The sequence below is a fragment of the Nocardia sp. NPDC051929 genome (genome assembly GCF_044548645.1).
GTDB lineage: Bacteria > Actinomycetota > Actinomycetes > Mycobacteriales > Mycobacteriaceae > Nocardia > Nocardia sichangensis.
The window spans coordinates 121868-170032 of record NZ_JBIUCG010000020.1 but is presented as its reverse complement, the minus strand read 5'-3'; the positions used below and the strand labels follow the sequence as shown (position 1 = coordinate 170032).

The following is a 48165-nucleotide window of genomic DNA, read 5'->3' as shown; positions in this document are numbered from 1 at the left end:
CTCCACACGGGGGGTGAAAAGGCCGGAACCAAAAAATATTTGGCACTGACATTCATCGACACACTATTGAGTTCTCAAAGAACACACGCACACACCATCGCCCGGTTTGAGCCGATTGATCGGTGAAGCAACTTTTCCAGCTTAGCTCAGCCGTGAACCCAGTTGCAAACTGAGGTCTCGTTCGAGCTAGTGTGACCGTCAGGCGCTCCTCGTCCTACCTCGTTTCCCTGGCCTCCCGCTCAGCGTTTCCGCTCAGCTTCTCGGCTCCGGGTCGGTGTCCGTGTCGCTCTGACTTGGAATAAGTTACGTGTCTGCGTGCACCATGTCAAATCGCCTGGTCAGCACGCATTTTCCGGAACGCTTTCGGTAACTCGCCACCGACCCGAACGCCGCGGCACTCAATCCGCGACGCCGACGCGCCTTACATCGCCACCGAGGGCCTGCAGCTGCTCGACGAAATTCGGATATCCGCGATCAATGTGGAAGACGTCGTGCACTTCGGTGGTCCCGTCGGCGACCAAGCCCGCGAGCACCAGACCCGCGCCGGCTCGAATATCCGACGACCACACCGGAGCGCTCGACAACCGCGGAATCCCACGGACCACCGCGTGGTGCCCATCGGTGCGCGCGTCGGCGCCGAGCCGGATCATCTCCTCCACGAACCGGAAGCGCGCCTCGAAGATGTTCTCGGTGATCATCGAGGTCCCGTCCGCGATCGACGCGAGCCCGATGGCCATCGGCTGCAAGTCGGTCGGGAAACCGGGGAACGGCAGGGTCGAGAAATTCACGGCGCGCGGACGCTCCGCCTGGACCACCCGGAAGCCGTCCTGCTCGAACGAAATGCGCGCACCCGCGGACCGCAGCTTGTCCAGCACCAGCGACAGGTGCTTGGGATTCACACCGGTGACGCGGATGTCGCCCAGCGTCATCGACGCGGCGATACCCCAAGTCGCGGCGACGATGCGGTCCCCGATGACGCGGTGCGTGGTGGGCTCGAGCCGTTCGACCCCCTGGATGGTGAGCACCGACGTGCCCGCGCCGCTGATCCGCGCGCCCATCCGGACGAGCATGTTGCACAGGTCGACGATGTCGGGCTCGCGCGCGGCGTTGTCGATCACCGTCTCGCCCTCGGCGAGCACCGCCGCCATGAGGATGTTCTCGGTCGCGCCGACCGAGGGGAAATCCAGGCGGATGCGCGCACCCTGCAATTCGTCGGCCTTGGCGACCACACAACCGTGCTCGATCTCGCTGGTCGCGCCGAGTAGGCGCAGACCGGCCTGGTGCATGTCCAGCGGGCGGGAGCCGATGGCGTCACCGCCGGGCAGCGCCACGACGGCGCGCTTGCACCGCGCCATCAGCGGACCGAGCACGCACACCGACGCGCGGAACTGGGTCACCGCGGGGAAGTCCGCGTGATACTTCGGTTCGGCGGGCGTGGTGATGGCGACCACTCCGCCGTCGATGGTCACGTCGCAGCCGAGACCGCGTAGGACATCACCCATCAGCGGCACGTCGAGGATGTCCGGGCAGTTCGTGATCGTGGTGGTGCCCTCGGCCAGCAGCGCAGCGGCCATCAGTTTGAGGACGCTGTTCTTGGCGCCCCCCACCGTGACCTCACCGACGAGTCGATTTCCGCCGGTAACCAAAAACCGTTCCATGCCGCCTCTCCGCGTATTCGGCGCACTGTTGGTGCAAGGATAGTTGGGGCGGCGCACTCCGGTGCCGCCTCTCCACGACTCCCCTCGCCTCCGGACGTTTTCGCCGTTGGAGCGAGTGCCGCGGGATGGGCGTACTGCGATCGACGAGGTGGTCTCGTCACCTTGCCGGCAATACCCAGTGATCGCTCGGGTACTCGCCTCGGGTGCTACGCGATCAGACGCCCGGCCGTTTCCCGCCGGGCTTCCACAGGATATCGCCGCCGGGATTGGCGACCCGGCTCAGGATGAACAGCAGATCCGAGAGGCGATTGAGGTACTTGGCCGGCAGCGCGTTGGTGTCCTCCGGATGGCACTCGATCGCCGCCCAGGCCGAGCGCTCCGCACGGCGGGCGACCGTACGCGCGGTGTGCAGCAGGGCCGCCAGCGCGGTACCGCCGGGCAGGATGAACGAATCGAGCGCAGGCAGTCCGGCGTTGAACTCATCGCACCACGCTTCGAGCCGATCGATGTAGGGCTGGGTGACCCGCAGCGGCGGGTACTTCGGCTCCGCGACCACCGGGGTGGAGAGGTCGGCCCCGGCGTCGAACAGATCGTTCTGTATCTGTCGCAGCACCGCGAGCATCGTTTCGTCCGGGCCGCCGAGGGCGATCGCGACGCCGATGGCGGCGTTCGTCTCATCGCAGTCGGCGTAGGCGACCAGGCGTGGGTCGGTCTTCGCGACCCGGGAGAAGTCGCTCAATCCCGTGGTCCCGTCATCGCCGGTCCGCGTGTAGATCCGGGTCAAATGCACGCTCACAGCACAACCCTAACGGGCGCGGCCTGCTCGGGCCGCCGATAGCCGTCGGACCGGGAACTACAGCCCCGGCATCCGCCGGGTGCGATCGGAGGGGCGGGACTCCACCCAGGAGAGGAAGGCGGTCAAAGAGTCGCGATCCAGGGCCAACTCGAAGTCGCCCGCGCGGTCGGACACCGCGATCACTGCGATGTCGTCGGTCATGATGTCGTATTCGTCGCCACGGGGGCCGCGGCGATCGCCGATCTCGATGCCCTGACGCCGGATGGTGGAATCCGGGCCGAGTTTCAGGCTGGTGAGTTTGAAGAAGACGAGACGATCCTCGTCATAGCGGATCAGGCCGTGCCGCCACCCCTGACCGCCGCGGGCGGGCAGTACGCGCAGGATCGCGGCAGTTCCGCCGCGCCGCAACATGATCAGGCGGTAAGTCGAGGCCAAGGCGAGGAACACGAGCGTTAGCACCAGAATGATCAGCAGAACCATCCCGGTTTGCAATGCCGTACGTCCCTTCGCTCCGCCGCCGTGTCGTCCACGGCATTCGATTGGCGGTGTACCAGCTTCTCGTGGTTTCGCGGGCTTTCGCCCCCGAGCCCGATGCTGACACCGCGTGCGGTCATTCAATCACGGCCCCGAGTTTACAAATGCCCCGGCCGTGTCCGACTCGCCTGAAAGACGCTGTCGGCGGTGAAGGAAGCTTCACCGCCGACAGCGATCGTTCTCGATGACAGGTTGTTGCTAGGCGTTCGCGTTCTGCTCGACCGCGCGCACCCGAGCCTGAGCGGCTCGCTGCTGCTCCTCGCTGGCGTCGGAGTCGGCCAGCACCCGGCGGGCCTCCTCGACGTCCACCTCGTCGGCGAATTCCGCCGACTCGGCGAGCACCCGAACCGAGTTCGCGGTCACCGAGAAGAAGCCGCCGTGCACCGCGGCGACGACCCGCTGACCATCGGTGTCCACGATAGCCACGGTGCCGCCCTCGACCAGCTGGCCGAGCAACGGCTCGTGCCCGGCCATGATGCCGATCTGGCCCTCGGTGGTCTGCGCGCTGACGAACGTCGCCTGGCCGGACCAGAGCAGTCGTTCGACCGCGACGAGATCGACTGACATTTCCGCCATCGGTGACTACTTTCCGAGGATCTTCTTCGCGGCCGCCTCGACATCGTCGAGACCACCGCAGCTGTTGAAGGCCTGCTCCGGGTAGTTGTCGAACTCACCCTTGCAGACGCGGTCGAAGTCGTCGATGGTCTGCTCGAGCGGCACGACCGAACCCACCTGACCGGTGAACTTCTCGGCCACGATGAAGTTCTGGCCGAGGAACTTCTCCAGACGACGGGCGCGGCCGACGAGCACCTTGTCCTCTTCGGACAGCTCGTCCATACCGAGGATGGCGATGATGTCCTGCAGTTCCTTGTACTTCTGCAGGATCCGCTTCACCTCGTTGGCCACCCGGAAGTGCCGGTCGCCGACGATCGAGGCCTCCAGGATGCGGGAGGTCGAGGTCAGCGGGTCGACGGCCGGGTAGATGCCCTTCTGCGAGATCGGGCGGGAGAGCTCGGTCGTCGCGTCGAGGTGGGCGAAGGTGGTCGCCGGAGCCGGGTCGGTGTAGTCGTCGGCGGGCACGTAGATGGCCTGCAGCGAGGTGATCGACCGACCACGGGTCGAGGTGATGCGCTCCTGCAGCTCACCCATCTCGTCGGCCAGCGTGGGCTGGTAACCGACGGCGGAGGGCATGCGGCCGAGCAGGGTCGACACCTCGGAACCGGCCTGGGTGAACCGGAAGATGTTGTCGATGAACAGCAGCACGTCCTGGTGCTGCACGTCGCGGAAGTACTCGGCCATGGTCAGGGCCGAGAGCGCGACGCGCATACGGGTGCCCGGCGGCTCGTCCATCTGTCCGAAGACGAGGGCGGTGTCCTGGAGGACGCCCATCTCCTCCATCTCCAGGCGCAGGTCGGTGCCCTCACGGGTGCGCTCGCCGACGCCGGCGAACACGGAGGTGCCGGAGAATTCCCGCGCGATACGTGTGATCATCTCCTGGATCAGAACGGTCTTGCCGACACCGGCGCCACCGAACAGACCGATCTTGCCGCCCTTCACGTACGGGGTGAGCAGGTCGATGACCTTGATGCCCGTCTCCAGGATCTCGGTCTTGCCCTCGAGCTGGTCGAACGACGGCGGCTTGCGGTGGATGCCCCACTGCTCGCCCTCGCGGCCGAGGCCGGGGGTGTCCAGGCAGTCGCCGAGGGCGTTGAAGACGTGGCCCTTGACCACGTCACCGACCGGCACCGAGATCGGCTTGCCGGTGTCGGTGACGGTGGCACCGCGGACCAGGCCGTCGGTCGGCTGCATCGAGATGGTGCGCACGATGTTGTCGCCGAGGTGCTGGGCGACCTCGAGGGTCAGGGTCTTGGCCACCGAGGTCAGGGTGATCTCGGCGTGCAGAGCGTTGAACAGCTCGGGAATGGCTCCGCGCGGGAACTCGACGTCCACGACGGGGCCGATGACCCGGACGACGCGGCCTGCGGCGCCGCCGGTCCGGCTCGTGTTGTCTTGAGTGACAGCTGCGGTCATTGGTGTTGGTTCTCTCCGTGTCGATGTGCGGCCTTCGAGGGGCCTTCTACGTGCCCGTCGCTCAGGCCGCTGGTGGCGCTCAGTCGCGGTCCGAGCTCGACGCCAGCGCGTTCACGCCGCCGACGATTTCGCTGATTTCCTGCGTGATCTGGGCTTGGCGCACCGAGTTCGCCTCGCGCTGGAGCACGCTCGCGAGTTCGTTGGCGTTGTCGGTGGCGGCCTTCATTGCGGTGCGCCGAGCCGCTGACTCGGATGCCGCTGCCTCGAGCAACGACGCGTAGATGCGCGTGTTGACGTACTTGGGCAGCAGCGCCGCCAGCAGCACATCGGCGTCGGGCTCGAATTCGTACTGCGCGTGGACGTCCGCGGTCGGTGAATCCGACACGATGTCCTCACCCAGGTCGAAGTTCTCGTCGACGTAGCTCACCTGGATCGGCGCCAACCGGCGCACCTCAGGGGTCTGCGTCAGCATCGAGACGAAGCGGGTGTACACGACGTGCAGCTCGTCGACACCGGCGATGTCACCCGTCCCGTTCGGAGCGGGCACCGCCCCGTCGGAGCCTGCCATGAAGGCGTCGACCAGGTGGTGGCACGCGGACGAAGCATCGGAGTACTTCGGCTGCTGCGAGAACCCGGTCCACGCCGACACGTACGAGCGATTGCGGAAGGCGTAGTACGTCAGGCCCTTGTTGCCCATGACGTAGAGCACCGGCTCTTTGCCTTCGTCACGCAAGGTGGTCATCAGCTCTTCCGCGCGCTTGAGCACGTTCGAGTTGTAGCCACCGCACATGCCGCTGTCACTGGTGATCACCAGCACGGCCGCCCGGCGCGGGTTGGCGCGCTCGGTCAGCAGCGGATGCGAAAGGTTCTTCGACGCGCTCGCCAGCTCGCTGAGGACCTTGGTGATCTCCTCCGCGTACGGCTTCGCGGCCGCGACCCTGGCCTGGGCCTTGGAGATGCGCGAGGTCGCGATCAGCTCTTGGGCCTTGGTGATCTTCTTGATCGAATTCACACCACGAATGCGGGAGCGCAATTCACGCAAGCTTGCCATCAGCGGTTCACACTCCCTTCATTCGCTGCGTGGGATGGGCGGCATCCGCCGGGCACGAGGTGGTCGCTGCCACCCTCGTGCCCGTCGCGCATGCCGCGGATCGAATAGCGCATTTGCCGACCCGCGTTACTTCTCGACGTGCTTGCGGGTCACCGACAGCGACTCGACCTCTTCGTGGTCGAGCTGGCCGGCTTCGGCCTCGTTGACCACGGGGGTGCCGTCGGAGGTGAGGAAGGTTCCCAAGAACTTCTTGGTCGCCGCCTCGACCTGCTCGGCCGTCTCGCCGGCGAGCACCTTGCCGCCCTCGATCGCCTTGAACACGTCGGCGGCGCTGCGGTGCAGCTCCTCGAGCAGTTCGGCGTTGAAGCGGCGGATGTCCGCGACCGGGATCGAGTCGAAGTGGCCACGGTCGACCAGGTAGATCGAGATGATCTGATCCTCGACCGGCACCGGCGAGTACTGGTCCTGCTTGAGCAGCTCGACCCAGCGGGCGCCGCGCTCGAGCTGAGCCAGCGAGGCCGCGTCCAGGTCGGAGGCGAAGGCGGAGAACGCCTCCAGCTCGCGGTACTGCGCCAGCTCGAGGCGCAGCGAACCGGCCACCTTCTTCATGCCCTTCGTCTGGGCGGCGCCACCGACACGGGAGACCGAGGTACCGACGTTGATCGCCGGGCGGACACCCTTGTTGAACAGGTCGGACTCGAGGAAGACCTGACCGTCGGTGATGGAGATGACGTTGGTCGGGATGAACGCCGAGATGTCGTTGGCCTTGGTCTCGATGATCGGCAGACCGGTCATCGAGCCCGCGCCCAGCTCGTCGGACAGCTTCGCACAACGCTCCAGCAGCCGGGAGTGCAGGTAGAAGACGTCACCCGGGTAGGCCTCGCGGCCCGGCGGGCGACGCAGCAGCAGCGAGATGGCGCGGTACGCCTCGGCCTGCTTGGTCAGGTCGTCGAACACGATGAGCACGTGCTTGCCCTGGTACATCCAGTGCTGGCCGATGGCCGAACCGGTGTAGGGGGCCAGCCACTTGAAGCCGGCGGAGTCGGAGGCCGGGGCGGCGACGATGGTGGTGTACTCCAGCGCGCCGTGCTGCTCCAGCGCGGCCTTGACGCCCGCGATGGTGGAGCCCTTCTGGCCGATGGCTACGTAGATGCAGCGCACCTGCTTGGTCGGATCGCCGGTCTCCCAGTTGGCCTTCTGGTTCAGGATCGCGTCGATGCAGACCGCGGTCTTGCCGGTCTTGCGGTCGCCGATGATCAGCTGACGCTGGCCACGGCCGATGGCGGTCAGCGCGTCGATCGCGGTGATGCCGGTGGCCAGCGGCTCCTCGACCGGCTGGCGCTCCAGCACGGTGGCGGCCTGCAGCTCGAGCACGCGCTGTTCCTCGGACTCGATCTCGCCGAGGCCGTCGATCGGCTGGCCCAGCGGGTTCACCACGCGGCCGAGGAACTTGTCGCCGACCGGAACCGAGAGCACGTCACCGGTCCTGCGGACCTCCTGGCCCTCCTCGATCTCGGCGTACTCGCCGAGGATGACCGCACCGATCTCACGGTCCTCGAGGTTCAGCGCGACGCCGAGCACGCCGCCCGGGAACTCGAGCAGCTCGTTGGCCATTGCCGAAGGCAGGCCGCTGACGTGCGCGATGCCGTCACTGGTGTCGGTGACCACACCGACTTCTTCGATGGAGGTCTCGGGGGTGTAGCTCTTGGTGTAGCTCTCGATCGCGCTACGGATCTCGTCGGAGGAGATCGTCAGCTCCGCCATGTTCTTCCTGCTCTCGCTGTCTGGGTCTGGAATGTCGGGGGTGGTGGAAGCGCGCTAGGTCAGGGCCCGGCGCAGCTTCTCCAGTCGGCCGAGTGCGCTGCCGTCGATCACGTCGTCACCGACGCGCACCACGACTCCGCTCAGCAGACTCGGGTCGACCTGGATGTGCACCGTGGTCGCCTTGCCGTAGATGCGCCGCAGCGACGCGGCCAGCCGGTCGCGCTGCTGCTCGCTGAGCCCGATCGCGGCGCGCACGTGCGCGACGATCTGATCGCGACGCGCCGCCGCGAGGTCGGCCAGCTCGTCGAAGGCGGCGCTGATGCCCGACCGCTGCCTGGTCACCACCTGCTCCGCCAGGGTCAGGGTGATGGGCTCCGTCTTACCGGCGAGCAGCCGGTTGACCAGCTCGCTCTTGGCCGAGGCCTGCTGCGACCGATCCGACAGTGCCTGCTCCAACTCGGGGTTGTCGCTGATGATCCGGCCGAGCCGGAACAGCTCGTCCTCCACCGCTTCGAGCCGGCCACGCTGGGCCGCCGACTCCAGCAACGCCTCCTGGCCGAGCAGCACCAGGGTGTCCACCAGGTCGGAGGTGCGCGACCAGTCCTGGGCCACCGCGGTGGTCAGCACTGCCAGCGTGGCAGCGCTGACCTTGCCGCCGAAGACCCGCTCGCACAGTTCCGCGCGCACGGAACCCGGCACCGACACGTCCGCGAGCGCCACACGCAGCGAACGCTGGTCGTCCAGCACGGCGACAACGGCGAACAGTTCCGAGCCCGTCGTGGCCGCAGCACTGTCGCTTCCGGTCAGAGCGGCCCGAAGCGCCTCCCGAGACCGGGCACTGGCCTCGCGGCTCGCTGCGTACATGCTTCTCACTTTCGCGTCGTTACCTTCCGACCCCGATGCCTGCGTCGGTCTGGTCGAGCTCGTCGAGGAACCGGTCGATCGAGGCGGCCTGCTTGGCCTCGTCCGAAACCGACTGCCCGATGATCTTCTCGGCCAGGTCGACGGCCGTGCGGCCGACCTCGTGGCGCAGCTCCGTCAGGATCTGCTGGCGCTGTGCTTCCAGCTGAGTGTGGCCCGCCGCGATGATGCGATCGGCTTCGGCCTGGGCCTCCGAGCGCATCTGCGCGAGGATCTCCTGGCCCTGGGTGCGCGCGTCCTCCCGGATGCGCGCGGCCTCGAGCCGGGCCTCGGCCAGCTGCTGCTGGTACTGCTGCAGGGTGAGCTGAGCTTCTTCCTGCGCGGCTTCCGCGCGAGCGATGCCGCCTTCGATCTTGTCCGAGCGCTCGTCGAGCGTCTTCATCAGGCGCGGGACCACGTACTTGTAGAACAGGGCCGCGATGATGACGACGCAGACGATCGACCAGACGATGTCGTACGTTTCGGGGATGAGAGGATTCACATCCTCTCCCTCCGCCGCCGCGAGCAAAACTGACTCGTACATCGGAATCAGAAAATGAAGCCGGCGACGAGACCGATAAGGGCGAGGGCCTCGGTGAACGCGATACCGAGGAACATGTTGGTGCGGATGGTGCCCTGCAGCTCAGGCTGACGCGCGATGCCCTCGATGGCCTTGCCGACAACGATGCCGACGCCGATGCCGGGGCCGATCGCGGCGAGACCGTAGCCGACGGCGCCCAGGCCCTTGAAGGTGCTCTCGTTCGTGGCGGCTTCCTGGGCCAGGTAAGCGAGGCTCATGAGTCTTCCATTCCCTTTCTGTTGCTCACCCGCCGGTCGGCGTGGTGTAGCAGGTTTCCGGTAGTTGTGTCGGTCAGGTCAGTGATCGGCCGCGTGCTGTGCGAGTCCGATGTATACGGCGGTCAGCAGCGCAAACACGTAGGCCTGCAGGAAGATGACCAACAGCTCGAAGAGCGTGAATCCGAGTCCCGCGACCAGCGAGAACGGCGAGAACACCTTCATCCACGAGGTGGCGTCGAACAGGAAGAACCAGGTCGCGCTGAAGAACAGCACCAGCATGATGTGGCCGGCCAGCATGTTCGCCATGAGTCGGACGGTCAGCGTGAACGGACGCAGGATGAAGGTCGAGACGAACTCGATCGGAATCAGCAGCACATGCAGCGCGGGGGGAACGTTCGGAACGACGATGCTGCTGCGCATGTAGTTGAAGAAGCCGTACTTCCTGATACCGACGTAGTTGAACGCCAGGTACGCGATGACGGCCAGCACCAGCGGCATGCCGATTCGGGCGTTCGACGAGATGTTCAACCCCGGAACGACACCCGAGAAGTTCAGAAAGAGGACCGTGAAGAAGATCGTCGCGATCAGCGGGAAGAACTTCCGTCCCGTTTCCTTGCCGAGGACCTCGTCGCAGATCTGCTCTTTGACGAAGACCAGGCCGATTTCGGCGACATTCTGCAGGCCGCGCGGAACGATCCGGGGCGAGCGGAATGCCAGCACCATCACGACCGAGAGAACAGCCGTCATCAGAATGCGGATCAGCATCAATCGATCGAGTTCGAACGGCGTTCCCTCGAACAGCACAGCTGGAGGGAAGAAGTCGGTAAGCGACGGCGCGTGGAACTCGGCCGCCAGAGTGGTGACGCTCAGCGTTCTCTCCCGTGTTCGGGCCGCGGGTACGGTCATTCCCGCGGTTCGATCGGACATTGACGATCAATTTGGGTCGACTCAGGTCGGCTCGAAGTTCGTCAGCAGCTGTGCGGTGGTTCGAAATCCACCAGGCGTCTGTACGTGTGTCGGCGACATTCGTCGACATGCAGAACCGGAACACCCCTCGGAGCCCGGCACGGCAGTAAGCATAGCGGCCCATGCAGGGGATCTCGGCGGTGACCCCTCACTGATCCCCGACTTGGTCGCTTGCTTACCAACACTTTACCAAGTCATCTACGACAGCGTGTAGGGGGTGGGGGGTTTTTCGTTACTGGCGGGTATCGGACGTGGGTTCCGAGTCGGTCGTCGTCACGTACGGAACCTTCTGCCGGACAACGCCGTACGTCTCCGCACCGAGCACGATCACCAGGGCGCCGACCACGGTGAGGAACAACACGACCCGGTCGTAGAAGTCGAATCGGTGCAGGATCCCGACGACGATCAGCGCCACCAGGACCTTCCCCACCCAGCTGACCAGCATGACCAGCCCCGCGGTGCTCGGCGGCAGTTTCGCGCCGAACAGCACCACGGCCGCGGTGGTGAGGATGAAGCCGCCGCCGATCGCGGCGCCGAGCACCGCGCCCCACACGCCGGCGACACCCGAGACGGCCGCGCCCAGCGCGACCGACAGGACCACCAGCACGCCCAAGCCGATCAGTCCGTAGCGCAGCGCGGACCGCAGCGGCGCGTCGGGGCCGGGGACGGGTTCGGGTGTGAAGCTCACAGTCGCCGACTTTACCCGGACGCCGATCCGTCGCCCGCCGGGTCCCCACGCCGCAGCCCCGGAATAGCGGTGATCACCAAAGCGAAAACCAGCCCGCCCGCCATCAGCAACACGACCAGCCTGCGATCCATCAGCGAGGTGCCGACCGCGCCGAACGCGAGCACACCGACCCACAAATAGATCAACAACACCACGCGGCGATGGGAATGGCCGATCTGCAGCAAGCGATGATGCAAGTGCATTTTGTCCGGCGTCGAGAAACTGACGCCCGCGCGAACCCGTCGCACAATGGCGAGCAACAGGTCCAGCACCGGAATGAACATCACCGCGCCGACCAGCAACAGCGGAGAAAGCAGACCGACGATGTCGCGCGGACCGTATCCCTGCAGGGGGATTCGCCCCGAGGCGCCGGTCGAGACCGCGGCCAGCATCAACCCGATCAACATCGAACCGGAGTCGCCCATGAATATGCGCGCGGGCTGGAAATTGTGCGGCAGGAATCCGAGGCAGCCACCCGCGAGCGCGGCGGCCAGCAACGCGGGCGGGTAGGTGTCGACCGAGCCGCCCTGCTCGTTCATCAGACCGAGGCAGAACGCGAAAACCGCCAGCGCGGCGATCAGCCCCAAGCCCGCCGCGAGGCCGTCCAAGCCGTCGACGAAGTTCATGGCGTTGACCAGGGTGACGGTGACCGCGACCGTAACGAGCCCGCCCTGCAATCCGTCCAGCACCACCGTGGTGTTGCTGAACGGGTTGTAGATCACATACCAGCCCAATCCCATGACGGCCATCACGCCCGCCGCCGTCACCTGGCCCGCGAACTTCGTCAGCGCGTCGAGTCCCCAGCGGTCGTCGACGATGCCGACCAGCACGATGATCGTGGCAGCCACCAGCACGGCGATCGGGATGTTGGGTTTGTAGTCGAAGCCGCTGCGCAGCGCGGGCAGCTGGTGGGCGAACAGCACCGCGGCGACCACACCGATGTACATGCCGACGCCGCCCATCCGCGGAATCGGCTTGACGTGCACGTCCCGGTCACGCGGCACGGCCACCGCGCCGAAGCCGATCGCCAGCACCCGCACCCCACCGGTGGCCAGGAACGTCACCACCGCGGAGATGAGCAGCACGACGAGCAGCTCCCGGAGCGGGACGACGGCGCTCGAACCCATCATCCGAGCTGCGCGGCGCCGCTGAGCGCTTCCGGCGACATGCCGAGCACCTCGGCGATGTCGGCGACGGGCACCGCGCCCACGCGCAGGATGCGCGGCTGATCGGCGGTCAGGTCGACGATGGTGGAGGCGACCGCGTGTTCGGCCGGGCCGCCGTCCAGATAGACGCCGACCAGATCGCCGAGTTGATCGCGTGCCTCGGCGGCGGTCTTCGCCGGCGGCTGCCCGGACACGTTGGCGCTGGACACCGCCAGCGGGCCGACCTCGCGCAACAGTTCGAGCGCGACCGGGTGCAGCGGCATCCGCAACATCACCGTCCCGCGGGTGTCGCCGAGATCCCACGCGAGCGAAGGCGCTTGCTGCACAACCAGACTCAGGCCGCCGGGCCAGAACGCCCGGATCAGCTCGCGCGCCTGCGGGCGCACCGAGAACACCAGGCCGTCGATGGTGTGCCAGGACCCGACGAGCACCGGCACCGGCATGTCCCTGCCGCGGCGCTTGGCCGCGAGCAACGAGCTCACCGCGGTCGAATCGAACGCGTCGGCGCCCAGCCCGTACAGGGTGTCGGTGGGCAGCACGACCAGACGTCCGGATTTCAGGGCGCTGGTGGCTGCGGACAGTCCCGCGGCGCGCGAGTCGGGATCCGCGCAGTCGTAGACGGTACTCACGGCAACCATCCTGGCATGCTCCCCCGCCTCTCCGCGTATTCAGGCCGTACTAGTGGGGTGAAACGAGAGTTGCGTTCAGGTCTTGCGTCGGGTGCCGAGCGAGTTCTGGGCGTGCCCGGCGAGTTACCCACGTGCTTACGAAATCAGTCGTCACGTGGGATGCGGCGGCTGTCGCCGCGCACCGGGAGCATCCTCGAGGCGACTTTGCGGCTCGGTGCAATACGCGGCGCGCTCGCGATCGTCTCGAGTGCGGGCCTTGCAGTTGGCCAGCTCTACAGTGCCGCGCACGCCATAGTCGCCGAGTGCAAATCCCTCCGTTCGGCAGCGCACAGTGCCGTGCGGAGGCCGCGCCGATCCGTTGAGCCCAGTTCCCGGCATAGCGAACGATCGCGAATCGTCCCGCGCACGCCAGTGCGGCCGGAAAAGTCTCGGATCGCGCAGGGCATCGTCGTTGCTTCATCCGGCGGCACGTCGTCAGACGACGCTGTCATCAGAGGAATGGACGTGGTCGGCATCACAGGAGCCGGGCAAGACCACACGAATTCGGTGCCCCACGCGAGGAACCGCGCGGAAGACTCCCTCACGTGTGGGTGGCGGCGACGAAGCGGGGTTTGCCTGCCAAGTCGGGGTGTTCGACGACGTCGGTGAAGGCGCCGGTGGCGGTGAGGAGGGCGGCTACGCCGGAGCCGTTGGTGTCGTCGTGCTCGATGGCGGTGGCGCCGCCTGGGCGCAGCAGCCGGGCGATGTTCGGGATCATGCCGCGTATTACCGACAATCCGTCCGGGCCGCCGAACAAGGCGACGGACGGATCGTGCTCGGCCACTTCGGGGTCGAGACCTGCGCCCTCGGGGATGTAGGGCGGGTTGGACACGACGATGTCCACCCGGCCGTTCAGGTCGGTGAGCAGGCCGGGATCGGTGGCGTCGTCGGCGTAGAGGGTGATCGGGGTATCGCCCGCGGCGATCCGGTCGTCGGCGTTGCGCCGGGCCCAGACCTGCGCGGCGGGATCGAGTTCCACGGCGTGCACTTCGGCGTCGGGGCGCGCGTGCGCGAGGGCCAGTGCGAGCGCGCCCGATCCGGTGCACAGGTCGACGACGATCGGCGTGTGATCGTGCGGCAGCGCCTCCAACTGCGCCAGCGCCCAGGCGTACAGCAACTCGGTCTCCGGGCGCGGCACGAAGACGCCGGGGCCCACCGCGAGATCGAGCGCACCCATCACGGCCGTTCCAGTCAAGTGCTGCAACGGGATTCGCCGTGCCCGGCGGGCGACCAACTCGCGGTACTCGTCCAACTTGCCGGGCGGGACGAGCGGCGTCAGCACCAGCCTTGTCCGCTCCACGCCGAGGACGTGCGCGGCGAGATGTTCGGCGTCGGCCCGCGGGCTGTGCACCCCGGCGATCCGTAACGTCTCGATGGCGTCGTTGATGACGGGGCGCAGCGCTACTCGGCTCGTGGACATGACACCGACTCTGCCCGAAGGACGATCATTCCGCGGCCATACGCGCTTCGCGATCCGCCTTCCCCAGAGCGTCGAGCAGCGCGTCGAGTTCCCCGTCCAGCACGGCGTCGAGGTTATGCGCCTTGAAGCCGATCCGATGGTCGGTGATCCGGTTCTCCGGGAAGTTGTAGGTGCGGATGCGCTCGGAGCGGTCCACCGTGCGGATCTGGCTGGCGCGGCCCGCCGCGGCCTCCTGATCGGCCTGTTCTTCCGCCAGTGCCTGCAAACGCGCCGCGAGGACCTGCATGGCGCGCGCCTTGTTCTGCAGCTGGGAACGCTCGTTCTGGCAGGTGACCACGATGCCGGAAGGCAGGTGGGTGATGCGCACCGCGGAGTCGGTGGTGTTGACGCCCTGACCCCCCTTGCCGGAGGAGCGGTACACGTCGATGCGGAGATCGGACTCGTCGATCTGCACTTCTTCGATCTCGTCGGGTTCCGGGTAGATCAGCACGCCCGCCGCCGAGGTGTGGATGCGGCCCTGCGATTCGGTCACCGGGACGCGCTGCACCCGGTGCACACCGCCCTCGAACTTGAATCGCGACCAGACACCGTCGCGCGCCGCGTCGCGGCTCTTGATCGACAGCGTCGCCTCTTTGTATCCGCCCAGGTCCGACAGGGCGGCGTCGAGGATCTCGACCTTCCAGCCGTGGCGCTCGGCATACCGCACGTACATGCGGGCCAGGTCGGCGGCGAACAACGCGGACTCCTCGCCGCCTTCGCCGGACTTGACCTCGAGCACGACGTCGTCGCCGTCGTGCGGGTCGCGCGGGGCCAGCAGGTCGGCGAGGGCCTGTTCCAGTTCCTCGACCTGTTGTTCCAGATCCGGGACCTCCGCGGCGAACGCGGCGTCGTCGGCGGCGAGTTCCCGCGCGGCGGACAAGTCGCCGCGGGCCGTCTCGAGCTTGCGATAGGTGGCCATGACCGGGGCCAGCTCGGCGAATCGCTTGCCGACCCGGCGCGCGGCGCCCGCATCGTTGTGCAGCGACGGATCGGACAGCTGCGTCTCCAAGCCGGCGTACTCGGCCAGAATGTCGTCGATGGCGGACGGTTGCGTCACAGTGCTTCCTTCTCCTGGTAGCTGTCCATACAAAAACACCGACGCCCGGCCTGCGGGGCAGGACCGGGCGTCGGCGAGGAAGCTACTTGGCGTCGGCCTTCTTGCCGGCACGCTTGCCGTAACGAGCCTCGAAGCGGGCCACGCGGCCACCGGTGTCGAGGATCTTCTGCTTGCCGGTGTAGAACGGGTGGCACTGCGAGCAGACCTCGACGGTGATGTGTCCCGACTCCTTGGTGCTGCGAGTCTGGAAGGTGTTGCCGCAACCACAGACGACCGTGGTGTCGACATACGTCGGGTGAATTCCTGCCTTCATGGATGTCCTCTCGATTGTGGTCGCCGGGTCGCCCGCGCGAACGCGAAGCGTGAACCGGAACCGACTAGGCGGGAGCTCTGCTCACCTGAGCAGACGCAACGACCGTTCAGTATGCCAGAACTGCCGTTACGCTCCCAAAACGCCCCTGGCGAGTGGTTTGTTCCCACCCCAGGTACTCCCCCATCGTTCGCGCCCCCGGAAGTCCGGGCACGCGAATCCGCGCCACCTCCTGGACCCTGAAGTCGGGTAGTCCGCTACTCACGAATGTGAACGAATTCGTTCATAGAGTGGCAGACCTGGTGCACATCGGCGTGCCGAGACAGGAAGGAGACCCCGTGAACGTCCGGATCGCGGCCGCGATTTTCGTTCTGCTGTTTCTCTCGGTGGCCGTCGGTGTATCCGCGCTCCCCGCGAACCCGAACTATCCCGCGCCGAAGAACGCCGTGTACGTCCACACCTCGGAATCCGCCGCCCCCGATCCCGACGTCGGGCCCTGCGCGCTGATCATCGCTCTCCTCATCGGCGGCGCGGCCACGGTCGGCCTCGTATTCTTCGCTCCCCGGACGCCGAAAGGGTCCCGCATCAGCGGGACCCTTTCGGCCGTTGTCACGGCGCCGACCTGGCGCCGCTACTCACTCGTCGAGCGCGCCCGGCGCGGTCTTGCTCACCTGCATCAAGAACTCGAGGTTGTTCTTGGACTTCTTCAGACGGTCGATCAGCAGATCGATCGCCTGGTGCGAGTCCAGGCCGGACAGTACGCGGCGCAGCTTGTGCAGTACCCCCGCCTCGTCGGGGCTGAGCAGTAGCTCGTCCTTGCGGGTACCGGACGGGTTGACGTCCACCGCCGGGAACACCCGCCGCTCCGCGATCTTGCGGTCCAGCTTGAGCTCGGCGTTACCGGTGCCCTTGAACTCCTCGAAGATCACCGTGTCACCGGTCGAACCGGTCTCCACCATGGCGGTGGCGATGATCGTCAGCGAGCCGCCGTTCTCGATGTTGCGGGCCGCGCCGAGGAACCGCTTGGGCGGGTACAGCGCGGTGGAATCCACACCACCGGAGAGGATTCGGCCCGAGGCGGGCGAGGAGTTGTTGTACGCGCGCCCGAGCCGGGTGATCGAGTCGAGCAGCACGACGACGTCCTTGCCCATCTCCACCAGGCGCTTGGCGCGCTCGATGGCGAGTTCGGCGACCGAGGTGTGATCCGACGGCGGACGGTCGAAGGTCGAGGCGATGACCTCGCCCTTCACCGAGCGCTGCATGTCGGTGACCTCTTCCGGACGCTCGTCGACCAGCACCACCATCAGGTAGCACTCGGGGTTGTTGGTCGCGATCGCGTTCGCGATGTCCTGCAGGATCGTGGTCTTACCGGCCTTCGGCGGCGACACGATCAGGGCGCGCTGGCCCTTGCCGATCGGCATGATCAGGTCGATCACCCGGGTGGTCAGCTTGTTCTGCTGGGTCTCCAGCCGCAGGCGCTGGTTCGGGTACAGCGGGGTGAGCTTGCCGAATTCGGGACGGCGCTTGGCCGCCTCGACGTCGCCGCCGTTGACCGTGTCCAGCCGCACCAGCGGATCGAACTTCTGGCGCTGGTTGGACTGTTCGCCGTCGCGGGGGGCGCGCACCGCGCCGGTGATCGCGTCACCGCGGCGCAGGCCGTTCTTGCGGACCAGGTTCATCGACACGTAGACGTCGTTCGGCCCGGCCAGGTAACCCGAGGTGCGGACGAAGGCGTAGTTGTCCAGCACATCGAGGATGCCCGCGACCGGCTGGAGGACGTCGTCCTCGCGGATCTCGAGCTCGCGGGTCTCGCCGCCACCGCCGCCGCCGTCGCGGTCACGCCCACGACGACGCTCCCGGAAGCGGCGTCCGCGCCGTCCGCGACCGCCCTCTTCGTCGTCGCCGCCGCGGCCACCCGCGCTGCCGTTCTGGCTCTGCTGGCCACGCTCGCCCTGGCCGCGGTCGCTCTGCCGCTCACCCTGGCCGCGGTCGCTCTGCCGCTCACCCTGGCCGCGGTCGCTCTGCCGCTCACCCTGGCCGCGGTCGCTCTGCCGCTCGCCCTGGCCGCGGTCGCTCTGCCGCTCACCCTGGCCACGCTCACCCTGGCCACGGTCGCTCTGGCCGCGGTCGCGGCGGCGCTCGCCACCTTGCTCGGCGTCCTGCTTCGGTTCCTCGGTACGCGTCTCGGCCTGCGCGGTATCGGTCGCGGATCGCGCCTGGTCACGGCCGCGCCGCTGCCGACCGCGGCCACGCTGGCCGCTGTCTCGGCCGGACTCGCTGTCTCGGCCGGACTCCTCGGTGGTCTCGGTCGCCGTGGACGACGCCGCCTCGACGGCGGGCGCGGAATCGGCGGGGGCCGTCTTCGCCGGGGCGGGAGCCTCGCTGGGCGCGGCCGAAGCCGCGGGCGTCACGTCGAGGGTCGCCTGCTCGGCCTTGGCCGGCGCCTGCTCAGCGGGAGCGGCGGTCTTCGCGGGGGCACCGGCCTTCGCGGGGGCGTCGGCCTTCGCGGTTGCCGCGGACTTGGCCTCGCTCTTGGCGGGCTTCTCCGCCTTCGCCGCCTTGCCCGCGGCCTGATTTTCCTTGATGGCGGCGATCAGATCGCCCTTGCGCATCCCGGAGGTGCCTCGGATACCGAGTTCCCCCGCGAGCGCACGCAACTGCGGCAACAACATTCCAGTCAGCCCCGATCGTGCGACGTCGGTGTGTTCGCTCATCTTCGAAATCTGTCCGGATTCACTATCGCGCTCGCCCGTCGGGTTCGATTCCACGCCGGGTGTCGCGAGCAGGTCCGTATCTGTCACGGAAATCCTTTCCTTCCCTCGATCGCCGTGTGCTGTTTCGAGGGTTCGTCCCGCAGCCCGGGCATTCTGCCGGACTGGGATGCGTCCGTCCGGGCGCTGTGTGCCGTATCACCTGCCCCGCCGGACCGGCGGCTTCTCCACCATTGGTGAAAGGTGGGGAGAGATCATTCCAGTTGCGCAGCTACGCAGCACCCCCATGGCCTGGAGGCTCGAGCCTGGAGCCTGCTGGAGCGATTGCCCTGATGAAGCACCGGCGTCTGATGCGCACGATGTACGGACCTGCCCAGAATAGCTGTCCATTGCGAATCTCGGCAAGACAGACTCGCCGTCAGTCGATCAGGACGCCTTCGGCGATTCCCGGCTCCACTACGCGCAAGCCGTCGGCTGCCGCCAGTTCGCGGAGTTCCGCGGGAAATTCGCTGGTCCCCAGGGCCAGGATGGTCGGTCCCGCCCCGGAGACGGTGGCCGCGATGCCCGCCGTGCGCAGGCGCGTGATCCAGGCGGTGGTCAGCGGTAGCGCGGGCGCACGCTGGGCCTGGTGCAGGCGGTCCGCGGTGGCGGGCAGCAGCAGGTCGGGACGCTGGGTGAGCGCCACCACGGCCAGCGCGGCGCGGCTGACGTTGAACGCCGCGTCGCCGTGCGGCACGACGTCGGGCAGCAGGCCGCGGGTGTGCGCGGTGGACGAGCGCTCCTCCGGGATCAGCACGACCGGGCGCAGTGCCGAATGCGCCTCCAGCCGCACCGCGCGGTAGACGCGACCGTGGTATTCCGTGCCCGGGGCCTCGTCGGCGGGGCGATCGCTCTCGGTCCACGAGACCACGATCCCGCCGAGCACGCTGGCCGCCGCGTTGTCCGGATGCCCCTCGAATTCCGCTGCCAGCTGCACCAATCGGTCGGCAGGCGTGGCCGGCGCCGAGTCCAGCTTCGCGGCGAGGGCGCACCCGGCGGCAAGTCCGCCGACCACCGCCGAGGCCGAGGACCCGAGGCCGCGCGAATGCGGAATCACGTTGCGGCACACCACATCGAGGCCGTCGGCCCACACCCCGGCCGACTCCAGGCCGCGCTCGATCGCGCGGACCACGAGATGCGAAGGGCCCCAAGGCACATCGTCGGCGCCCTCACCCTCGACCCGGATGGTGAGCCCGGAATCGGTAGTGCGCACCTGGATTTCGTCGTAGATCCCCAATGCCATACCGAGCGAGTCGAACCCGGGACCGAGGTTCGCGGTGGACGCGGGCACCCGGGCGGTCACGGTCAGACCGGCGGGCAGCGTCGCGCTCATGACCTGGCTGTCGCGCGAATTCAACTCAGGCCAGCTCTAATTCGGCGGCGACCGCGACCGGATCGACCGAGATCGGCTGCACCTTGGGCATGCCCGACAGCGCGGTGTCGGGGTCCTTGAGACCGTTGCCGGTCACGGTGCACACCACGGTGAGCCCGGCATCCAGCCAGCCCTCCTTGCGTGCGGCGAGCACACCGGCCACGCTGGCCGCCGACGCGGGCTCGACGAACACGCCCTCGGTCGCCGCGACCAGGCGGTACGCGTCGAGGATCTCCTCGTCGGTGGCGGCGCGGAAAGCGCCGCCGGACTGCTCCTTGGCCTCGACCGCGCCGTTCCAGGAGGCGGGCGCGCCGATCCGGATCGCGGTGGCGATGGTCTCGGGATCCTTCACCGGGGCGCCGTTGACCAGCGGGGCCGCGCCCGCCGCCTGCACGCCGAGCATGCGCGGCAGCCCGCCGGTGACGCCGTCGGCGTAGTACTCCCGGTAGCCACGCCAGTAGGCGGTGATGTTGCCCGCGTTGCCGACGGGAAGGGCGTGCACGTCGGGGGCCTTGCCGAGCACGTCGCAGATCTCGAAGGACGCTGTCTTCTGGCCCTCGATGCGGGCCGGGTTCACCGAGTTCACCAGTCCGATGCTGGGGAAGTCAGCGGTGACCTTGCGGGCGAGTTCGAGGCAGTCGTCGAAGTTGCCCTGCACCTGGATGATCTTCGCGCCGAGCATCACGGCCTGGGCCAGCTTGCCCATCGCGATCTTGCCCTGCGGAATCAGCACGGCGCAGCTCATGCCCGCGCGGGTGGCGTACGCCGCGGCGGATGCCGAAGTGTTGCCGGTGGACGCGCACAGCACCGCCTTCTGGCCGCGGTACTTGGCGTCGGTCATCGCCATCGTCATGCCGCGGTCTTTGAACGAGCCGGTCGGGTTCAGGCCCTCGACCTTCAGGTAGACCTCGCAACCGGTGATCTCGGACAGGTGCGGCGCGGGCACCAGCGGCGTTCCGCCCTCGTACAGCGTGACCGGCTCCCAGTCGGCCGCGCCGGCGAGCCGGTCGCGGTAGGCCGCGATCAGGCCCGGCCAGCGGGAGTGCACCCCTGCCTGTGGCGCGACGCCGGTCGTGTGCCCGCCCGTCTCCCGGCCGCCGCCCCTCATGGAGTCGTTGCGCGACGCTGTGGTCATTCTTCGGTGCCTTCCAATCTCAGAACGCTGGTCACGGATGTGACGGATGCCATTCCCGCCAGTGCGGCCACGGTGTCCGCGAGCGCCGACTCCACGGCGTGGTGGGTCACCACGACCAGGCGCGCACCCGAGCCGTGCCCTTCTTGACGGACGGTCGAAATGCTCACCCCGTGTTTGGCGAATTCGCCCGCCACCGCGGCCAGGACTCCAGGACGGTCCTCGACTTGCAGGTTCACGTGATAGCGGGTGGGCGTATCGCCGATCGGCGCGATCGGTAGCTCAGCATAAACCGATTCGCCGGGAGCGCGACCCCCATAGAACTTGTTCCGTGCCGCCATCACCAGATCGCCGAGTACGGCCGACGCGGTCGGAGCGCCGCCCGCGCCCTGCCCGTAGAACATCAGCCGCCCGGCGTTCTCCGCCTCGACGACGACCGCGTTGAACGCACCGGTCACCGCGGCCAGCGGGTGCTTGCGTGGGATGAGCGCCGGGTAGACGCGCACCGAGACGCGCTCTTTGCCGCCGTCCTCCGGTCCGGGCTCGCCGGGACCCGCGTCCACCCGCTCGCAGATGGCCAGCAGTTTGACCGTGCAGTCGAGCGCGGAGGCGGTTTCCAGATCCTCGGCGGTGATCCGCGAGATGCCCTCGCGGTAGACATCGGCGGCGGTGACCCGGGTGTGGAACGCCAGCGAGGCGAGGATCGCGGCCTTGGCCGCGGCGTCGTAGCCCTCCACGTCGGCGGTCGGGTCGGCTTCGGCGTAGCCCAGCCGGGTGGCCTCGGCCAACGTCTGCGAGTAGTCGGCGCCGGTCTCGTCCATCGCGGAGAGGATGAAGTTGGTGGTGCCGTTGACGATGCCGACGACCCGGTTCACCCGGTCGCCCGCCAGCGACTGGATCAGCGGGCGCACCACGGGGATGGCGCCCGCGACGGCGGCCTCGAAGTACAGATCGGCGCGACTGGCTTCGGCCGCGGCGGCGAGCTCGCCGGTGTAGTCGGCCAGCAGCGCCTTGTTCGCGGTCACCACGGATTTGCCCGCATTCAGCGCGGCCAGGATCAACCGGCGCGGCGGATCGATGCCGCCGATCACCTCCACCACCAGGTCGACGTCGTCGCGGGCGACCAGCGCGTCCGCGTCGGTGGTGAGCAGGTCCGCGGGGATGCCGCGGTCGGTGTCGAGGCTGCGCACGGCCACCCCGCGGAGCACCACCGGCGCGCCGACGCGGGAACGCAGGTCCTCGGTGTGCTCGCGCAGGATGCGCACGACCTCGGTGCCCACATTGCCCATGCCGAGGACCGCGACCCCGATCGGGCGATCGGTCCCCCACACGCCGTTCTTCGCGTTGGCCGTCACGCTTCCACCTCCAAGCTGAGCAGGTCCGCCACCGTCTCCCGGCGCAGTATCAGGCGCGGCTGTCCGTCCCGCACCGCGACGACCGCGGGACGGGTCAACTGGTTGTACCGGCTGGACATCGAGTAGCAGTACGCGCCGGTGGCGGCGACGGCGATCAGGTCGCCGGGGCCGACGTCGGCGGGCATCCAGGTGTCCCGGATGACGATATCGCCGCTCTCGCAATGCTTTCCGACAACGCGCGCGACCACCGGCCCGGCCTGCGACGACCGCGAGACCAGACGGCAGTCGTAGTCGGCCTGGTACAGCGCGGGCCGGATGTTGTCACTCATGCCGCCGTCGACACTCACGTACCGGCGGCGCAGACCGCCGTCCAGCGAGACGTCCTTGATGGTGCCGACCTCGTAGAGCGTCACCGTGCCGGGCCCAGCGATGGCGCGGCCGGGCTCGACAGCGATCGTCGGCGTGGGCAGACCCGCTCGTTCGGCTTCGGCTGCGACCAGTTCGCGCAGGCTCGCCGCGAACCGGTCCAGCGGCGGCGGGTCGTCCGACGGAAGATACGAAATGCCAAGTCCGCCACCGAGATCCAGCGTCGCGATCTGCGCGGTGCGCTCGATGCCGAATTTGTCGATGGCCTCGCGGAGCAGGCCGAGCATGCGCCGCGCGGCGATCTCGAAGCCGTCGATCTCGAAAATCTGCGAACCGATGTGGCTGTGCAGGCCGACCAGGCGCAGGTTGTCGGCATCGAAGACGCGCGCGAGCGCCTCCATCGCGTCGCCGCCCGCGATCGAGAAGCCGAACTTCTGGTCCTCGTGCGCGGTCGAAATGTATTCGTGGGTGTGGGCTTCCACCCCGACGGTGACCCGGACCAGCACGTCCTGCACCACGCCCGCGCGGCTCGCGACGGCCTCCAGGCGCTCGATCTCGATGAGCGAGTCCACCACGACGTGGCCGACCCCCGCGGACACCGCGGCTTCCAGCTCGGCGACGGATTTGTTGTTGCCGTGCAGGGCGATTCGCTCCGCGGGGAAGCCCGCGTGCAACGCGACGGCGAGTTCGCCGCCGGAGCAGACGTCCAGCGAGAGGCCCTCGTCCCGGATCCAGCGGGCGACCTCGCCGCACAGGAACGCCTTCGACGCGTAGTGGACTCGCGCGTTCGCCCCGAACGCGCGGACCATGTCGCGGCAGCGGGAACGGAAGTCGTCCTCGTCCACCACGAACAGCGGGGTGCCGAACCGCTCGGCCAGCTCGTACACCGGCACGCCCGCCAGGTGGACCACGCCCGCGTCGTCGCGGGTCGCGTTGCGCGGCCAGACGTTCGCGGGCAGGTCGATCATCTGCCGCGGATCGCTCGGGCGCTCAGGCAGATTCGGCGCATGCGGAATCTCGGCATGCCGGGGACCGGCGGGATGCGCGCTCATAATTCCACCTCGCTGCGCTCGCTCAACTTCGCTTCCTTCCTCGCTCTGGTCGACCGGACGGTCACATGCGCTCCGGCGCGCTGACGCCGAGCAGGCCCAAGCCGTTGGCCAAGACCTGGCGCGTGGCGTTGACCAGAGCGAGCCTGGCCGCGTTCGTCGGCGAGACGGGGTCGTCGCCGAGCGGCAGGACGCGCAGGTTCTTGTTGGTCTGGAAACGGTGGTACGCGCCGGCCAGTTCCTCCAGGTAGCGGGCTACCCGATGCGGTTCGCGCAAGCTCGCCGCACCGCTCACCACGCGCGGGTATTCGCCGAGGGTGCGGATCAGCTCGCCTTCCTCGTCGGCCGACAGCAGCGCGAGGTCGGCGGCGACGGAGTCGTAATCGAACTCGGCGGCGTTGCGCGCGATGGACGCGGTCCGCGCGTGCGCGTACTGCACGTAGTAGACCGGGTTCTCGTTGCTCTGACTGGCCCACAGGTTCAGATCGATGTCGATGCTCGAGTTCACCGACGAACGCACCAGCGAGTACCGCGCCGCGTCCACGCCGATCGCCTCGACCAGGTCGTCGAGGGTGACCACGGTCCCAGCGCGCTTGCTCATCTTCACCGCGACGCCGTCACGCAGCAGGTTCACCATCTGCCCGATCAGCACCTCGACCGTGGCCGGGTCGTCGCCGAACGCGGCCGCGGCGGCCTTCAGCCTGCCGATGTAACCGTGGTGGTCGGCGCCGAGCATGTAGATGCACAGGTCGAAGCCACGGGCCCGCTTGTCCTGGAAGTAGGCGATGTCGCCCGCGATGTAGGCGGCCTTGCCGTCGCTCTTGATGACCACCCGGTCCTGGTCGTCACCGTATTCCGAGCTGGCGATCCACCAGGCGCCGTCCTTCTCGTACAGGTCGCCGGAGTTCTTCAGCCGCTCCACGGCCTGCTCGACCGCGCCGGAGGCGAACAGCGAGCTCTCGTTGAAGTAGACGTCGAAATCGGTGCCGAATTCGTGCAACGACTCCCTGATGTGCGCGAACATCAGCTCGACGCCCTCGGCACGGAACAGCTCGAGGCGCTCGGCCTCCGGCTTGCTCAGCACGTCCGGGTTGGCGGCCACGATCTTGTCGGCGATCTCGCCGATGTAGGCGCCCGCGTACCCGTTCTCCGGGGTCGGCGCGCCGGTGGCGGCCGCCGCCAGGGAGGCGGCGAACCGATCGATCTGCGCGCCGTGGTCGTTGAAGTAGTACTCGCGCACCACGTCCGCGCCCTGCGCGGCCAGGATGCGGCCCAGCGCGTCGCCGACCGAGGCCCACCGGGTGCCGCCCAGATGCACGGGACCGGTCGGGTTGGCCGAGACGAACTCGAGGTTGATCCGGGTGCCCTTCAGAGTCTCGGCGGTGCCGTACGCTGCGCCCGCGGCGAGCACCCGCTCGATGATCGCGCCCTGCGCGGAGGCCGCGAGACGGATGTTCAGGAAGCCGGGCCCGGCGACCTCGGCGGCGGCGACGCCGTCGGCGGCGGCCAGCGCGTCGGCCAGCCAGGTGGCCAGATCACGCGGCTTGGTTCCGGCGCGCTTGGCCACCTGCATCGCGACATTCGTGGCATAGTCGCCGTGTTCGGGGTTGCGGGGACGCTCCACGGTGACCTCGTCGGGCAGGACCGCAGGGTCCAGTCCACGTTCGACAAGCACCTTCGCCGCGGTAGAGCGAAGGAGATCTGCAAGGTCAGCTGGAGTCACGAGTCTCTATCCTATGGTCTTGGCGGGTGTGCACCTCGGGTGGGCACTGCGCAGCCAGCGGATCCATCCACGTCGAAAGAGCACACTGAGCGATGCCTAGCAGTCCCAGCGCCAAATCGGCCAAGGCCGCCAAGGCCGCGGCGAAGTTGTCGGCTCCCCGCAAGCGGGGCGGGCAAGGACAGCTTCCGAAGAAGAATCGCCAGGTTCCCTGGTTGGCCATCGGCGCGGCCGTAGTAATCATCGCATTGATCGGCGCGCTGGCTTACAGCCTGGTCCCCAAGTACCGGGAGAAGGCCGACCTGGAGAAGTACACGCCGAGCGCGCAGAAGAAGGACCCGTCCGACGGGATCGCGGGCGTGGTGAAGAAGGAGTACCCCGCCGGGCTGCACATCAACTCCAGCCAGCGCGTGGCCTACGACCAGGCTCCGCCGTTCGGCGGCCCGCACGACCAGTCGTGGGCGACCTGCACCGGCGTGGTTTACAACAAGCCGATCCGGGTGGAGAACGCGGTGCACTCGCTCGAGCACGGCGCGGTGTGGATCACCTACAACCCGGACAAGGTGAACGCCGACGGCATCGCGACGCTGAAGGCGAAGGTCGAGGGCAAGCCGTACACGTTGATGTCGCCCTACCCCGGCCTCGACTCCGCCGTCTCCTTGCAGTCCTGGGGGCACCAGTTGAAGCTGGACAGCCCCGACGACAAGCGCGTCGGCCAGTTCATCACAGCTCTGCGGCTGAACAACTACACCTATCCCGAGGTCGGCGCGGACTGCTCGACGATCGTCTTCGACACCGACAACCCGCCGCCGTTCGATCCCACGCCGCCCGGACCCGACGCGGTGCCGATGGACGGCAAGGGCTTGCAGCAGGACCAAACCGAACTCGGCGGCATGCCCGGTGGTCTGCCCGGCGTGCCCGGCGTGCCGGGTCTTCCCGGACTTCCCGGTGTGCCCGGCGCTCCGGTGCCCGCGCAGCCCGCGCCCGCGCAGCCCGCTCCTGGCGCGGGGCAGTAGTGGCCGGCGACCAGGGAGGCGTCGAGTCCGGGGGGCGCGAAGCATCCGCCGGTTCCGGCGCTCCTGAAGTCACCGCGTCCGGCACTCACGACGCCATCGGACCCGACGGTCGCAAGGCGCGCGGATCCGGCAATCGCAAAACCGCTGGGTCCGGGGATCGCGCCGCGTCCGCAGGGTCCGGCACTCCCGAATCCGCCGATCGCAGCGCCACCGGGTCCAGCGAACCGACGACGGCCGCCGGCACCGGAGTCACCAAGTCCGGCGATCTCCAAGCCGCCGGCTCCGGCGATCGGGCAACAGCCGCAGGGTCCGGTATCGAGGAAGCCAGCAGGCCCGAGAGTGTCGGATCCTCGAGATCGGGCGATCGAAGAGCACACGTCGAATCCGACAGCGAAGCATCCGCCCAGTCCTCCTCGCCCGAAGCACCTGCCGGATCGGGCGATCGCCGAGCTACCACATCCGAACGCGAAGCATCTGACGGATCCGATGACCGCGAAGCATCCGGCGTCGGCGGACAGTTCCGCCGCCAGCGCACCGCGCTGCTGATCCTCGGCATCATCGGCGCGATCCTGATCGGCTTCGCGATCGGCGTGCTGGCCCGGATTCCGCTGAACGGTTCCACGGAGCCGGACCCGGGCCCGGTGGATGTCGGTTTCAGTCAGGACATGTCGGCGCACCACGCCCAAGCCGTCGAAATGGCGGGCGTGCTGCTGGTTCGCTCCACCGACACCGAGGTACGCCGCCTGGCCTACGACATCCTCACCACCCAGCAGAGCCAGATCGGACGCATGCAGGGCTGGTTGCAGCTGTGGGGCGAGCCCGCGCAGGGCGTCGACGGGTTCATGGGCTGGATGACCGAGCCGATGGGCGGCCACGATCATTCCGGTGCCGACATGCCACACCACTCCGGGCCGGTGTCCACCATGCCCGGCATGGCCACCCCCGCCGAACTCGCCGCGCTCCGCCAGGCCACCAGCCCCAAGCTGGACACGATGTTCCTGCAGCTCATGCTGCGCCATCACCAGGGCGGGTTGTCGATGATCGACTACGCCGCCCAGCACGCCGACACCACGGCGGTGCGCACCCTCGCCGAAACCATAGCCACCACCCAACGCGGCGAATCCGACCTGATGACCACCATGCTCACCGCCCGCGGCGCCGCCCCCCTCCCCTGACCCGAAACCGCGCCGCCGTCCGCCCTTTTTGGCGGACGGCCGCCGATACGATAGGCTGACCCAGCCCGATCGGACCGCCATCCCGGCCCCGACCGAGTCCTATCCCGCCCTCGTAGCTCAGGGGATAGAGCGTCTGCCTCCGGAGCAGAAGGCCGCAGGTTCGAATCCTGCCGAGGGCACCGAGCAAAGGCCCCTTGACCAGCTGGTCAAGGGGCCTTTCTCATCGGCGGCCTAGGCCTCGTGGGCGAGGACCCGAGGTGTGACACTGCGCCGCGATGTTCCGCGATAGAACGCTCGAGGTGTCGCGCGTTGAAGGGGTTGCCGAGAAGGTACGCGGTCTCCTTCAGCGCTCGGTATTCGCTCAGGGCGACCACCACGGCCGGTTCGCGCCCGGCACGGGTGATCACCACTTCTTCCAGATCCTCGGTGGCGCTGTCGAGAACCGAGGCGGGGTTCGCTCGCGCCTCGGTGTAGTTCATCGACTTCATGCTCGTAAGGTACGAGACCCTGTGCAGTTGGCGACCGAAACTTTTGGATCACCGATAGGGCGTTCGCCGTCCCGCGACTCGGTGCGATCGACCACGCAGCGACACTGTGCGGACAGCGGCCGCATCAGTGGGTGGCCTCGCGATGCCGGGGCTCCTACCATCGAGCCGTGCTGAGATCGTTGGCCGCCATCGTCGTCGGCGCGGCCCTGGTCCTGACCGCCGCCTGCGCGCATTCGCGTGCCAGTGGACCCGATGATCCGCACCGTGTCCTGGACTACGCGGGCGCGCAACGCCACTACCTCATCCACCGTCCGGCGGGTTCACCGCAAGGCAGGCTCGCGGCGGTTCTGGTCTTCCACGGTGGTGGCGGTAGCGCCGGGTACATGGCGAACAAGAGCGGTTTCGATCGGCTGGCCGACGCCAATGGATTCATCGCGGTCTACCCCGAGGGGATCGGCAGGTCATGGAACGACGGCCGGGGTGCCGACACACGCGCGGGCGCAGCGGATGTCGATGATGTCGGGTTCGTCTCGGCGTTGATCGACCACCTGGTCGCCGCCGACGAGGTCGATCCGGCTCGGGTGTATGCCACCGGGATGTCCAACGGGGGCATGTTCACCCAGCATCTGGGGTGTCACCTGAGCGCCAAGCTGGCCGCGATCGCGCCGGTGGCTGGTCCACTTCCCGCCGCGGACGAGACGAACTGCGCACTCGCGCATCCACTTCCGGTGCTGGAGATCCATGGCACCGCCGATCCGATCGTCCCGTACGAAGGCGGTGTCGTGCGGGTGACGTCGGGCAATAACGGCCGCACGGGCACCGGCCCGGTCTTGTCGGTGGCGGCCACGCAACAGCTGTGGCGCGGGCAGAACGACTGTCCACCGCCGAACGCCAGTGAGTTGCCCGCACGCGGCGACGACGGGACCTCAGTAAAGATCGAGACGGCGCTGTGCCCGGACGATGTCGGCGTCGTCCTCTACACGGTCACCAACGGTGGCCACACCTGGCCGGGCGGCGAGCAGTATCTCCCCAAGGCGTTGGTCGGCGCGGTGAGCCGCCAATTCGATGCTTCGGAGATCATCTGGCAGTTCTTCGCCGCCCACTGAATGGGTCGCGGGACACACCTGATTCGAATCGACAGGACGCTGGTACGGGCGCGGATGCCGAGAACTCCCGGTGGTCGACACCCGATCGCCCGTCTTTCCAGCACCGGGATTGCAGGCACTTCGAATGCTAGCCGCTGCAATGATTACGAGCCCCGGTGTCACCCGAGGCTCGTTTGCGCGAGTTTGCCGACCTGATTTCGTTGCTGGGCTTGGATATCGGCTTCTCGCACATCCTCTGCCCCATGGCATCGCACCCCCGACTCAGCAAGGCTCAGTCCGCCGTGCTGGCGGCGCTCGCGCCGCGCGGAATCCTGTCCGTGGACTCGCTGGTGAGAACGGCGAATGCGTCCGGAAGGCGAACTGGCCGCGCACTACGCCTAGAGGCGGCCGGCCTGGTCGTTCACACCGGAATGGTCGGCCGCAGTGGATACCAGATCACTGTCAGCGGTCGTCGGGTGCTCGCGAGCGATACCGGCGACTCCTCGCGCGGGGGGATGACCATTGCACAGCACGACATTTGGTGACCACACCGTCCTCTGGCGGATCGTGCGCGGGTCGCGGATCGCGATCGAGTCGCTCATCGACCATGCCACTGGGGCCCCGGCCTACCGGATGAGAATGGACGGCTCGATAATCGACATCCCCAACGGCGACCCCGGCATGATCTACTTCGGTGAAGGAGAGGACCGCCCCGACCTGGCCCAGGTACGCGAGTGGTTCCCGAAACTCTTCGACCTCTGGGACACGGTGAGAACTCAGTACTGGCAGGCCATAACCCCGAGATGATGATGACGAGTGGCACACCATCGAGAGGTCTACTCGACATTTGCCGCAGCCGTGTGCCACTCGTGGCTCGTCTACATAGGAGGGTGAATGGGATTGGATGGGAGTGGGGGGCGGCGAGGCCGGGTTGTGGTGGGCGGGCTCGTGGCCGTTGCCGTGGTGCTGGGGGGTGTGTTGTGGGCTGTGGCTGGTAGAGAGCGGCCGCCCTTCGATGTGGATGCGGTTCCGGGGAGTCAAGTCGTCTGGGTGAGTGCGGCGGCGGGGGCCGACCGGGGGACGTTGGAGCTGTGGCAGCGGGGGCGGTTCCGCCGGTGGGAGCGGACGCTTGCTGTGCCCGCTTGGGTTGGTGCGGAGGGGATTTCGCGGGAGGCCAGAGAAGGGGCGGCATATACGCCGGAGGGCACCTTTCCGTTGACCGAAGGATTCGGCCGGGTGCCTGCCGTGGGCGCGAAACTTCCCTACCTTTCGGTCGATCCGTCCAATACCTGGTGGTGGGTGTCCGACACCGAAAGCCCGCTGTACAACCAGAAGTATCGGTGCGCCGAGGGTGAATGCCCGTTCGACACCGCCCTCAGCGAGAATCTCGGGCGAACCGAACCGCAGTACGACTATGCGCTGGTCATCGACTACAACCGCTTTCCGGTCGTGCCGGGGCGGGGCTCCGCGTTCTTCGTCCACGTCGATGTCGGCAGGCCGACAGCAGGGTGTGTCGCGATCGGCGACGACGTCATGCGGACGCTGCTGGCCACCCTCGAACCGTCGCGGAAACCGGTTATCGACATACACGCGAGGTGAACGCCCGACCAGCAGGCCGTTGTCCGCTCGCCCGCGACGTTCCGGCACTCGGCCGAACAGAATGACATCCGCTCGCGTTCGCGCTGCGCGACCAGCTGGGTGACTACCGCCCGCAACGCAGCCCACCGACAGTCGTGGCATGACACGTGGACGCGTGCCGCCAATGCCGCCGTCATATAAGAAAAGGCCCCCGTAGTCGGGAGCCCTTCTCGGATGGTTGGGTGCCGTGTGCGGCGCGACGTTTACGGCAGGGGTTCGGTGGGTTTGTCGGTGGATGTGAGGACGCCCGCGTTGGTGAGGTATGTGAAGGCGGGGGCCGTGAAGCCGGGCTGCAGGAAGTAGAAGTGCGCCTTGGTGACGGCCCCGTTCTCGGCGGCGTCGCAGAGGGCGTGCAGGGCGGTGGGGTCGACGGTGAGGGCGGTGAGTTTGCCCGCCTCGTAATCCATCTCCACCCACTTCGCGTGAATGGCGGCGCTCATGACGCTGCCGGTGAAGTCCTCCCGGTCGGAGGCGGCGCTGAGGCCGAGTTCGAGGCCGTCGTCCAGGTCGGTCGGCGTGTGCTGCCAGCGGCCGAACTCCCACCAGCGCACGAAGCTGACCGGGCCCTGGACGCCGCCGGGCAGCTTCGTGGTCGGTTCCACGGACCGCACCCAGGCGGGCGCCGCGGCCAGCGGATCGTAGGAGGTTCCGGCGACCTCGTTGTCCTCATCCCTCCCGAATAGCAGCGCGCGGTCACCGGCATATCTGACCAGCGAGAACCAATTGCCCTCACCGTCGTCGTTGATCAGCCGGCCGCCTTCCACTCTGGCCGTCTGCCCGATCTCCTGTCCGCTCGCGGCCCGATCGGTGTGCGTTGCGCAGGTGATCACGTCCAAGACGGTCACGCGCGCCCACAGCACCTCGGGATGCGGCAACTGAAATCCCATGCCGGGCAACGTATCACCGGCCCCTTACGGCGACAACCGGGCCGGCAATCGACGGGACAACCCATTCGGGCCGCGGCGCGCTGGACAGCAAACCTGGTTGGCGGCGATCACGCAGATATGAGCAGGGCAGGCAAATTCACGGCAATGAGCCCGGCTCGGGTCGCGCGACATTCCCGCGTGACGATCGAGCCGATTCCGGTCCGGATTGTCCGGTATCCCGCGGACGCAGCGCATAGGCGGGAACCAACTGGTCGCGCACCTGCAGATCCGGACGTCCGTCGGCGAACTGGATGCTGTAGTTCACCCGGCCCATCCAATCGCCGTCGACGGTGGGCAACCAGTGCGTCAGGGTTCCGGGTCGCTCGCCGCGCATGATGACCCCGGCGCCGTTCACATGGCGCGGCGTCCCTGGATCGCGGACCAGGATCGCGTCCAGCCGCACCCAGACCGGGCGCGGCGGGTAGGTCAGCGTCCGGTAGTAGTGGCCGGTCCGGTTCGGGTAGACCAGCTCGGGTTCCGTTCCTTCGGTTCGCGGCGTTTCATCGCTTATCGAACCCATGTTCGAATGTTAGCCGGACATATGCGGCAAGCACCAGGCAACCCCGGCCCGAATCGGGCGGCATGACGACGGCCACAGTGCCATCAGCGCTCGGCTTCTAGTATGTTCATTCTAGAACGATCATATTAGAAGGAGGGCGACATGACCGCGAAGTTCGAGGTGGTCAACGGTTTCTACGCCGCGACGCAGACCGGTGACGGACCGGCGATCCTGGCGCTGCTGCATCCGGAGTTCGAAGCGCGAACCGCACCGGGCATGCCGTGCGGCGCGGGCGGCGCCTTCCACGGGCCGATCGCGGCGATGACGGGTATCTGGGGACCGGTCGCGCGAGATTTCGACACCGCGCCGTACGACGAGACATGGCAAGAGACAACCGACGGCACCATCGTGGTGACCGGGCATTATCGCGGCGCGGCGCGCGCCACCGGCCGCGAGTACGAAGCGGAGTTCGTGCACCTGTGGCAGGTCGACGACGACGGGCGCATCACGCGCCTGCACCAGTACACCGACACCGCACGCTGGCACGCCGCATTGGACGCCTGACGCCGCGAGTGCCGACCTCGCGCAAGAACCCGGATCACGGGCCGATTGCTGTTCCGCCGACACCCGCGCCGACAGCCCGGACGCGACGCCTGCACCGGATCGCATCAAGAGCCGATCACCTTCCCGCCGACACCCACACACCCGAACACAACACCAGCACCGGACCACACCAGAAGCCGACCACCCTCCCGCCGACACCCACACACCCGAACACAACACCAGCACCGGACCACACCAGAAGCCGACCACCCTCCCGCCGAGACCCACACAGCGCGCAGACGACACCAGCGCCGGACCGGATCGGGAGCCGATCGCCGCCTGGCCGCTCCACACCTGACCGAACGATCCGGTCTGGTTTGGTTTCCGGTCACCCGGGCACGCCCTTGCCGTAGCGATGCAGGCACCGGGGGCAGACCGGAGGACGACATGGCTAATCCACCGGGCGGGCAACCGCCGGATGACCGACCGCCGCAGCCGCAACAGCCGCCCCCCGGCTCCCCGCCGCCCGAACCTGAGCAACCCCTTCCGCCGCCGGAGCCGGTGCAACCCTCCCCGCCACCCGGTCCGGGGCAACCGCCTTCACCGCCGGGTCCGGGGCAACCGCCTTCGTCGCCCGGTCCCGGGCAACCCCCTTCACCACCCGGTCCGGGGCAACCCCCTTCACCACCCGGTCCGGGGCAACCCCCTTCACCACCCGGTCCGGGGCAACCACCTTCACCGCCCGAACCCGGGCGACCCTTTCCACCACCCGGACCGGGACAACCCTTTCCACCACCCGGTCCCGGACAACCGTTCCCACCACCCGGACCGGGTTATCCACCGCCCGGGCCCGGTTATCCGCCACCCGGCTACGCCCCCGGCGGATACCCACCACAGCCCAGAAAGAGCCACACCGGCCTGATCGCCGGCTTGGTGGTGATAGTCGTGCTGGTGATCGCCGGCGCGCTGATCGCCGGGATCTTCTTGACCACGCAGGGCAAAGGTCCGCTCGCCTCGGACGAGAAGAAGATCGAGCTCGCGATCCGCGACTTCTACGAGACTCTCGACAGGCGCGGCTTCCGCGCGGCGGCCGAACAGGCGTGCGCCCGCGAACGCGCCGCGTTCGAGGCGATGACCGAGAGCGAGAAGAAGGAATTCGACAGCACCTCGGTTTCGGTCACCATCGATAGGATCGACGACATCGTCGTCACCGGGGACACCGCGACCGCGAAGGTCACCGGCAAACTCACCGTCGCGGTGCCGGGCGAGCAGCCCGATACCGAAACCAGCACGACCGAGCATCTGAAGAAAGAAGACGGCAAGTGGAAGGTCTGCTCCCCGGAGGGCACGCGCTGATCACATGCACCCACGCATGAGTTGCTGCGGCCCCAGCCGCAGGACCGTCCTCGGCGCGCTCGGCCTCGCCGCTCTGCTCCCTCTTGCCGGTCGACCGAAACCGGTTCGCGCTCAACCGAATACGACCATCGCGACGGATCTGGAAGTGGTGACGATCACCGACACATCGGTGATCCTCACCTGGACCACGCTCGCACCCGACCCGAGCGGTCGGCTGCTGCCCGTCGAGACCGACGCCCAGGTGCGAATCGGTCCCGCCGACTCGCCGCGCGCACCGGCCCAGGTCTTCGCCGACGACCACCCGACCCCTTTCCACTACGCCGAGATAGCGGGACTCGAGCCGGGCCGCGCCTACCGCTTCGAAGCCTGGTCCGCGGGCCTGCGCGCCACACCGGCGCTTTCGCTCACCACCGCCGACCCGGCCGCGCCGGAAGCGCGCGGCGAGTTCACCACCCTGGTCCCGCCGCCCGGCCGCAGGTTGCGCACGCTGGCACTGTCCAACGACGTGCACTACGGCGAGCAAGTCAGCGGGCTGATCGCGGGCGACCTGCCCCCCGGCTTCCGGCAGGGTCCCGGCCTCACGCCCTACCCCGAAGTGATGCTGACCGCGATGCTGGACGACTTGCGTCGTCCCGACCGCGCAGCCGAACTCTTGCTGCTCGCGGGCGACCTGACCGCCGAAGCCTCCGAGCAGGACACCCGCACGGTGCGGGCCCGCCTCGATGCCTGGGGCACGCTCGGCCACGACTACCTGGCCGTGCGCGGCAACCACGACCGGCCGCACGTCGGCGGCGAATACGCCGGTTGCGCCCCCGTGCCCGCCGCCCACCGCGACTGCTGGGCCGATGTCTTCTCCGCACGACAGGAAATGGTCGAACACGAGGCCGGCGGTCTGCGGGTGCTGGGATTGGACACCAGCCAACTCGACGGCGCGGGCGGCTCCATCGAGCGCCCGCAGTTCGATCACCTCGCCGAACGCCTGCGCGCCGATCCGGACCGGCCGACGCTGGTATTCGGCCATCACCCGGTCACGACGGAGTCCGGACTGACCAACCTCGCCGGACCCGGCTTCGTGCTCGACGGACGCGACAGCGCCGAGTTGCAGGCGCTCTACACCCGCAGCCCCGGCGTCTTCCTGCAACACAGCGGCCACACCCACCGTAATCGCCGCACCAGGCCGGACGCGCCGTGCGCGGTCGAGTTCCTGGAGGTCGCCGCGGTCAAGGAGTACCCGGGCGGCTACAGCCTGCTGCGCCTCTACGAGGGCGGATACATGGTCAATTTCTACAAGACCCGCACCGAGGACGCCCGGCGCTGGAGCGCGCTCACCCGCGGCGAGTACTTCGGACTGCAGCCGGATTACACGCTCGGCACCTGCGCGGACCGCAATCACATTGCACTGCGCGACTTTTCGGGGCTGACGTAGCGTCAGCGAGAAATCCCCAGATCTGCCAGGGTTCCCGCATGTCGGACGCGGTATCTTCCTTAGGTAAGGCTCAACATATGCACGGGTAACGCGGTCGGAAGGACGAGGATGAAGCCGGTCAGATGGAAGACGATTGCCGCTGGATTGGTCCTCACCATGACGGCCATCGGCGGCACGGCTTGCTCGAATTCCTCCGACAACGCGAACGAGATCACCGTCTACAACGCGCAGCACGAATCGCTCACCAAAGAGTGGGCCGACGAGTTCACCAAGGAAACCGGCATCAAGGTGACATTGCGCCAGGGCGGCGACACGGCTCTGGGCAACCAGCTGGTCGCCGAGGGCGCTGCCTCGCCCGCCGACGTCTTCCTCACCGAGAATTCCCCCGCCATGGCGCTGGTGGAGAACGCGGGCCTGTTCGCCGACGTGGACGCCAAGACCCTGGAGCAGGTGCCCGCGCAGTTCCGCCCGTCCACCGGCAAGTGGACCGGCGTCGCCGCGCGGTCGACGGTGTTCGTCTACAACAAGAACAAGGTCCAGCCCGGTCAGCTGCCCGCCTCGCTGTTGGATCTGGCGCAACCGCAGTGGAAGGGCCGCTGGGGCTCGGGCGTCTCCGGCGCCGACTTCCAGGCCATCGTGGCGGCTCTGCTGGCGCTGAAGGGTGAGGACGTCACCCGCGCCTGGCTGAAGGGCATGAAGGAGAACGCGACACCGTTCCCGAACAACGTCGCCACCATGAAGGCGGTCAATTCCGGCAGCCCGGACGGCGGCGTCATCTACCACTACTACTGGTACCGCGACCAGGCGAACACGAAGGAGAGCAGCGCCGACACCGCCCTGCACTACTTCAAGAACCAGGACCCGGGAGCCTTCGTCAGCGTTTCCGGCGGCGGCGTGCTGAAGGCGAGCAAGAAGCAGGAGGCGGCGCAGAAGTTCCTGGCGTTCATCGTCGGCAAGACCGGACAAGAGGTGCTGCGCGACGGCACGTCGCTGGAGTACCCGGTCGCCGCCGGAGTGGCCGCGAACCCGGCGCTGCCGCCGCTGGCCGATCTGCAGGCCCCCGCGGTCGATCCGTCCAAGCTGGACTCGAAGAAGGTCACGCAGCTGATGACCGAAGCGGGTCTGCTGTAGCCGTGGCAGTCCGGACCGTTGTCGCCGCGCCCCGGATCGGCAGGCCGGGGCCGCTGGTCACGAGCGTCGCGCTGCTGCTGGTGGCGGCGACGTTCGTGCCGCTCGGATACATCGTTTCGACGGTCTTCTCCACCGGCCTCGAGCAGGCGAAGGAGCTGGTGTTCCGGCCCAGAGTCGGTGAGCTGCTGGAGAACACGGCCGCGCTGGTGGTGTGCACCGTGCCCATCTGCGTGGCGCTCGGTATCGGGCTGGCCTGGGTGGTCGAACGCACCGACGTGCCGGGGAAATCCTGGTGGGGGCCGGTTTTCGCCGCGCCGCTCGCGGTTCCGGCGTTCGTCAACAGCTATGCCTGGGTGAGCGTCTTTCCGACCATGCACGGCCTGTGGGCGGGCGTGGTGATCTCCACGATGTCCTACTTCCCGCTGGTCTATCTGCCCGCGGCGGCCACACTGCGCCGCCTGGATCCCGCGGTGGAGGAGTCGGCGCGGGCGCTGGGCTCGGGCCCGGTCGCGGTGTTCGCGCGGATCGTGCTGCCGCAGCTGCGCTTGGCGATCCTCGGTGGCGGGCTGCTCATCGGACTGCATCTGCTCGCCGAGTACGGCGCCTTCGTGATGGTCCGGTTCGACACGTTCACCACGGCCATCTTCGAGCAGTACCAGTCCAGCTTCGCCGGTCCGGCAGGCAGCATGCTCGCCGGTGTGCTGGTGCTGTGCTGCCTGGCGCTGCTCGGGGCCGAAGCGGGGCTGCGCGGTCGGGCGCGCTACGCGCGGATCGGCAGCGGGGCGCCGCGCGCCGCGACCAGAACCCGGTTGGGCGTCGGCACGTTGCCGGTGCTGGCCGCGCTCGTCGCGGTGACGGCGGGCGCGCTGGGCGTGCCGCTGTGGACCATCGGGCGCTGGTTGCGCATCGGCGGCGCGGCGGTGTGGGATCTCACCGATATCGGCAACGCGCTCGGGCAGACGATCGGACTCGCGTCGGTCGCCGCACTGCTCACCACCCTGTGCGCGTTCCCGGTCGCGTGGATCGCGGTGCGTTCCACCTCCGCGTTCGCGCGACTGGTCGAGGGCGCCAACTACATCACCAGTTCGCTGCCGGGCATCGTGATCGCGCTGGCCATGGTGACCGTGACCATCCGGTGGGCGCCCGCGCTCTACCAGACGGCGGGCATGGTGATCGCCGCCTATCTCCTGCTGTTCCTGCCCCGCGCCCTGGTCAGCGTGCGGGCCGGGCTCGCTCAGGTGCCGGTCGGCCTGGAGGAGGCGTCCCGGTCGCTGGGCAAATCGGCGCCCGCGACGTTCTTCCTGGTCACGCTGCGTCTCGCGGCGCCGGCCGCGGCTGCCGCCGCCGCACTGGTGTTCGTCGCCGTGGCGACCGAGCTGACCGCGACGCTGCTGCTGGCGCCCAACGGAACCCGCACGCTGGCGATGCGGTTCTGGGGCCTGTCGGGCGAATTGGACTACGCGGGCGCCGCGCCGTACGCCCTGATCATGATCGTCGCCGCGGTGCCGGTGACGTACCTGCTGTTCACCAACTCGCGGAAGGCGGCCGGGATATGAGTCGCGTTGTCGTCGCCGATGTCTCGAAGACCTTCGGCCACACCCGGGTGCTCGGCGGGATCACGCTCGACGTGCCGGATCACACCGCGACCGCGGTGGTCGGGTCGTCCGGGTGCGGCAAGACCACCCTGCTGCGCGTGATCGCCGGATTCGAGTCGCCGGATGCGGGTTCGGTGTCGATCGGAACGGAAACCGTTGTCGGTGAACGGGTAACGGTGCCGCCACAGCGCCGCAACATCGGTTACGTCGCCCAGGACGGTGCGCTGTTCCCGCATCTGACCGTCGGCCAGAACATCGCCTACGGGCTGCCGGGCATGCGCCGCAACAGCCGCGGGCGGGTGCACGAACTGCTGGAGATGGTGTCGCTGGACGCGTCCTATGCCGACCGGCGACCGCATCAGCTCTCGGGCGGTCAGCAGCAGCGCGTAGCCCTGGCCCGCGCGCTGGCGCGCAAGCCGTCGGTGATGCTGTTGGACGAGCCGTTCAGCGCGCTGGACGCGGGCCTGCGCGCGACGACCAGGCAGGCGGTGGCCGACACGCTGCGCGAGGCGGGCATGACCAGCATTCTGGTGACGCACGATCAGGAGGAGGCCCTCAGTTTCGCCGAGCAGGTGGCGGTGATGCGGGAAGGCCGCTTCACTCAGGTCGGAACGCCGGAGGAGGTCTACGCGACGCCGAAGGATCTGTTCACCGCGCGGTTCCTCGGCGATTGCGTGCTGTTGGACGCGGTGGTCGAGGCCGACGTGGCCAAGTGCGCGCTGGGCCGGATCCCGGTGCAGCGCGATGCCGCGTGCGGGCCGTCGACGATCATGCTGCGACCGGAACAGCTTGTCGCCCATGTCGCTTCGGAGAACGAGGCGGAGGCAGGCCGAGTGCGCGCCGTCGACTTCCGCGGCGCCGACGTCATCCTGACGATCGAACTGGACGGTTCCGGCACTCCCATTCTCGTACGCCGGGCCAGCGTCGCGGCCCCCGTCACCGGGCAGCGGGTTCGCCTGGAAGTGATCGGATCGGCGGTGGCGTATTCGGAGCCGAACCAAGCCGCCTGAAACAGGCTCGCGTCACGACCACGCGGCTTCCTGATGCGCCTCGGTGCTCGGCAGTGGCGTGACCGAGCACCGAGGACGTTTGGAGCGAGCGGCGGGAATCGAACCCGCGTAAACGGCTTTGCAGACCGTTGCCTAAACCACTCAGCCACGCCCGCCTCGCCCTAGATAGTGCCCGTGGGCGACGGCCCGGCCCACCATTGCGCTCACGGTGATCCGAAGCCTGGCCGGATGCCCCCGCCCTCCTGTGGTGGCATGGAATGATCGGAACATGTCTCGGCCACGCCCGCTTCCGAACGATCCGATCGAGGAAGCCCACCGCCAGTGGGTCGGCCACGGCTGGGGGGATGTCGCCGACGGCATGGCCGCGGTGACGTCGCTGGTTCGGGCTCAGCAAATCGTGATGGCACGGGTGGACGAGGCGCTGAAACCCACGGGATTGACCTTCTCTCGCTATGAGTTGCTCCGGCTGCTCAGTTTCAGCAAAACCGGCGCGCTGCCGATGGCGAAGGCCAGCGCCCGCTTGCAGGTGCACCCCACCAGCGTCACCAACACCGTCGACCGGCTGGAGGCGGCGAAGCTCGTCGAGCGGGTACCGCATCCCAGCGACCGGCGCGCTACTTTGATCGAAATCACCGATGCCGGACGCGAATTGGTGGCGAAGGCGACCGAGGAACTCAACGCGAAAGTCTTCGCGCTCCCCGGCCTCCCTCCGGAACGACTGCACACTCTCCTGCAACTGCTCGCCGAATTCCGACATGCCGCGGGCGACTTCGAGACCGCGGAGGGAACGGCGCGCTGGTCGGCCACGGCCACAGACTAATTCGACGTACCGGTCGGTCGCATACCGCTGCCGACCGACCGAGGGATGACATTCCGGCATTCAACCGGCGAATTACCGGGCACGCCGTCTTGGCAGCGGAACGGAAAAGGTCCACCATGGAGATCATGGTGCTGGTCTTGGGTGTATCGGCGGGCGCTGGCGGCGCTCACGCGATGCTGACACACTCCGATCAGCCACACCTACCCCCGATCGATAGCTGCGAAGTGCCGCGGCGGGCGGGCGGCGGCGTCGAGGAATCGGTCCTCGAGGCGATCCGCCGGATGAACGGCGCCGCCGACCGGCGCGACGAGCTGATCTCGGGCACGGCGGTGACGTGCCGCTGTCCGCTGCACGCCGACGCCATCCGCGCAGGCGTCGGCGGCCGTGACGTGACCATCGTCGACGAACCGCTCGCCCAGCTGCGCTACCTGCGCTTCACCGGGCAACTGCCGGACAGCGGCACGGTGATCCTCTACGACCTGGGCAGCTCGGGACTGACCATCACCCACGCCGATTGCCGCACCGACACGATTCTGTCCAGCAAACGCAGCACGGTCCTCGGCGGCGACGGCTACGACGCGCTGTTGCGCTGGCGCCTGGCCCGCGACGGCGTGCTCACCGACACGCCGACCATCCGGCGTCATCGCGAAGAACTGAGCGAGGCGAGGGTGGTCACCGCGATCGACGACGGCACCGGCGACCGGGCCGTTCTCACCCGCAGCGACCTGGCCGAACTGTGCGCGGCGGGCATTCATCACTCGGTGTCGTTCGTGCGGCAGATCATCGACGAGACCGGCGTGCGACCGGAGGCCATGGTGCTGCTCGGCGGCTGCACCCGCAGTCCCAGCATTCGCGCCGAGCTGGCCGAACACATCGACCTGCCGATCGTCTACGACCCCGAACCCGACTTCGTCTCCGCGCGCGGCGCCGTGCTGCTCGCCGCGGAACGACGAGGCGGCGACGTCCGGATGGCGCGGCTACGCGCCGGAGCCACCCTGGTCCCGGCCACCGTCGACCGGCGCAAACTCATCGCGGCGGCGGCGGTCACCATCGCGCTGGGCGCCACCATCGCCGGACTGCTCGCCACGAACGAGGACGCGCCCCCGCCGGAAGGGAACAAGGTGCCCGCGAAGATCGTCGCGCCCCCCACCGGATAACCGCCCGGCCGAGCGATCCGGCCGGGCGGAACCGGTGTCAGCGGTTGGTGAACTTCGCCGGACGCTTCTCGACGAAGGCGCTCATGCCTTCCTTCTGATCCTCGATCGCGAACAGCGAGTGGAAGACTCGCCGTTCGAAGCGCAGCCCCTCGGCGAGCGTGGTCTCGAACGAGCGGTTCACCGCTTCCTTGGCGATCATGGTGACCGGCAGCGACATCCCCGCGATGGTCTCGGCGACCTCGAGGGCGGTGTCGAGCAGTTCTGCGGCGGGCACGATACGCGAGACCAATCCCGCCCGCTCGGCCTCCTCCGCGTCCATGTTGCGGCCGGTGAGCACCAGATCCATGGCCTTGGCCTTGCCGATCGCGCGGGTCAGGCGCTGTGAGCCGCCGATGCCGGGGATGACGCCCAGCTTGATCTCCGGCTGCCCGAACTTGGCGGTGTCGGCCGCGAGCAGGATGTCGCAGATCATGGCCAGCTCACAACCGCCGCCCAGCGCGTAGCCCGCCACCGCCGCGATGGTGGGCTTGCGGAACTGCGCCAGCCGGTCCCAGCGGGCGAAGTAGTCGTTCAGGAACATGTCCATGTACGACTTGGGCTGCATCTCCTTGATGTCGGCGCCCGCCGCGAAGGCGCGCTCCGAGCCGGTGATCACGATGGCCCCGATCTCGTCGTCGTGCTCGAGCTCGTCGAGCGCGGCGATGACGTCGTCGAGGACCTGCGCGTTCAGCGCGTTCAGCGCCTTCGGCCGGTTCAGCGTGATCCAGCCGACCCGGCCCTTGCGTTCCAGCAGAATCGTCTCGAAGCTCACTCGGCACCCTCTTGGTCGGAACGGTCACGGATATCGGTGACGATAGCCGAGAAGTCCCGTCCGGCATCCGTCTGGTTGAAACGGTCGTAGATCGTGGCGGCGAGCAGTCCGAGCTGCCCGTCGACGTTGTTGTCGCGCAACGCGTTCGCGGCCAGGCCCAAGTCCTTCGACATCAGCGCCGTCGCGAAGCCGGGCTGGTAGTCGTTGTTGGCCGGACTGGTCGGCACCGGGCCGGGGACCGGGCAGTAGCTGGTCAGCGCCCAGCTCTGGCCGGAAGCCGTGGAGACCACATCGAAGAAGGACTGATGGCTCAGGCCCAGCTTCTCGCCCAGCACCAGCGACTCCGACAGCGCGATCATGGACACGCCGAGCAGCATGTTGTTGCAGATCTTCGCCGCCTGGCCCACGCCGGAGCCGCCGCAGTGCACGACCTTGCCGCCCATCACCTCGAGCACCGGCAGCGCGTCGGCGAAGTCCGCGGCGGCGCCGCCGACCATGAAGGTCAGCGTGCCCGCCGCCGCGCCGCCGACACCACCGGAGACCGGTGCGTCCAGCGCGCGGTGCCCCGCTGCGGTGGCGCGTTCGGCCGCGACCTTGGCATCGGCCACGTCGATGGTGGAGCAGTCGATGAACAGCGTGCCCGGCGCGGCGACCGGGAGCAGCTCGGCGTACACGTCGAGGACGAGTTTGCCGTTGGGCAGCATGGTGATCACGGTCTCGGCCGCGGCGGCCTCGGTGGCCGCATCCACCACGATCGCGCCGTCGCGCCCGGCCTGCTCCCGCGCCGCGGGCACCGGGTCGAAGGCGAGCACCTCGTAGCCCGCCCGCACCAGGTTGGCCGCCATCGGCGCGCCCATGTGGCCGAGGCCGAGGAAACCGATTCGCTTGCTCATCACGCCACCTCCGGGGTCCGCAGACCCAGCTCTCGATCGCCCAACTCGGCGAAGTACGCGTCCACCTGCGCGTCCGTGACCGCATCGAGGGTCGCGGGCGACCATCGCGGATCACGATCCTTGTCGATCACCTGGGCACGAATGCCCTCGACCAGATCGTGCGACGACAGCGACGCGATGGACACCCGGTACTCCTCGTTCAGCACCGCCTCGAGACTCGGCGCGGTGCGCGCCGCCCGCAGCGAGCGCAGCGTCACCTTCAGCGCCACCGGGGATTTCGCCAGAATCTCGGTGGCCGCCGCCCGCGCGCCCGGCGCGTCGTGCGCTTGCAGCCGCGCGACGATCTCCTCCACGGAATCGGCTCCGTAGCAGACGTCGATCCAGTCCTGCTCGGCGGCCAGCGCGGATTCCGGTGCGTCCGTGGCGAATTTGGCGATCGCGATGTCGGCGCTCTCCGTGCGCAACGTCTCCAGCAGGGCGGGCAGATGCTCGGAGGCGACGAAGTAGTCCGCGAAGCCCGCGGCGATGGCGTCACCCGCGCTCATGCGGGCGGTGGTCAGCGCGACGTGCGTGCCGATCTCGCCCGGCGTCCGCGCGAGCAGGTAGGTGCCGCCGACGTCCGGGACGAACCCGATTCCCACCTCGGGCATGCCGATCTTGGAGCGCTCGGTCACGACGCGGTGGCTGCCGTGGCCCGAGAGCCCGACACCGCCGCCCATCACGATGCCGTCCATGATCACCACGTACGGCTTCGGGTAACGGCCGATCAGGGCGTTGAGGACGTACTCGTCGCGCCAGAACTGTCCGGTGGCCGAATCTGCTGTATTCGCACCGCTTTTCGCGTCGGCGTGGATGGCGACGATGTCGCCGCCCGCGCACAGTCCGCGCTCCCCCGCGCCGGTGACCACGACGGTGCGCACCGCGTCGTCATCGGCCCACTCGCGCAACGCGTCGGTGATGGCGAGAGCCATCGAGTGGTTCAGCGCGTTGATGGCCTTCGGCCGGTTCAGCGTGATCAGGCCGAGCCCGTCACGCTGTTCGAGCAGAACTTCTGGCTCGCTCATACTCTGTCCTTTCCGACATGATCGGGACCCTGCGTGGTCACGCTGCGCTGCCGCCTCCGGGCCTGACCTCTCATGCCGCTCCTACCAATGAGCGGGCGACGACCAGCCGCATGATTTCGTTGGTGCCCTCGAGGATCTGGTGCACCCGCAGATCCCGGACGATCTTCTCCACGCCGTATTCGGTCAGGTAGCCGTAGCCGCCGTGCAGTTGCAGGGCCTTGTTGGCCACCTCGAAGCCCGCGTCGGTGGCGAAGCGCTTCGCCATGGCGCACAGCTCCACCTTGTCCGGCGCGTCGGCGTCCAGCGCCGCGGCGGCCCGCCACAGCAGCGTGCGGGCGGCCTCCAATTCGATGCGCATATCGGCGAGTTCGAATTGCAGCGCCGGATTCCGCAGCAGCGGCTTGCCGAACGCGTGCCGCTCGGCGAGATACGGCACTGTCTTGTCCAGCGCCGCCTGCGCGCCGCCGACCGAGCACGCGGCGATGTTGAGCCTGCCGCCGTTGAGCCCGTTCATCGCGATGCGGAAGCCGTCGCCCTCCGCGCCGAGCCGGTTGGCGGCCGGGACCCTGGCGTCGGAGAAGATCACCTGACGGGTCGGCTGCGCGTTCCAGCCCATCTTCTTTTCGTTGGCTCCGACGGAGATGCCGGGAGTGTCGGCGGGCACGATGAACGCCGATATCCCGCGCGCTCCCGCGTCACTGGTCCGCGCCATGACGACGTAGACGTCCGTGGCGCCCGCGCCGGAGATGAACTGCTTGGCGCCGTTGAAGACGTAGTCGTCACCGTCGCGCACGGCCTTGGTGCTCAACGCCGCCGCGTCGGAGCCAACGCCCGGCTCGGTGAGCGCGTAGCTGGCCAGCAGTTCCATCGCGGTCAGCCGGGGCAGCCAGCGGTGGCGCTGTTCGTCGTCGCCGTAACGGTCGATCATCCACGTCGCCATGTTGTGGATGGAGATGTAGGCGGCGATGGCCGGGCAGCCGGTGGCCAGCTGCTCGAAGATGCGCACGGCGTCGAGCCTGCGCAGGCCCGAACCGCCCACGTCCTCGCGCACGTAGATACCGCCGAGGCCCAGCGGCCCCGCCTTGCGCAGCACGTCCACCGGAAAATGCTTCTGCTCGTCCCATTCCAGCGCGTTCGGGGCGAGGAATTCGTCGGCGAAGCCGCGCGCGGTGTCGCGGATCGCCTTCTCGTCGTCGTCGAGTGCGAACATCCGCGTCAGTCCATCGTCGGGATGACGAACGCGTTGCTCTCCTTCAGGCCCGCGGGCCAGCGCTGCGTCACCGTCTTGGTCTTGGTGTAGAAGCGGATCGAATCCGGACCGTGCTGGTTCAGGTCGCCGAAGCCGGAACGCTTCCAGCCGCCGAAGGTGTAGTACGCGATCGGCACCGGGATCGGCACGTTGATGCCGACCATGCCGACCTGCACGCGCGCGGCGAAGTCGCGCGCGGTGTCGCCGTCCCGGGTGAAGATCGCGACGCCGTTGCCGTACTCGTGCTCGTTGGCCAGCCGCAGCCCCTCCTCGTAGTCCTTGGCGCGGACCACGCTGAGCACCGGGCCGAAGATTTCCTCGCGGTAGATCCGCATCTCCGGGGTCACCTTGTCGAACAGCGTCGCACCGACGAAGTAGCCGTTCTCGGCGCCCTCCACGACCAGGCCGCGGCCGTCCACCACCAGTTCGGCACCCTCATCGATGCCGATCTGGACGTAGTTGTTCACCCGGTTCACGCCGTCCTGACCGACCAGCGGGCCGTAGTCGGCGCCGGGATCGTCGGAGCGGCCGACGTTGAGCTTGTGCACCCGCTCGGTCAGCTTGGCCACCAGGCGATCGGCGGTCTCCTCGCCGACCGGGACGGCCACCGAGATGGCCATGCAGCGCTCGCCCGCGGACCCGTAGCCCGCGCCGATCAGCTGATCGGCCACGTCGTCGAGGTCGGCGTCCGGCATGACGATCGCGTGGTTCTTCGCGCCGCCGAAGCACTGGGCGCGCTTGCCGTTCGCGGTGGCGGTCTCGTAGATGTACTGCGCGATGGGGGTGGAGCCGACGAAGCCGACGGCCTTGATGCGCGGATCGTGCAGCAGCGTGTCGACGGCTTCCTTGTCGCCGTTGACCACGTTGAACACACCGGCGGGCAGACCGGCCTCGAGGAACAGCTCGGCCAGCCGCAGCGGCACCGAGGGGTCGCGCTCGGAGGGCTTGAGCACGAACGCGTTGCCGGTGGCCAGCGCGGGACCGGCCTTCCACAGCGGGATCATGGCCGGGAAATTGAACGGGGTGATGCCCGCGACGACGCCGAGCGGCTGACGCATCGAGTAGACGTCGATGCCGGTGCCCGCGCCCTCGGTGTATTCGCCTTTGAGCAGGTGCGGGATGCCGGTGGCGAACTCGATGACCTCCAGGCCGCGCTGGATGTCGCCCTTCGCGTCGGCGATGGTCTTGCCGTGCTCGGACGACAGCAGGGCGGCCAGCGAGTCCATCTCGTCTTGCACCAGGGTCAGGAACTTCATCAGCACACGCGCCCGCTTCTGCGGGTTGAACGCGGCCCATTGCGGCTGCGCCGCCTCGGCGTTCGCGATGGCCGCCTCGACCTCGGACTTGCTCGCCAGCGGCACCCGCGCCTGCACCCGGCCGCGGTTGGGATCGAAGACGTCGCCGAAGTTGCCGGACGTGCCCGGCACATGCTGTCCGCCGATGAAATGGGTGAGTTCGCGAACCATGCCAGTCCTGTTCTCGTAGCGATCGGGACACCGCGGAGCGGTATGCGGTCATCCTATAGTTGGACGTCCAAGTATTGGCCGAGCGTCGGGCGTGATGTGATTCATCCCACGTGTCGACGGACGACCGGCGCGGGAGGCGCAGCCTTTCGGCTTCTTCCCCACCGCGCGGATGGCCTACGCCTGAGATACCGGAACGGCCGGGTCGGCTTCCTTTTCCCGCCGTGGCCGCGCCAACCGGAACGCGCCCACCGCGAGCGTGATCGCGCCGATCGCCACCACCACCGCCGCGGCGCCGAGCGAGTCACCGGTCCATTCCGAGACCGCCTCCCCCGCCGCCACCGCGATGGCCACACCACCCCCGATGACGAGCACGGCCGAGCGCTGGGTCGCGTACAACGCGAAGCAGACCACCGCAATCAGCGCGGTGATCCAGTAGGCCCAAGTCCGACCGTCGATATCGAGGCTCTGCGCGGCCGCGACGGAGGTGACGATCGCGATCAGGTATCCGACCCGGATATCGACCAGGGCGCCGATCCTGGTCAGCGCGAACCACCCCGCACCGAGCAGCAACACCGCCACGCAGGCCCACGTGTCGTCGAGACCGAACACTTCGGTCAACATCCCCGCGACGGCCGCGGGCACGAAGCTGGCGCAGACGAGCATGCCGAGAACGGAGGGCAGCGCGAGATAACCGAGTACCGCGATCCCCGCCCCCGCCGCGCACGCGAAAACCCAAGCGGCATCGGCTGCGTCGAGCGCGGTGCCGACGGATCCGGCCAGCGCGACCGAGCCCAGCGCGAACAGCGCGGCCGCCAACCTGTCGCGGGCGCTCAGCGCGCTCCTGCGGCCGGACGGCGCCCCTGCGAGCACTACTCCGCCGAGCAGCAGGCCGGCCGCCACGACAGCGAGCACGCCGACCCGGACCGGCCGGTCGAGCGCGTCCCAGGACGAGGCCGCCACCAGGGCGATCCCGCCGAACACCAGACCGGCGCCGACGTACGCGGCGATCTCGGCGAGCACCTTCCCGCGCGCGGTCGCCGCGGCCCGCTCGACGGCCAGCGCCGCGAGCACCGCGTCGGCCTGGTCGCGAGTCAGCACGCCGTCGGCGACCAGCCGTCCGATCGCGGCTTCCGCTTTGCCGTCGCTCACCATGCGCCCAGTATGTCCGAGTCCGCCGCCATGACAACA

General features: G+C 68.3%; 46 protein-coding genes and 2 tRNA genes. 15 read left to right on the top strand and 33 right to left on the bottom strand.

Features of this window, described 5'->3' with window-relative positions; all coding sequences use genetic code 11:
* Window positions 1–398: 398 nt before the first annotated feature.
* The 23 genes from murA to argS all read right to left on the bottom strand — a co-directional run bounded on the left by murA (window position 399) and on the right by argS (window position 25632).
* The gene (gene murA, locus ACIHAX_RS26795; RefSeq protein WP_355073717.1) at window positions 399–1658 is read right to left on the bottom strand and encodes a UDP-N-acetylglucosamine 1-carboxyvinyltransferase; all 1260 of its coding nucleotides are present in this window, start codon (window positions 1656–1658) and stop codon (window positions 399–401) included.
* 214 nt (window positions 1659–1872) lie between these two features.
* Complete coding sequence (locus tag ACIHAX_RS26790) at window positions 1873–2454, bottom strand: cob(I)yrinic acid a,c-diamide adenosyltransferase (RefSeq protein WP_355073715.1); 582 nt, start codon at window positions 2452–2454, stop codon at window positions 1873–1875.
* A gap of 57 nt (window positions 2455–2511) precedes the next feature.
* Entirely contained in the window at window positions 2512–2934 is a 423-nt protein-coding gene (locus tag ACIHAX_RS26785) for a DUF2550 domain-containing protein (RefSeq protein WP_039796346.1), read from the bottom strand.
* A gap of 252 nt (window positions 2935–3186) precedes the next feature.
* Window positions 3187–3564 (bottom strand): F0F1 ATP synthase subunit epsilon, encoded by a 378-nt coding sequence (locus tag ACIHAX_RS26780; RefSeq protein ID WP_355073713.1) that lies wholly within the window; start codon window positions 3562–3564, stop codon window positions 3187–3189.
* Between the two features lie 6 nt (window positions 3565–3570).
* The gene (atpD, locus tag ACIHAX_RS26775) at window positions 3571–5019 is read right to left on the bottom strand and encodes a F0F1 ATP synthase subunit beta (protein ID WP_355073712.1); all 1449 of its coding nucleotides are present in this window, start codon (window positions 5017–5019) and stop codon (window positions 3571–3573) included.
* 79 nt (window positions 5020–5098) lie between these two features.
* A complete protein-coding gene (locus ACIHAX_RS26770; RefSeq protein ID WP_355073710.1) occupies window positions 5099–6070 on the bottom strand; it encodes a F0F1 ATP synthase subunit gamma in 972 nt (323 codons plus the stop codon).
* Window positions 6071–6196: 126 nt separating this feature from the next.
* Entirely contained in the window at window positions 6197–7834 is a 1638-nt protein-coding gene (gene atpA / locus ACIHAX_RS26765) for a F0F1 ATP synthase subunit alpha (RefSeq protein WP_355073709.1), read from the bottom strand.
* 54 nt (window positions 7835–7888) lie between these two features.
* Window positions 7889–8698: a F0F1 ATP synthase subunit delta gene (locus tag ACIHAX_RS26760; RefSeq protein WP_355073707.1), complete on the bottom strand. Its 810-nt coding sequence runs from the start codon at window positions 8696–8698 to the stop codon at window positions 7889–7891.
* 19 nt (window positions 8699–8717) lie between these two features.
* The gene (locus ACIHAX_RS26755) at window positions 8718–9278 is read right to left on the bottom strand and encodes a F0F1 ATP synthase subunit B (protein ID WP_355073706.1); all 561 of its coding nucleotides are present in this window, start codon (window positions 9276–9278) and stop codon (window positions 8718–8720) included.
* A 5-nt stretch (window positions 9279–9283) separates the two neighbouring features.
* Window positions 9284–9532, bottom strand: coding sequence for an ATP synthase F0 subunit C (locus ACIHAX_RS26750; protein ID WP_039796339.1), 249 nt, complete (start codon window positions 9530–9532; stop codon window positions 9284–9286).
* Window positions 9533–9610: 78 nt separating this feature from the next.
* A complete protein-coding gene (atpB, locus tag ACIHAX_RS26745; RefSeq protein WP_355073704.1) occupies window positions 9611–10459 on the bottom strand; it encodes a F0F1 ATP synthase subunit A in 849 nt (282 codons plus the stop codon).
* A gap of 271 nt (window positions 10460–10730) precedes the next feature.
* Window positions 10731–11186: a hypothetical protein gene (locus ACIHAX_RS26740; RefSeq protein ID WP_355073702.1), complete on the bottom strand. Its 456-nt coding sequence runs from the start codon at window positions 11184–11186 to the stop codon at window positions 10731–10733.
* A gap of 11 nt (window positions 11187–11197) precedes the next feature.
* Complete coding sequence (locus tag ACIHAX_RS26735; RefSeq protein ID WP_364433039.1) at window positions 11198–12355, bottom strand: MraY family glycosyltransferase; 1158 nt, start codon at window positions 12353–12355, stop codon at window positions 11198–11200.
* Window positions 12352–13020, bottom strand: a complete 669-nt coding sequence (locus ACIHAX_RS26730) for an L-threonylcarbamoyladenylate synthase (RefSeq protein WP_355073699.1) — start codon at window positions 13018–13020, stop codon at window positions 12352–12354. Before ACIHAX_RS26730 ends, ACIHAX_RS26735 begins: the two co-directional genes overlap by 4 nt.
* Before the next feature lie 580 nt (window positions 13021–13600).
* Window positions 13601–14479 carry a peptide chain release factor N(5)-glutamine methyltransferase gene (prmC, locus tag ACIHAX_RS26725; protein ID WP_364433044.1) on the bottom strand — a complete coding sequence of 293 codons (879 nt, stop codon included), beginning with the start codon at window positions 14477–14479 and terminating at the stop codon, window positions 13601–13603.
* Window positions 14480–14504: 25 nt separating this feature from the next.
* On the bottom strand, window positions 14505–15575 hold the full coding sequence (prfA, locus tag ACIHAX_RS26720) for a peptide chain release factor 1 (protein WP_364433046.1): 1071 nt from the start codon (window positions 15573–15575) through the stop codon (window positions 14505–14507).
* Between the two features lie 82 nt (window positions 15576–15657).
* The gene (gene rpmE / locus ACIHAX_RS26715; protein ID WP_039796334.1) at window positions 15658–15888 is read right to left on the bottom strand and encodes a 50S ribosomal protein L31; all 231 of its coding nucleotides are present in this window, start codon (window positions 15886–15888) and stop codon (window positions 15658–15660) included.
* Window positions 15889–16520: 632 nt separating this feature from the next.
* A complete protein-coding gene (gene rho / locus ACIHAX_RS26710) occupies window positions 16521–18686 on the bottom strand; it encodes a transcription termination factor Rho (protein ID WP_397280202.1) in 2166 nt (721 codons plus the stop codon).
* A gap of 328 nt (window positions 18687–19014) precedes the next feature.
* On the bottom strand, window positions 19015–19968 hold the full coding sequence (thrB, locus tag ACIHAX_RS26705) for a homoserine kinase (RefSeq protein WP_356969432.1): 954 nt from the start codon (window positions 19966–19968) through the stop codon (window positions 19015–19017).
* Between the two features lie 25 nt (window positions 19969–19993).
* The gene (gene thrC, locus ACIHAX_RS26700) at window positions 19994–21115 is read right to left on the bottom strand and encodes a threonine synthase (RefSeq protein WP_356969450.1); all 1122 of its coding nucleotides are present in this window, start codon (window positions 21113–21115) and stop codon (window positions 19994–19996) included.
* A gap of 23 nt (window positions 21116–21138) precedes the next feature.
* The gene (locus tag ACIHAX_RS26695) at window positions 21139–22494 is read right to left on the bottom strand and encodes a homoserine dehydrogenase (RefSeq protein WP_355073690.1); all 1356 of its coding nucleotides are present in this window, start codon (window positions 22492–22494) and stop codon (window positions 21139–21141) included.
* On the bottom strand, window positions 22491–23912 hold the full coding sequence (lysA, locus tag ACIHAX_RS26690; RefSeq protein ID WP_356969430.1) for a diaminopimelate decarboxylase: 1422 nt from the start codon (window positions 23910–23912) through the stop codon (window positions 22491–22493). Before lysA ends, ACIHAX_RS26695 begins: the two co-directional genes overlap by 4 nt.
* A gap of 61 nt (window positions 23913–23973) precedes the next feature.
* Entirely contained in the window at window positions 23974–25632 is a 1659-nt protein-coding gene (gene argS / locus ACIHAX_RS26685) for an arginine--tRNA ligase (RefSeq protein ID WP_397280199.1), read from the bottom strand.
* 92 nt (window positions 25633–25724) lie between these two features.
* Between argS and ACIHAX_RS26680 the strand changes: the two genes are divergently transcribed.
* From ACIHAX_RS26680 to ACIHAX_RS26670, 3 genes are all read left to right on the top strand, one after another.
* Window positions 25725–26645 carry a DUF3105 domain-containing protein gene (locus ACIHAX_RS26680; protein WP_397280197.1) on the top strand — a complete coding sequence of 307 codons (921 nt, stop codon included), beginning with the start codon at window positions 25725–25727 and terminating at the stop codon, window positions 26643–26645.
* A 539-nt stretch (window positions 26646–27184) separates the two neighbouring features.
* Window positions 27185–27820: a DUF305 domain-containing protein gene (locus ACIHAX_RS26675; RefSeq protein ID WP_397280215.1), complete on the top strand. Its 636-nt coding sequence runs from the start codon at window positions 27185–27187 to the stop codon at window positions 27818–27820.
* Window positions 27821–27926: 106 nt separating this feature from the next.
* A tRNA-Arg gene (locus ACIHAX_RS26670) sits at window positions 27927–27999 on the top strand.
* 27 nt (window positions 28000–28026) lie between these two features.
* Here the strand turns inward: ACIHAX_RS26670 and ACIHAX_RS26665 are convergent.
* Window positions 28027–28308 (bottom strand): type II toxin-antitoxin system prevent-host-death family antitoxin, encoded by a 282-nt coding sequence (locus tag ACIHAX_RS26665; protein WP_364433062.1) that lies wholly within the window; start codon window positions 28306–28308, stop codon window positions 28027–28029.
* A 167-nt stretch (window positions 28309–28475) separates the two neighbouring features.
* Here ACIHAX_RS26665 and ACIHAX_RS26660 point away from each other — a divergent pair, with 167 nt between their 5' ends.
* The 4 genes from ACIHAX_RS26660 (at window position 28476) to ACIHAX_RS26645 (ending at window position 30992) form a co-directional block, all read left to right on the top strand.
* A complete protein-coding gene (locus ACIHAX_RS26660) occupies window positions 28476–29414 on the top strand; it encodes an alpha/beta hydrolase family esterase (protein ID WP_397280194.1) in 939 nt (312 codons plus the stop codon).
* Between the two features lie 155 nt (window positions 29415–29569).
* Window positions 29570–29938 (top strand): hypothetical protein, encoded by a 369-nt coding sequence (locus ACIHAX_RS26655; RefSeq protein WP_397280192.1) that lies wholly within the window; start codon window positions 29570–29572, stop codon window positions 29936–29938.
* Window positions 29939–30032: 94 nt separating this feature from the next.
* Entirely contained in the window at window positions 30033–30200 is a 168-nt protein-coding gene (locus ACIHAX_RS26650) for a hypothetical protein (protein WP_355073678.1), read from the top strand.
* 87 nt (window positions 30201–30287) lie between these two features.
* Window positions 30288–30992, top strand: a complete 705-nt coding sequence (locus tag ACIHAX_RS26645; protein WP_397280190.1) for a L,D-transpeptidase — start codon at window positions 30288–30290, stop codon at window positions 30990–30992.
* 242 nt (window positions 30993–31234) lie between these two features.
* Here ACIHAX_RS26645 and ACIHAX_RS26640 read toward each other — a convergent pair whose 3' ends face one another.
* Both ACIHAX_RS26640 and ACIHAX_RS26635 read right to left on the bottom strand, forming a co-directional pair.
* Window positions 31235–31918 carry a hypothetical protein gene (locus ACIHAX_RS26640; RefSeq protein ID WP_364433077.1) on the bottom strand — a complete coding sequence of 228 codons (684 nt, stop codon included), beginning with the start codon at window positions 31916–31918 and terminating at the stop codon, window positions 31235–31237.
* A 136-nt stretch (window positions 31919–32054) separates the two neighbouring features.
* Window positions 32055–32477, bottom strand: coding sequence for a hypothetical protein (locus ACIHAX_RS26635; protein WP_355073673.1), 423 nt, complete (start codon window positions 32475–32477; stop codon window positions 32055–32057).
* Window positions 32478–32618: 141 nt separating this feature from the next.
* On the opposite strand from ACIHAX_RS26635, the gene ACIHAX_RS26630 reads away from it, so the two are divergent.
* From ACIHAX_RS26630 to ACIHAX_RS26605, 6 genes are all read left to right on the top strand, one after another.
* Window positions 32619–33020, top strand: coding sequence for a nuclear transport factor 2 family protein (locus ACIHAX_RS26630; RefSeq protein WP_364433081.1), 402 nt, complete (start codon window positions 32619–32621; stop codon window positions 33018–33020).
* A gap of 924 nt (window positions 33021–33944) precedes the next feature.
* A complete protein-coding gene (locus tag ACIHAX_RS26625; RefSeq protein WP_355073670.1) occupies window positions 33945–34355 on the top strand; it encodes a hypothetical protein in 411 nt (136 codons plus the stop codon).
* Window positions 34356–34503: 148 nt separating this feature from the next.
* On the top strand, window positions 34504–35781 hold the full coding sequence (locus tag ACIHAX_RS26620; protein WP_397280187.1) for a metallophosphoesterase: 1278 nt from the start codon (window positions 34504–34506) through the stop codon (window positions 35779–35781).
* Between the two features lie 108 nt (window positions 35782–35889).
* The gene (locus tag ACIHAX_RS26615) at window positions 35890–36912 is read left to right on the top strand and encodes an iron ABC transporter substrate-binding protein (protein ID WP_397280185.1); all 1023 of its coding nucleotides are present in this window, start codon (window positions 35890–35892) and stop codon (window positions 36910–36912) included.
* A 2-nt stretch (window positions 36913–36914) separates the two neighbouring features.
* Window positions 36915–38468 carry an iron ABC transporter permease gene (locus ACIHAX_RS26610; RefSeq protein ID WP_364433094.1) on the top strand — a complete coding sequence of 518 codons (1554 nt, stop codon included), beginning with the start codon at window positions 36915–36917 and terminating at the stop codon, window positions 38466–38468.
* Window positions 38465–39517, top strand: a complete 1053-nt coding sequence (locus ACIHAX_RS26605; RefSeq protein ID WP_356969405.1) for an ABC transporter ATP-binding protein — start codon at window positions 38465–38467, stop codon at window positions 39515–39517. Before ACIHAX_RS26610 ends, ACIHAX_RS26605 begins: the two co-directional genes overlap by 4 nt.
* A gap of 80 nt (window positions 39518–39597) precedes the next feature.
* Here the strand turns inward: ACIHAX_RS26605 and ACIHAX_RS26600 are convergent.
* Window positions 39598–39672: transfer RNA gene (locus ACIHAX_RS26600), tRNA-Cys, on the bottom strand.
* Window positions 39673–39785: 113 nt separating this feature from the next.
* Between ACIHAX_RS26600 and ACIHAX_RS26595 the strand changes: the two genes are divergently transcribed.
* Window positions 39786–40337, top strand: a complete 552-nt coding sequence (locus tag ACIHAX_RS26595; protein ID WP_355073651.1) for a MarR family transcriptional regulator — start codon at window positions 39786–39788, stop codon at window positions 40335–40337.
* A gap of 116 nt (window positions 40338–40453) precedes the next feature.
* Complete coding sequence (locus ACIHAX_RS26590) at window positions 40454–41494, top strand: Hsp70 family protein (protein ID WP_364433099.1); 1041 nt, start codon at window positions 40454–40456, stop codon at window positions 41492–41494.
* Window positions 41495–41531: 37 nt separating this feature from the next.
* Here the strand turns inward: ACIHAX_RS26590 and ACIHAX_RS26585 are convergent, their stop codons facing one another.
* The 6 genes from ACIHAX_RS26585 to ACIHAX_RS26560 all read right to left on the bottom strand — a co-directional run bounded on the left by ACIHAX_RS26585 (window position 41532) and on the right by ACIHAX_RS26560 (window position 48129).
* Window positions 41532–42305, bottom strand: a complete 774-nt coding sequence (locus ACIHAX_RS26585; RefSeq protein ID WP_355073647.1) for an enoyl-CoA hydratase — start codon at window positions 42303–42305, stop codon at window positions 41532–41534.
* Window positions 42302–43198, bottom strand: coding sequence for a 3-hydroxyisobutyrate dehydrogenase (gene mmsB / locus ACIHAX_RS26580; protein ID WP_397280182.1), 897 nt, complete (start codon window positions 43196–43198; stop codon window positions 42302–42304). Before mmsB ends, ACIHAX_RS26585 begins: the two co-directional genes overlap by 4 nt.
* The gene (locus tag ACIHAX_RS26575) at window positions 43198–44262 is read right to left on the bottom strand and encodes an enoyl-CoA hydratase/isomerase family protein (RefSeq protein ID WP_397280180.1); all 1065 of its coding nucleotides are present in this window, start codon (window positions 44260–44262) and stop codon (window positions 43198–43200) included. The genes mmsB and ACIHAX_RS26575 overlap by 1 nt, the downstream gene beginning before the upstream one ends.
* A gap of 70 nt (window positions 44263–44332) precedes the next feature.
* A complete protein-coding gene (locus tag ACIHAX_RS26570; protein WP_355073641.1) occupies window positions 44333–45472 on the bottom strand; it encodes an acyl-CoA dehydrogenase family protein in 1140 nt (379 codons plus the stop codon).
* A gap of 5 nt (window positions 45473–45477) precedes the next feature.
* Window positions 45478–46977, bottom strand: coding sequence for a CoA-acylating methylmalonate-semialdehyde dehydrogenase (locus tag ACIHAX_RS26565; protein WP_397280178.1), 1500 nt, complete (start codon window positions 46975–46977; stop codon window positions 45478–45480).
* Between the two features lie 174 nt (window positions 46978–47151).
* Complete coding sequence (locus ACIHAX_RS26560; RefSeq protein ID WP_397280176.1) at window positions 47152–48129, bottom strand: DUF2157 domain-containing protein; 978 nt, start codon at window positions 48127–48129, stop codon at window positions 47152–47154.
* Between the last annotated feature and the right edge of the window lie 36 nt (window positions 48130–48165).

Coding starts and splice junctions, on each gene's coding strand:
- murA (WP_355073717.1), bottom strand. CDS start 1,658: ATGGAACGGTTTTTGGTTACCGGCGGAAATCGACTCGTCGGTGAGGTC.
- ACIHAX_RS26785 (WP_039796346.1), bottom strand. CDS start 2,934: ATGGTTCTGCTGATCATTCTGGTGCTAACGCTCGTGTTCCTCGCCTTG.
- ACIHAX_RS26780 (WP_355073713.1), bottom strand. CDS start 3,564: ATGGCGGAAATGTCAGTCGATCTCGTCGCGGTCGAACGACTGCTCTGG.
- atpD (WP_355073712.1), bottom strand. CDS start 5,019: ATGACCGCAGCTGTCACTCAAGACAACACGAGCCGGACCGGCGGCGCC.
- ACIHAX_RS26770 (WP_355073710.1), bottom strand. CDS start 6,070: ATGGCAAGCTTGCGTGAATTGCGCTCCCGCATTCGTGGTGTGAATTCG.
- atpA (WP_355073709.1), bottom strand. CDS start 7,834: ATGGCGGAGCTGACGATCTCCTCCGACGAGATCCGTAGCGCGATCGAG.
- ACIHAX_RS26760 (WP_355073707.1), bottom strand. CDS start 8,698: ATGTACGCAGCGAGCCGCGAGGCCAGTGCCCGGTCTCGGGAGGCGCTT.
- ACIHAX_RS26755 (WP_355073706.1), bottom strand. CDS start 9,278: ATGTACGAGTCAGTTTTGCTCGCGGCGGCGGAGGGAGAGGATGTGAAT.
- ACIHAX_RS26750 (WP_039796339.1), bottom strand. CDS start 9,532: ATGAGCCTCGCTTACCTGGCCCAGGAAGCCGCCACGAACGAGAGCACC.
- atpB (WP_355073704.1), bottom strand. CDS start 10,459: ATGTCCGATCGAACCGCGGGAATGACCGTACCCGCGGCCCGAACACGG.
- ACIHAX_RS26735 (WP_364433039.1), bottom strand. CDS start 12,355: ATGATGGGTTCGAGCGCCGTCGTCCCGCTCCGGGAGCTGCTCGTCGTG.
- prmC (WP_364433044.1), bottom strand. CDS start 14,479: ATGTCCACGAGCCGAGTAGCGCTGCGCCCCGTCATCAACGACGCCATC.
- rpmE (WP_039796334.1), bottom strand. CDS start 15,888: ATGAAGGCAGGAATTCACCCGACGTATGTCGACACCACGGTCGTCTGT.
- thrB (WP_356969432.1), bottom strand. CDS start 19,968: ATGAGCGCGACGCTGCCCGCCGGTCTGACCGTGACCGCCCGGGTGCCC.
- thrC (WP_356969450.1), bottom strand. CDS start 21,115: ATGAGGGGCGGCGGCCGGGAGACGGGCGGGCACACGACCGGCGTCGCG.
- lysA (WP_356969430.1), bottom strand. CDS start 23,912: ATGAGCGCGCATCCCGCCGGTCCCCGGCATGCCGAGATTCCGCATGCG.
- ACIHAX_RS26680 (WP_397280197.1), top strand. CDS start 25,725: ATGCCTAGCAGTCCCAGCGCCAAATCGGCCAAGGCCGCCAAGGCCGCG.
- ACIHAX_RS26665 (WP_364433062.1), bottom strand. CDS start 28,308: ATGAAGTCGATGAACTACACCGAGGCGCGAGCGAACCCCGCCTCGGTT.
- ACIHAX_RS26650 (WP_355073678.1), top strand. CDS start 30,033: ATGGACGGCTCGATAATCGACATCCCCAACGGCGACCCCGGCATGATC.
- ACIHAX_RS26645 (WP_397280190.1), top strand. CDS start 30,288: ATGGGATTGGATGGGAGTGGGGGGCGGCGAGGCCGGGTTGTGGTGGGC.
- ACIHAX_RS26640 (WP_364433077.1), bottom strand. CDS start 31,918: ATGGGATTTCAGTTGCCGCATCCCGAGGTGCTGTGGGCGCGCGTGACC.
- ACIHAX_RS26635 (WP_355073673.1), bottom strand. CDS start 32,477: ATGGGTTCGATAAGCGATGAAACGCCGCGAACCGAAGGAACGGAACCC.
- ACIHAX_RS26630 (WP_364433081.1), top strand. CDS start 32,619: ATGACCGCGAAGTTCGAGGTGGTCAACGGTTTCTACGCCGCGACGCAG.
- ACIHAX_RS26615 (WP_397280185.1), top strand. CDS start 35,890: ATGAAGCCGGTCAGATGGAAGACGATTGCCGCTGGATTGGTCCTCACC.
- ACIHAX_RS26605 (WP_356969405.1), top strand. CDS start 38,465: ATGAGTCGCGTTGTCGTCGCCGATGTCTCGAAGACCTTCGGCCACACC.
- ACIHAX_RS26595 (WP_355073651.1), top strand. CDS start 39,786: ATGTCTCGGCCACGCCCGCTTCCGAACGATCCGATCGAGGAAGCCCAC.
- ACIHAX_RS26590 (WP_364433099.1), top strand. CDS start 40,454: ATGGAGATCATGGTGCTGGTCTTGGGTGTATCGGCGGGCGCTGGCGGC.
- mmsB (WP_397280182.1), bottom strand. CDS start 43,198: ATGAGCAAGCGAATCGGTTTCCTCGGCCTCGGCCACATGGGCGCGCCG.
- ACIHAX_RS26575 (WP_397280180.1), bottom strand. CDS start 44,262: ATGAGCGAGCCAGAAGTTCTGCTCGAACAGCGTGACGGGCTCGGCCTG.
- ACIHAX_RS26570 (WP_355073641.1), bottom strand. CDS start 45,472: ATGTTCGCACTCGACGACGACGAGAAGGCGATCCGCGACACCGCGCGC.
- ACIHAX_RS26565 (WP_397280178.1), bottom strand. CDS start 46,977: ATGGTTCGCGAACTCACCCATTTCATCGGCGGACAGCATGTGCCGGGC.
- ACIHAX_RS26560 (WP_397280176.1), bottom strand. CDS start 48,129: ATGGTGAGCGACGGCAAAGCGGAAGCCGCGATCGGACGGCTGGTCGCC.